The sequence below is a fragment of the Aequorivita vitellina genome (assembly GCF_022008365.1).
Taxonomy (GTDB): Bacteria; Bacteroidota; Bacteroidia; order Flavobacteriales; family Flavobacteriaceae; genus Aequorivita; species Aequorivita vitellina.
Genome location: NZ_JAIRBA010000006.1, coordinates 115344 through 157528 on the forward strand (window position 1 = coordinate 115344; position 42185 = coordinate 157528).

The following is a 42185-nucleotide window of genomic DNA, read 5'->3' on the forward strand; positions in this document are numbered from 1 at the left end:
CCTCTGAGTGGATTGCATATCCCGAATTATACGCAATAATATTCGAATTTATTTTTGGGTTGGGTTCAAAGAAATCGCTATCGTAAATACCTATTCCGTGACGCGTATTAAAAATAGTATTGTTGGTTACGTTTGGCTGTCCGCCAACAACAAAAATACCTGAGCTAAATGTCGCGTCCGAAACATTAAAGACTATGTTTCGGTATATATCAATACTAGACCAATTTTGAATTCCATAAATACCCACATTGTAAATTTTATTATGTCTTACCACAGCGTGCTCTACATTTACACTAACTGCAATACCTATTTGTGCGATATTAAAAATTTCATTCTCTTCAATAATAATACTGTTTAGATTATCTGAACCGGCTGTTATTCCGCCACGGCAATCATAAATCTTGTTATTGCTTATGTTGGCAGCGCCCGATTCATAAACCCTAATCCCTCGTTCTTCCGTATGGCGAATTTCATTATTGGTAATGGTAACATTTCCATCATAAACCGTTACTAAACCATCATTTTGTGAATTTTCTTCCATCCCGTATTCTATTATGCAGTAGTTAAGAATTGAATTGGTATTTCCATAAAATGAAATGTTCCCCCAGTCCTTATTTGTTGGGAAATTGGCATTCGATGTAAATCTTATATAATTTGTTTCGTTTCCGTCTGCAATTAAAGTTCCTTCAACATATATAGTGTAATAACCGTCAAATTTTATTTCGGTACCAGGGTCTATTGTTAAGATTTCCCCTGTTGGCACAAAAATATCGCCAACTACTTTATAAACTGAATTACTATTCAACGTACCAGTAATTTCGCCCGAAATTTCTTGAACATTTACTGAAGATAAAGTAACATCATCCAGAGTGATATTTCCGTTTAGAAAAACCTCCATCAATTCGTAAGTCTGGTAACCAGCCTGCTCAAAAATCACATTATATACCCCATTTTCTACTGTTGTAGAATACGCGCCATTTACAATTGGATTTATTTGGTTGAAAACCGCTCCGGGGGAGACAGGTGAAAAAGTAATTGTAATATTTTCTGAATTGGAATTATTGTCGAGAAATGCATTGCCTGCTACATTGGCCGCTTGAACTCCGGATGAAATGATAAGAGATAAAATAATTAAAAAAGACTTCATATTATCTGGGTTTATAATTAGATACAAGTACTGTGGAAAGTTGCGTAAATTTTAAGATTTTCGAAAATTTGATTAACAATTCTTATAAATATAACACATTAACTATTAAAAATTTCGATTCGATGTAGATTAAATTTTTAAGTGCAGATAACTAATAGTATATATAATCGAAAGTTGGTTTGGAAATCAAAATAATTTAGAAGTAAACCATTACTTCATAATTGCAGTATTTTTCAAAATAGAAATCCTAATGCAATTTGATTATCTTTCTTCAAAATAAAAAAAATGGATAACCTTTCAACCATCATTCTTGCCGGATCACTAATCGTTATTATGTTGGGCATGGGGCTCACCCTGCAAAGCACAGATTTTAAAAGAATATTTCGCTATCCAAAAGCTATATTTATTGGGTTGACCAATCAATTAATCCTTTTGCCGCTCGTTGGTTTTGGTATTACGCTCCTTTTCCCAATGCAACCCGAAATTGCAATAGGAGTTATCATTTTGGCAGCTTGTCCAGGCGGACCTACTTCAAATTTAATTTCGCATTTGGCAAAAGCAGACTTGGCACTTTCAGTCACACTTACCGCCTTTAGTAGTTTAATAACCATTTTAACAATTCCATTTATTGTAAACTTTGGTTTGGAGTATTTTTTGGGTGTTGGTCAAGTGGTGGAACTGAATGTACTTTCAACGATAGTCCAAATTTTTGTAATCGTAGTTATACCTATTATTATTGGAATGTTGGTGCGTAGCTACAAACCAAGTTTTGCCAACAACATGGCAAAGCCTGTACGTATCGCGTCTGGCGCGGTATTGGCATTGATAATTATTGGTTTGGTAATTAAAGAACGAGCTAACTTTGTCTCTTATTTTGAACAGGCAGGAATTGCAGCATTGGCATTAAATGTGGTAACTATGGTATTGGGTTATTTTTCGGCAAAATTGTTTGGATTGGGCAAAGCGGCTGCACGTTCCATAGCTATTGAATCGGGAATTCAAAATGGTACCTTGGCAATTACAATTGCAGTGGTCCTGCTGCATAATGCTTCCTTTGCAATTGTACCGGCAGTGTATAGTTTATTAATGTTTGTAACCGGAGGCGTGCTAATTTATTTTTTTAATCGGGAAGCTAAATAAATTTTTTATTAGCGGTTTTGGGAATTCACCTTTCCAGAAAATTGTAGATTTTGCGGTCTATTTCAATAGCTGGCAAAAGAAAAGCGGCCAATTAAGGCCGCTTTCCGGAAGTGAGGGATTTTGAGGTATTGAGTTAATCTACGTTTTCATCCCCCTCCAAAGCGATTATATGTTCACTAGGGTTACGTTGTATGGGTGAGTTTAATAAATTTAATTTTGAGCCCGTATTTGAAAGTACCATTACCGAAAAATCATCCGGATTGGTAAATTCGTTTTCTGCAACTACCAGTTCTCGCAAGTATGGACAGTTTGCTAATCCTTTGGGCAAGGCGCCCGTTAAATTGTTATCAAACACATTAAAAACTTCAATTTCTTTCAGATTTGTAACGCTTTCTGGCACAACACCAGTTAATTGATTACTGCTTAAATGCAGCTGTTTTAATTTTGTTAATTGCCCCAACGACTCGGGAATAGTACCGCTAAGCGAAGTAGCATTTAGTGCTAAAACCTCTAGATTACTTAGGTTACCCAACTCATTGGGAAGTGTGCCTCCAATAGGATTAAACGATAATTCTAAACGTTGTAAGCTTAAAAGATGTCCTAAAGAAGCAGGAAGGGTACCACTCAAGTTATTAAAGTGTAATTCAATAGCAATAACCTTGTTATTTGCCACCGTTATTCCGTGCCAAGTTGCTACTGGAGCATTAAGGTCCCATTTCATATTCCACTTTTGGCCATTGGTTGATGAATAAAGGTCTAAGAGAATTTCTTTGTCTTGTTTGCTAATTTCTGCCACCGCTATAGATGCAATAAATAAGAAAAAGCAAGTGAGGATTGTCGTTTTCATAAGCAGGTGTTTTAAATATTAAGGCATTGTAAAATAACGCGAATTGAAGTTAAAACACAAATTTATTCGATGAAATGCACAAATTTTTTAAAATTGTTCTGAAATTTTTAATAAAGAGGCTTTGTTTACCTCGTGAATACCTTCAAAAACTTCAATCTTTAAGCGGTCTTTAAAAAGATTGCTGCCTTTTAGGTGTTCTTCGGTTTTTCGCGCTTCGGTAATATATTCATCTTTATTACCGTAAAGGTAAATTACCTGTGCATTGTTTCTTAAAAAATCGAAATCCTTAGGTTGCAATTCATTTGGAATGCCACCAGAATGTAAAACCAATTTATTGCATTGTAATTTTCGTCTGGCTACCCATCGCGTAGCAATAGAAACCCCTTGCGAATATCCCATAACGATAAGGTTGGGAATGAGACCCGACAGTTCCTTTTCAAAAACAGCATCCACAAAATTGAGAATATTTTGAGTTTCCGTAACCGTATTTTCGCGGGTAAGCCAAGAAGCACCCACGTGTTTAAACTTTTTGTCCTGATAGTATTTTGAAGGAGCCTGCGGTGCAATTATGTAATTTTCCTCGGCATCCAATTCAGAAAAATAATTGATAAAATATTTGCTCAAATACCCCATTCCGTGAAAAACCATCCAAACGTTCTTCGTCTTGTTGGTTAATTTATTTAAAGTGTGGTAACTGTTCGTACTTGTATACGAAACCTCTTTTTCAATGCTCATTTTGTTAGATTCAATTTTGTACTTTTACAAATGTAAACCAATACAATGAAGTACACCAAACAAGAAATTTTGGCCGCTTGTAATAAAATGAGCCAGAATACCCTAATGGAAACCTTAAACATAGAATTCACCGAAATAGGCGATGATTTTCTGGTGGCCAGAATGCCCGTAACCCCAAGAGTGCATCAGCCCGATGGCGTTTTACACGGGGGCGCTTCTGTGGCTTTGGCAGAAAGTGTGGGCAGTGCGGGGGCGTATTTTTTTTTAAATTCGGAAGAAGTAATGATTCGCGGAATTGAAATTGCTGCCAATCACGTTAAAAGTGTGCGCGACGGCTACGTTTACGCTAACGCTAGTATAATTCATAAAGGCAGAACAACCCAACTTTGGCAAATAAAAATAACTAATAACGATGGCGCACTGGTCTCTCTCGTTAAACTTACAACACTTACTTTACCCAAAAAATAATAATGGACCTACAGCTTTTTACCCAAAAAATTTCAGACCATTTAAAAGAGGAACTGCCATTCGTCCTCTATGCGCGGCCACAGCAAAACACCATTTCTGCCTTGCTGCAAAAATCAAAAACGCTTTTTAAAATTGATGAATTGGCCACAAACGGGTTTGTATTGGCGCCTTTCGAATACGAAAACACGGCTTGTTTTATTCCAGAGAGCGACTCAGAAAAAATTGAAACAGAACTACAAAACCCTTCCGTTGAATTGAAGTCGTTGGAAATTGCCGAAAATGATACTGAAAAAGACGAATATACAACTCTAGTTTCTAAGGTTATCGACAATATAAAATATCGAAAGGCGAAGAAAATAGTGGTTTCGCGCTCAAAAGATTTTCACTTAAACAAATTTTCTTTCGGCACACTATTAACTAGTTTGTTTTCCACATATCCCCAAGCTTTTAGATATATTTGGTATCATCCGCAAACCGGTCTTTGGTGCGGTGCTACCCCCGAAACCTTGGTTCAGGTTGAAAATAATACTTTTAAAACCATGGCTTTGGCAGGAACGCAACCTTATACAAACAACGAAGTAGTTTGGGGTCCAAAGGAACTAGACGAACAACAATTGGTTACCGATGCCATTACCACCAGTTTGCAACGTGTAACTTCTATATTAAAAGTTTCAAATCCGCATACGCACCGTGCAGGGTCGCTACTTCACCTTAGAACCGATATATCGGGCGTTTTAAAAAATGGCAAAACAACTTTAACAAAAATTGCTGCCGCGCTCCATCCCACTCCCGCAATATGCGGAGCTCCAAAAAAGTTTGCCAAGGAATTTATTCTTGAAAACGAAGGTTACAACCGTGCGTTTTACACCGGATTTTTAGGGCCAATCCAAGACAACGGTGCCTCCGCATCGCTTATGGTAAACCTGCGTTGCATGCAAATTGAAAACAACACGGCTCACCTCTTTGTGGGTGGCGGAATAACCATTGGCTCCAAACCTTTGGAAGAATGGCAGGAAACGCAAAATAAAATGCAAACCATGCTACAAGTATTAACGCCAATGCTGTAATATTTTCGGCGTCTTCGTACCTTTGTATTCCATGATATTCTCAGATAAAATTCTCTCACAAACCCTTGTTCAATTATGTTTGAATAAAGGCGTAAACCATATTGTAATTTCCCCCGGCTCGCGCAATGCACCTTTAACTATTGGTTTTGGTAATCACCCAAAATTTAAGTGTTTTAGCATAGTAGATGAACGATGCGCTGCATTTTTTGCTTTGGGAATGGCCCAACAATTAAAAAAACCGGTGGCGGTTGTTTGCACTTCTGGCTCCGCATTACTCAATTATTATCCGGCAATTGCCGAAGCTTTTTACAGCGATATTCCGTTAATAATTATTGCAGCCGATAGACCCGCAGATCGCATCGATATTGGCGACGGACAAACAATCCGGCAACAAAATGTTTTTGAAAACCATATTCTGTACAGTGCAAACTGTATTGAAGGTGAAGATTTCCAAATAAAAAATGAAACCGAAATTAATGTCGCAATTAACACGGCAATAGAATTGAACGGGCCGGTACATATCAATCTTCCGCTGTCTGAACCATTATATAATACTACAGAAACGCAATTGGTTTGGCCGCAAAACGTCCCGCCACGAAATACAGATTTAACTTTAGAAGAAAACTTAGCGCCTTTTATTAACCAGTGGAACAACAGCAAAAAGAAAATGATTCTTGTAGGCGTTTTACCCCCAAACAGTGTAGAACAACGCTTTGTGAAGCAGTTGGCAACAGATGAAAGCGTTTTGGTTTTAACTGAAACCACTTCCAATCTGCACAACCTAAACTTTATTTCGGCCATAGACCAGCTTATCACCCCGCTAACTGAAACCGATTTTAAAGAACTTCAACCCGAAATTTTATTGACCTTCGGTGGCATGGTAATTTCAAAAAGAATAAAAGCCTTTCTGCGTAGTTTTCCGCCAAAAGCACATTGGCACGTCGATGCAAAAAAAGCATTCGACACCTATTTTGTGTTGGAGCATCATTTCAAAACGCCGATTGATAATTTCTTAGTTGAATTTCTTCCTAAGACAATTTCGGTGCAAAGCGATTATCAAAAGCAATGGTTGGCGGTAAAACAACACAGATTGCAACGCCACAAAACTTTTGAAAGCGAAATTCCATATTCAGATTTTATGGTTTTTTGCGATATATTCCACAACCTTCCGCAACATATTCAATTGCAATTGAGCAATAGCGCCACAATTAGGTATGCGCAACTTTTCGAAATTCCTCCATCTGCCCAAGTTTACTGCAACCGTGGTACCAGCGGCATCGACGGAAGCACGAGTACGGCTATTGGAGCAGCGGTAACTTCAAAATTGCCCACCGTGTTTTTAACCGGCGACCTCAGTTTCTTTTACGACAGCAACGCACTTTGGAACAATTACATTCCTCAGAATTTTAAAATAATTGTTATAAACAACGGGGGAGGGGGTATTTTCAGAATTCTTCCCGGTGAAAAAGACACCCAACTTTTCGATACGTATTTTGAAACCAAACACAACTTAAGCGCTAAACAGCTTTCAGAAATGTACAACTTCAATTATGATACAATTGAAAATAAAGAAGAATTAGAAGGAAAACTGACGGCCTTTTTCAGCAAAAATGAGGCGCCCGCTTTGTTGGAAATATTTACACCTTCAACAGTAAACGATAAAGTGTTGCTGGATTATTTCAAATTTATTTTGTAAATGTTTTACTCCATAAAACAGCCTCGTATAGGGTTTCAAAAACAGCAAATGGTTTTTTACAGAATTTAGACTCCAATTCTGCATTACTTCGCGCTATTTCACTGTAAGCCACCACTACCATTGCCTTTAAGGTAGGCACCCGATTTAAATATTTGTAGTCTGTAGGTTTTACCGAATAAGACTGAACGCGGTTCGAAATATAAACCCAAGGCTTAGTGCCAAGAAACGCAAGCCCTTTTAATAACGACGAAAGGCCGTTTTTATGCGAAATAATAATTCCTTCCTTAGCTTCAACCACAACCAGAGTACCGTAAAAATAAACGGTGCCAATTTCAGTGTGCCATACTTTTTCAAGTTTAAATTCCGATGGCAGGTTATGGGGTGCGTTTTTTTCCATATTGGAGGTGAATGTACGGCATAAGTTTCACTTGTATATACCCGTTATCGCCTTTTTTTTTGATAAGAATACAGTACCTTTGCAACTATGATAAAACTGGGTGAATACAATACTTTAGAAATCCTTCGGGAAACCGAGCCAGGGTTGTATTTAGGCGATGAAGAAGAAAATGTGGTGCTTTTACCACATAGATATAAGCCTGAGGAATATGAAATTGGCGATGAAATTTCCGTTTTTATATATCTCGATAACGAAGAGCGGCCAATAGCAACAACCCTCGAACCATTTTTGTTGTTAAACACTTTTGGTTATTTGCACTGCAGCGACGTTACCGAATACGGCGCCTTTATGGATTGGGGTTTGGAGAAACAGCTCTTCGTACCTTTTAAAGAACAGGCGCGCCCAATGAAAAAAGGCAACTGGTATATCGTTTACTTGTATATAGACGAAAAAACCAATCGCTTGGTAGGATCGAGTAAAACAAACCATTTTCTTCAAAATGAAACCTTAACGGTAGAAGCCTTTGAGGAAGTGGATATTCTAGTTACCCACCTTACTGACAAGGGTGCAAACGTAATAGTAAACGGCGTTCACAAGGGTTTAATCTATATTGAAGATATATTTGAAGACATCCGCACCGGCGACCGAATGAAGGCTTTTGTTAAAAACATTCGCCCCGATAAAAAAATAGATCTTGTTCTTCAAAAACCGGGTTATCGGAGTATAGAACCAAACGCCAACTTTATCCGCGAGGAATTGGAGGCTGCTGGTGGGTTTTTACCGCTTCACGATAAATCTGACCCCGATACAATTAAAAATATGTTGGGAATGAGTAAAAAAAGTTTCAAAAAGGCAATTGGAACCCTCTATAAAGACAAGCAGATTACAATAAAGGATGACGGAATAGAATTGCTGGAAAATTCAAAAGAGAATACAGCGAGTTAAAGCTCAAATGCACTCAATATTTAGCTGGCTTTCTCCTCAAATTCTGGGCAGTCAACGCGTATAGCTTCGGTTTTTAGAGGCTTTTGAAGATATTCGCAATAATCACCGCCATCTTTTTTACTGTGGAATTTACAAGCAAAACAAGTGCGCTGAACGCTGATGATACCCGCCTTGTTCAAATTGTAAATAAGTTTTACGATGGCTTCATAAACAGTTTCTAACTGCTCTTCATCAAAACTATCAAACTGCTTTTTTAACGGATTTGCATAATTTTCGGTTACTGAAACCAATTCCTTTCCTTTTTCAGAAAGTACAATTAAAAAACTTCGGCTGTCAGCACCTGAATAATCTTTTAAGATAAGTTTTTTCTGTTCCAATGATTTCACCGCATCGCTAATCGTTGGTTTAGTAAGGTCAAATTCCTTTGCCAGATAACTCACTGTGCAAAGCGAGCTTTTGTGATAAGCAATAAAAATTAAGATTTGAATTTGAATAGGGCTCACGCCAGATTTTTTGGCTTCGGCCCAAAGTAACGTCCGGAAAACTTCCGAAATCCGTTCCAATCCAATTACTATTTTATTACTCACACTTTCTTGCTGAAAGGAAGTATCGAAAACACTTTTTTCCATATTAAAGCCTGTTAGGAGTTTGATCCTAACAGGCAAAGTTAGTAATCCTAATTACTTTTTTAACTATTTTATAAACAGTTTTCCATTTCTAAAATATAATACCCTTTTTGAAGAATTGCTGTTTCTACTTCAGCCGTAGCATTTTCAAAATGACAAAAATTACATTTTTTAGAATCTAAAGCTCCGGTTTTAAACGGTTTACTCTCTAAATACTGTTCTCCAAATGCATAAACCTGATCTTTATCCTCCAAATCTGATGGCACCAAAATATCAAAATGCATTCTTTCGCCATTCGGCCTTTCCACGTAAGTATCCCAAACTGCTATTTTCATAATCACTTGTTTTTTACGGAATAAGGTAAAGACAAATTCCCGCTCGCTACGCTGTAAACTTTATAAACACCTAACATGGGTTTCTCCATATTTTCTGTATTTACTTGCATATACGCAGCCACTCCATCATAATTAAAACTGGCTTGGTTATTCATCCTGTAAGTTGGAACCACAACTTTAATAACGTTGTTGATTGCCTTAACCCCATACCCGGGAGAGTCCATATACATTGGCATTCCAGGGTTGGTAGGTGGTAACTTTACCGTAGCGTCGCCTTTCTTAAATTGTTTTACCGCAAGTCCGCCTTCCACTCTTTTATCTTCCACCAAAACTACCCAATGCGGGTGCCAGATTACGCCGTCGTTGTTGTAATCGCTATCTGTATTTTCGTCCCATAATGGGGTGTCGTCAAAATCAGGGTGGGAGGTTAGCGCCAAAGCCACGATGCCTGCTGTTTCACTAAACCCAACATCGGTAGATTTTAAAGTGGTTGGGAAAACATATCCCAAAACAGGGGCACCGTTCATTTTACCGGCGGGCACTGGCGTTGTAGCACCGGCGTTGCCAGCAACGGTAATCTCCCAAACCAAAACACCTAAGTCTGCGTGATTGGTAACTTCAGCCTTCGTTATTTTAAAATCATCATTCCCGTATTCTGCATTTTGCGAATAGCTAATGGTTGCTAATAAAAGTAAAACTAATATAATTGTTGATTTTTTCATCTTTAGTGTTTTTAAAACAAAGGCTTTCTCTTTCCCAAAGAAAACCTTTGTGTTGTTATTTAATTTTTTACATCGGCCATTGAAGCTCCATAATTTATATGAAGCACATTCCCCGTAGGCGTAACTAACGCAGGTACAGATTTTACGCCTGCGTTTTCGGCGTCTTGAATTTTCGATTTTTCTTCTCCCAAATGCACCACATCAATGGTTGCGGGATCCATCAATTCCAGAATTTCGTGTTCGGCACTTAAGCAAACCGGACAACCAGCGTGATAAAAAACAGATTTTTTCATAATTAATAAGAATTTAAGTTTGAAAGCAATATTGCTGCAACAAATATAGTAAGGAATCCTAACTAAATAGCATAATGCATAAAATATTTTTAATTAAACGTATCAAATCAATTGAAATACACCTAAAAAGAAAGGAAAAAAAGAGTGTTTTATAAGAAGTAAAAAAAGTAGAAATTACTGCGAATACTGACCGTACGCACCATAACCCACATAAAAACCACTGCGACGCGAAGGACGCTGATAAAAGCCGTAGGAATAGGGCATAAGCTCTGGTCTTAAATACCCCCGCGACTCTTTATACGAAATGTTATTAACTGCCGTGGAGCCATCTGCACTGTAACTGCTGTTACCGCCGTAAATACCGTATTCTCTTGGGTCTAACGAAATTTTAATATCAGACTTTACATAATTTTGACTTGCAGCCATTGCATCGTACATACTCACTGCTTCGCGATAGTTGTTTTTGTTCAACTTAAAAGAAGGCAGCTTATTTGAAGTGTTGTTTGAAAATCCAGAATCGGAAAAAGGCGAAGTGCTTATTAAGCTTTCAATTTCGGGCAACTTTACAAAATTCAATTTGTGCTTATTGCTCTCAAAATCCAACTGGGCCGAAGCGAGCAGCGGAAATAATAAAAGTAAAATCAATAGCTTTTTCATCGCCACAAAGATATCAAAATTTAAGCCAACTTTAAACGCAATCTGTGCTTCTACTACAAACTTAACTTTTTAGCTGTACCTTTTGTAACAGCGTCTTTATGAACCGTAACGCTTATGGCTTTTAATCGCATATAGGCCTCGCTAAAATATACGTAACCTCCATTGGCAACCCGCGTTTCATCTGTACCCCAGCTGTTTTTTACTTTGTAGTATTTGGTGCCGTTTTGGTCGCGAAGCATTCCCGTAATATGCATTAAATGATCGTCTGTAGTGTTGTAATTTTCAAACTCCTCTTGGCGGTATTGTTGCGTAATTTCCTTTTCGGGATAAATGCGGTTCAATGCCTTCATTGTATTTTCAGCATTTTCAGGAATAACGGCTACACCCTCTTTTGACGAAAAGCTACGCTCGCTCACGTCGCAATCCAATTCAACAGTAAAGCCGTTTTCCAAAGCATTGTCAATGGTCGCCATCATTTCGTCCAGTGGCACATTGTAAAAACTGCCATTGCTCCAGTTATCGGGAATGTTCAGTATAAATTTTGAATAGAAAGGTGCGTGGGTAAAACTGGTTATATTTATATAGTCTTCGGGTACAATTTTGGTCATTTTTAAAAAACTTTCGGGGGTGTATTGTTTCCCTTCAAAAGTAAAATTATTAACGTTTTTCCCAATGTACACGTCTAGCACACCTTCAATTGCAGCGCGCCATTTAGGGCTGAGGCTTCGCCCGGGATTGTCAACATAGGTTTTTAACATGGCTTCCAAAACTGCAACCATTTCGGCGTGGTTGTATTTGGTTTCCCCAGCAAACAAACCGCTAAACGCTTCTTCGGGTACCAGCCCATTCCGTGCCACCGAATTCATAACATCGTGCGCCAATCCGCCTTCGCCAAACTGCGCTTTTCCTTGACGCATAATAAAGTTTTCGGCCTTCAACGGATATGTATTTCGCACTTGGTACATTTCGCTTAAATCAATATTTTTTCCCGTAAGACGAATTATTTCACTTTCCAAAAATGAAATACTGCTAAAACTCCAGCAAGTTCCCGTAATTCCTTGGCTTATTACGGGCGTTGTTTCAAGGTCGGTAACGGTTGTAAATTTGTAAGTTTCTTGTGCACTAAGCGTTAAAGTGAAAAGAGTTATAAAGAAAAGAATAAAATGTTTCATCGTTTTTGTCAGGTCGAGCGCAGTCGAGACCTTTTTTAATTTACAAGTTATAATGACCTCTCGACTGCGCTCGAGGAGACATTACCTTATTTAAAATTTTGATTTCATATATTTACGCTAAAATAACAAATATGAATTCATCCAACTGGAAAACAGCTAAAGAATATACAGATATAACCTATAAAAAATCAAACGGTGTGGCGCGCATTGCTTTCAACAGACCCGATGTACGCAACGCTTTTCGCCCTAAAACCACCGCCGAATTGCTCGATGCTTTTCACGATGCACAGGAAGATACTTCAATAGGAGTAGTGCTGCTTTCGGCCGAGGGTCCTTCCTCCAAAGATGGTGTTTACAGTTTTTGCAGTGGCGGCGACCAAAAGGCGCGCGGCCACCAAGGGTATGTGGGCGAAGATGGATATCACCGTTTAAATATTCTCGATGTACAAAGGCTAATACGTTTTATGCCGAAAGCCGTAATCTGCGTTGTTCCGGGATGGGCCGTTGGTGGCGGACATAGTTTACACGTAGTTTGCGATTTAACTTTGGCGAGTAAGGAACACGCTATTTTTAAACAAACCGACGCCGATGTTACCAGTTTCGACGGCGGTTACGGAAGTGCATATTTAGCCAAAATGGTAGGGCAGAAGCGGGCTCGCGAAATATTTTTTCTCGGAAGAAATTACTCGGCACAGGAAGCTTTTGAAATGGGAATGGTCAACGCCGTTATCCCACACGCCGAATTGGAAGACACGGCATACCAATGGGCACAGGAAATTCTTACAAAAAGTCCAACTTCTATTAAAATGCTAAAATTTGCAATGAACCTTACAGACGACGGTATGGTTGGTCAACAGGTTTTTGCGGGTGAAGCAACACGTCTTGCCTATATGACCGAGGAAGCCAAAGAAGGCCGCGATGCTTTTCTTGAAAAACGAAAGCCTAATTTCGATAAAAAGTGGCTGCCGTAGTGGTTTAATCGGTGAAAGGGAGCCAAGTTTTTATAAACTAAGCCCTTCTTTTGTAACTTCAATATTGAAATAATAATGATGTGGAAACAAATAATTATACGTTGAGAAAACTAATTTTCGGTTTCGCTAAGGTCTAATTCTTTTTGTACCCAAGCCATCGCCTCGCTGAGGGTGTCAAAAATTTTAAACTTCTTTTTGTAAAACATGCTTTCCAGTTTGGCATTAGACTTTGCAATTTTGGTTTTTGCAACAATGGCTATTGCCACTAACCTGTGAATTTTTGAAGTTTCCAAATAGGTGAGGGGGTCAACAGCATAGTTAAAATATCTGTTCGATATATAGACCATTTTCTTATTGGCAAAATGCGCATCCAGTATCTCCCTCAATTTTTGGTTATGGGCAGGAACTACAGTTATACCCTCTTTAAATTGATTCACTAGGAAATTATCAAAAATAAAAACTTCTGATTCTTTAAAATCGTAATAGTGAAACATGCCCATTCTATAAAAATTAAGGAGGTCTTTTAAAGATAAGTAAGATTTTTAAGTATTAATAATAATTTTCCGTTAATGTAAACCAATTTATTATTAATAAATACTACAGATAAAACCGTCCTTTCTTGAACTGTCACATTTTAATCCACCGCCGCAGATTGCAATCTCATCAGGCTTTATATAGGTAATAAAAACCGCATCAACCGCACTATCATTAACGTTACCTTATAATACTTTTGAATGTTTTCTATTACCAATTTTTGTAGCAGTAAATAAGGCTACCGCATCAAAAATAACATTTCGGCTGGCAGGTCTCTTTTTTCAATTTCATTGCCTACGGTGTCGTAAAAAACAAATTGCATCTGGTTGCCATCTAACAATTTCACCAAATAGATTTCACGTTTGGGACTGTACAGACTAATAAATTCTGCCGAATGAACCTCAAACCTTTTATAATTCTGCTCAATTTTCAATCGTACCGTTGTGGGTATAATTTCAGCAGGCGTAAACTCTGAATGAAATACCAACATTCCATTGGGAAGATATGCCGCCGAAAAACCGGGTCGGCCGTCTTCTTCAAATTTAGCGTAGTACAGTATGTTGGGAGCGTCCTGCATTCCGTCTATTTCCTGCACTTGCCATTGCGAAACGAAATTGGTGGGGTACAAAGCTTCTTGCCGGTCTAAAACCATTTTTGGCACTTCAGACTGCGGGATAAAGCGCACATTGTCATTCACGTCTTGCGCGTAAATGCTTGTTGAAAAGATTAAACCTAATACGAGTGTAAAAATATTTCTCATAGCTGTATATATTTTAATATGCTATAAGATACACAGCCTAATGCAGGAATAACAGGATTTTAGCGTTATCTTAACTTCGGAAACTGTGCTGGGTTAGTCTCGTGCATAATTTCATATACCTTTTCATAAACATCTTCCACCGAAGGTTTGGTAAAGTAATCGCCGTCTGTGCCATAGGGCGGACGGTGTTCCTTAGCCGATAAAGTTTGTGGCTTACTGTCTAAATATTGATACCCACCTTGTACTTCAACAATCTGGTTCAAAATATAGGCAGAAGCACCTCCAGGCACGTCTTCGTCTATAACCAGTAGTCTGTTAGTATTAGCAACGCTCTTTACCAAATCATTGTTAATATCTAGTGGCAGCAGCGATTGTACGTCTATTACTTCGGCATCAATACCTGCTTGCAGTAGTTCTTTTGCGGCTTCTTCAACTATACGTAGCGTACTACCGTAGGAAACCAACGTAATATCTGTTCCTTTTTTAATTGTTTCCACAACGCCAATTGGCGTTTTAAATTCACCGAGATTGTTTGGTAGTTTTTCCTTTAAACGATAGCCGTTTAAACATTCTATTATTAGTGCAGGCTCGTCTGTTTCAAGTAGCGTATTGTAAAAACCTGCTGCTTTAGTCATATTTCTTGGTACGAGTACATACATTCCGCGAAGCAAATGGATTAAACCACCCATTTGTGAACCACTGTGCCAAATACCTTCCAGCCTGTGGCCACGTGTACGTACAATCAACGGTGCTTTTTGTGTGCCATTTGTTCTGTAGCGTACCGTTACCAAATCGTCACTCATTATTTGTAGGCAGTACAAAATATAATCTAAATACTGAATTTCAGCTATAGGGCGAAGGCCACGCATCGCCATTCCTATTCCTTGCCCTAAAATAGTAGCTTCGCGAATACCCGCATCGGCAACTCTTAGTGCGCCGTACTTTTCCTGTAACCCTTCCAAACCTTGGTTTACATCGCCTATTGTACCACTGTCCTCTCCAAATATTAAAACTTCTGGGTGCTTGTCAAAAATGGCGTCAAAATTGTCGCGCAATACTACGCGTCCATCTACATCTTCGGCATCTTGGGCGTAAGTAGGGGGTACTTCCTCAATTGTTTTGGCGTTTTCTTTTGCTTCGGAATAGAGATGCGCACTGTATTTTGGCTGAATTACTTCAATATAATTATTAATCCAATCTTGAAGCTGCTTCTTTTCCGGCGAATCTTCGCCAGTAACGTAACGCAATGCTTTTCTGGCCGAAGCGAGAATATTGCGGCGCAACGGCTCTTTTTCGGAAGCCAATTCATTTTTTATTTTCTCGATAAAGTTTTTATTGGCACTGTTTTCAGATAAATTCCCAAGTAAAAGAACGGCCTCTTCCTGCTCCTTTTTCTGAGGTGCAACAAATGCTTCCCAAGCTGCCTTTTTACCGTCGCGAACTTGTTTCTTTATTGCTTTCTCTATTTCTACTAAAGTTTCTTCCGTTGCAATTTCACTTTCAATAATCCATTGGCGCATTTTAACGTTGCAGTCGTAATCTGCTTCCCACGCCAATCGGTCTTTGCTTTTATAACGCTCGTGAGACCCGCTTGTGCTGTGGCCTTGGGGCTGTGTTAATTGCTGCACGTGAATTAAAACCGGCACGTGTTCTTCGCGCGCAATTTTTGAGGCGCGATTGTAAACATCAATCAGTTCGGTATAATCCCACCCGTTTACACGAATTATTTCATAACCGTTTTCTTCTTCGTTACGCTGAAAACCTTTTAATATTTCAGAAATATTCTCTTTTGTAGTTTGATATTTAGCGTGTACCGAAATTCCGTATTCATCATCCCAAACGCTCATCACCATGGGTACTTGCAATACCCCGGCTGCGTTTATGGTTTCCCAAAAAAGCCCTTCGCTCGTACTGGCATTTCCAATTGTTCCCCACGCAACTTCATTTCCGTTGATGGAAAAATTGGTTTTGTTTTCAATTCCTTTTACGTTTCTAAAAATTTTGGAAGCCTGTGCCAATCCTAACAAACGCGGCATCTGCCCCGCTGTTGGTGAAATATCTGCACTGCTGTTTTTTTGCTGGGCAAGGTTTTTCCAACTGCCGTCTTCATTTAAACTGTGTGTAGCAAAGTGGCCGCCCATTTGCCGTCCGGCGCTCATGGGGTCTGCTTTTATATCTGTATGTGCATAAAGTCCTGCAAAAAACTGCTCAATAGTCAGTTTGCCAATGGCCATCATAAAGGTTTGGTCGCGGTAGTACCCGCTTCGCCAATCGCCATTTTTAAATGCTTTGGCCCAAGCTAGTTGTGGCACCTCTTTTCCGTCGCCAAAAATACCGAATTTCGCTTTCCCAGTAAGCACCTCGCGACGCCCTAAAAGACTACATTCGCGGCTGGTAACCGCAATTTTATAATCGTTTAAAATCGTTTCTTTAAAATCTTCAAAAGAAATCTCGCCATTTGTCTTCGGGTCTGTCTGCATGAATTTTTGTTTAAGGATTACAAAAGTAGCGAAATTGAGAGTGTTTTACAACGCTAATTTGCTAACATCGGATTTTTAAAAGATACTAATTTTAAAACTACTTTTCCGTTTTTGAAGAGATTAACTTCACTACCAGCAATCTAAGCAATAAAATAAATGGAAACCCGTGTAATAAAACGTCAAACCAATCTTCGGCTTGCATCCCCTCAGCACCCCCAGCAATCCATTTATACTTCCCCCACAAATGGGGTTCAGGAAAAAATGGAGCCAACCCAAGCGTAAGACAGATTAATATAATAATCCGCCAGTTATTTAGTATTTCCATTGTTTATTTGTTTAACTGTTATCTAATGTCTCACATCATGTCTCACATCTAACAGCGCAGCGGTCTATCATCGCGATTCGCGATTCACGATTCATTTTTTTCTGAGATTTGTTATTTGTTATTTGAGATTTGTTTTTTTCTGAGATTTGTTATTTGAGATTTGTTATATGTTATATGTTATATGTTATATGTTATTTGGGATTTGTTATTCGGGATTTGAGATTTGTTTTTTTTGAGATTTGTTATTTGGGATTTGTTATTTGGGATTTGTTATTTGAGATTTGGAATTTGTTATTTGAGATTTGAGATTTGGAATTTGGAATTCCAACCCTAATACCACCTCCGCGTAAATAACCCAAGCAAAGTCTTCGGACTTAAAGTAACAATAAACCGTACCTTTTCGTCGTAATGTGGCAGATTGGGTTCGAAGCCTAAATTTGAATAAATCGGGAAATACAATTCAAAATAATCGGCCACCAAACTCAATCTAATTCCGCTGTCAAAAACCGCATTTACCCCCCGCTCTTTATTGGCGACCAAACCTAAATCGCCATAGGCATAAATCCATTTCCAAATATTTGTGCTCGCATTTACCGTAGCCATCCAACTGTTGGCGTAAGCGGGCTCCAACTGCGATTTAAATCCGCCTTCTGCGATAATTAACTGCTGACTAAACAAGCCGGAATCTTCGCTTCTTCCGTAATAATTATAGTCAAAAAGATAGTCGTTTGGACGGTCTAAAGCAAAACTAAAAAAGTCTTCGTGTTCGCGTGTGTCGTTAAATAAAAACACCCCAGCAAAAAAACGAAGGTTCAATTGGCGGTTGCTCAAAAAGAGTTTCCGATACTCTAAATCTACAGATAACTTGCTAAATTTTGAAGAAATTTCATAATCTGCAACCCCCCTAAAATAATTGATAAGATTCGGATTGGAATATACATACTGCATATTGAAAACACTGTAATTGGGCTGCTGGTCTGTGGCATTCGGATCTTCATCGCGATAAACGTTTACATTCCGTAAATTTATATACTGTTTTTCGTTGTCGCGCAAATCGGGATTTCTAAATGCAAAGGTAATATAAGGGGTAAATTTTTTGTAAAATAAGCCGCGGTCGTAGGAGTAATAATTACCCGAAAATCCATACCGCATGGCGTATAAATTTCCTTGGTTCATGGTCTGCGTATAACTAATAGAACCGCCCCCAACAAGAGTTTTAGAGCGAAATCCAAACTGGGGTTCCAAGCTGTAATGCACCGCCTTGCGCAGCACCGTTTTGTTGTAAAGCCGCAACCCTGCCGAAACACCGTCGTAAAGGTTGTACTCAAAAATAGGCATAAAGAACATCTGCGTAAACTTGGGGTCTTCCACATCTTGGAAAAGACGAAACTGTAACGGTTTATTCAGCAATCCACTTACAGTTTTAAAGTTGTTACGCATATTGTACTCCGGAATTCTTCCTTCGTAATTCAGTGCCAACTTTTTAATATTTCCCGCCGGAATGGTAACAGTAGTCATACTATCCACGGGTTTTGTCCACGTTTTATAGACTATTTCATCGTCGTTTAAACCGTAAAGCGATATAGGCAGTTCGCTCTTCCTATTATTCTTTATATATACCTTCAGCGAATCGCCTTGCTTTTCAACGTTTTTTATTTTAAAATCTACAGTTGTACGCGTATCGACAAAATCTTCAAAAAACCAATTTATGGGCAGCTCCGTTCGCGAGGCAAGTAAGTTTTCAAAATCTGAAGATCGAACCGGCTTTAATCTATTTTCTTTATAGAAATCTTTAATAGTTTTATCTAAGACGGTATCGCCCAAATAATCGTTTAAATAGCGCAACCCGCTTCCCCCGTAATAACCGTTGGCAATATTCATATTAAACTTTAACAACGAATCCTTTGGCGTAGTTAATGACTGCTGAATATTGTTGCGAGCCATATTTAAATACAACAACGAATACTGGTCGTTAAACTCCAAATCTGCCGCGTGCGCCCAACGTATTATCCACCAATTACTCAAATTTCCAATAAGCTTCATTTTAGGATAATACCTATCGGCATATTCCATCATCAAATAAATCTGCAAGGCATCCTGCAACCAATAATCACGGCGCGAGTCTAAAATAAGCGTGTTTTGAATATAATGCCGCGTTATGGTTTTTAACTGCTCCATGTCATATTCAAACCCATCGGGATACGGACTTATAAAACTGGGCAACTGGTTAAGCCCGTAAACCGGATTTGTTTTGTAATCGGTTTCGCTTACAACCATTTTTTTAAACGGATAGGGACCCAGTCTTTCGTCTAAAAAGTGTGCAATTCTATCAATCATCAAAGCTTGTACCGGCGGATTTATCTTGCTGTTTTGCAAGTTGGTAACTACCGTAAACTTATCGGTTTCAATTGTTTCGAAAGTAGAATTCCGCTCCAAATAAAGAGTCACATTTGTTCGGTCGCTGCCTTTAAGGAAGAGCTTCTTTTTGTTTTCTGAAATATTTTCCGAAACCAAATCCAAATCGGTTGTAACCCAATACTGCTTCGGAAGCTGAAGCGAAATGGTATAGTTAGAAGGGGTAACATACAAATCGTTGGTGTTCTTATTGCTGTACACACGCCACTCGCCATTGTAAACGGCAGGCAAAATATACCAATCCCGCAATTTAAAATTAGCGCGGCTATCCACCCCAAACCGCGTAAACTTGCTATCGGGAACTTTTACTACATACTCCAGATTAAAAGTGTAGCTAGCTCCCGGAAGTAGCGATTTTTCAGGTATCACCTTTAAAATATCCACCGCCCCATCGCGCGTCCACTGCAACGGATTTGCACTGCTGTTGTATATTTTTTCAATAGTGGTTTTTCCCCGATCTTCATCTTTTTCAAAATGAAATGAACTGTTGTAATTTTCTGAAAAACGCTTCCCCAACTCACTCGTTTTAGTAGAAAAACTATTGGGCCAGTCAAATAGAAATAATTCCCTTAGCGTATCTGCCGAAGTGTTTTTAAAAGTTATTTCCTGTTTAATTGAAAGTGTTTTCTGCACAGGATTCAGCGAAGCATCAATATGAATACTATGCTGCGCCCTCGCTTGAATTACCAAACAAAAAAGTAATAGAAATATGATTCTTTTTGAAATCAAAAAGTTGAAGTGAGTTTAAATGTTAGCGATTGTCAAATATTAAAAATTCGGACTCAAATTGTATTCGTTATAGAAATCGTTCAAAATTTGAAGCACTTCGTCCTCGGTATCTACCAAATGCACCAAGTCTAAATCATCGGCACTTACATTGTTGTTGGCTTCCAAAAGTGTGGTTTTAATCCATTCAAACAATCCACCCCAAAATTCAGACCCAACCAAAATAAGTGGAAACTTATCAATTTTATGTGTTTGAATTAATGTTAATGCTTCAAAAAATTCATCTAAAGTTCCAAAGCCACCTGGCATTACAACAAAGCCTTGGGAGTATTTTACAAACATTACTTTTCTAACAAAAAAATAATCAAAATCTATGCTCTTATCGCTGTCTATATAAGGGTTGTCGTGCTGCTCAAAAGGGAGTGTAATATTTAAACCTACCGAAGTACCACCAGCTAAATGCGCCCCTTTATTACCCGCTTCCATAATTCCTGGACCCCCCCCAGTAATAACGCCGTACCCGTTTTCGGTAATCTTCTTGGCTATGTTTTCAGCCAATTTGTAATACGGATTGTCAGGTTTAGTTCGGGCCGAACCAAATATAGAAACGCAAGGGCCAATACGGCTCATCTTTTCATATCCATTTACAAACTCCCCCATGATTTTAAAAATTGCCCACGAGTCGTTCGTTTTTACTTGATTCCAGTTTTTTGGTATTTGTTCGTCTCTCATTTTTTAAATGGTATTATAAAATATAAATTCAAGGCTCAATATTAGGTGCCTTGAATTTTAAATATCGTGTTTTGCTAATGTAATTCTTTTTTAAGGAACCTCGCAGTAAAGCTTTTTTTGTTTTCGGCTACTTCTTCAGGAGTGCCTAAAGCCATAACTTTCCCACCTTTGCGTCCCCCTTCGGGACCAATATCTATTATATAATCAACGGTTTTTATTACATCTAAGTTGTGTTCAATAATTAAAACTGTATTGCCTTTTTCCACTAATTTATTCAATACAATCATCAACACGCGTATGTCTTCAAAATGAAGCCCAGTGGTGGGTTCATCCAGTATATAAAATGTGTTTCCGGTGTCGCGTTTTGAAAGCTCGGTAGCCAGTTTTATACGCTGTGCCTCTCCGCCCGAAAGTGTTGTAGATTGCTGCCCAAGGGTAATATAACCCAAGCCCACGTCTTTTATTGTTTTAATTTTCCGGTATATCTTCGGAATGTTTTCAAAGAAATCGGCCGCCTCATTTATGGTCATTGCCAACACGTCGTAAATAGATTTTCCTTTATAACGAATTTCTAAGGTTTCACGATTAAAACGCTTGCCTTGGCAGGTTTCACATTCCACGTAAACGTCTGGCAAGAAATTCATTTCAATTACACGCAATCCTGCACCCTTACATGTTTCACAACGTCCGCCAGCAACATTAAAGCTAAAACGTCCCGGCTTGTAACCGCGAATCATCGCCTCGGGCGTTTTGGCAAAAAGATTTCGTATTTCCGAAAATACACCCGTATAGGTCGCCGGATTACTTCGCGGCGTTCTCCCAATTGGCGACTGGTTAATATCAATAACCTTATCAATATTTTCTAACCCTTCAATCTTTTTATAAGGCATCGGTTTTTTAACCCCGTTAAAAAAATGCGCATTTAAAATAGGGTAGAGTGTTTCGTTAATAAGTGTAGATTTTCCACTTCCCGAAACACCCGTAACCCCAATCATTTTTCCCAAAGGAAAAGTAACCGTTACATTTTTTAAGTTATTTCCGGAAGCACCTTTTAAAGTTAAGGTTTTCCCGTTGCCTTCGCGACGTTGCTTCGGAATTTCAATTTCCTTGGTTCCATTTAAATAATCTGCCGTAAGTGTATGATGCTTTTTTATCTCTTCGGGCGTGCCTTCACTAACTATTTCGCCACCGTGTCTTCCGGCCGCAGGACCAATGTCTATCACATAATCGGCGTGCTCAATCATATCTTTGTCGTGCTCCACCACAATTACCGAGTTGCCAATTTCACGTAGTTGTTTAAGCGAATAAATCAATCGCTCATTGTCGCGCTGATGCAACCCAATGCTAGGCTCATCGAGAATATACAACACCCCAACCAACTGCGAACCAATTTGTGTGGCAAGCCTAATGCGTTGCGCTTCACCCCCCGAAAGCGATTTGGAACTGCGGTCTAAAGCCAGATATGTCAATCCTACATCTACTAAAAACTGAAGTCGCGTACGTACTTCTTTTATAATTTCTGAAGCAATTTTCACCTGTGTTTCAGAAATGTTTTCTTCTAAATTTTTAAACCACTCCGCCAGCTCGATAATATCCATATGTGCCAGCTCGGCTATGTTTTTATCATTCACCTTAAAGAAAAGCGATTCCTTCCGAAGTCGCGATCCATTGCATTCCGGACACGGAATTTTATCCATATACTCCTTTGCCCATCGTTTAAGTGAAGTGGTTTCGTTTGCATCAAACGTATTCTGAATAAAAGTAGCAACGCCTTCAAAATCTATTTTGTAGCTTCGGGTAATTCCCAATGCTTTCGATTCAATATCAAACTTTTCATTTCCACCGAAAAAGATAATGTCCTTTGCCTCCTTCGGAATTTTCTCAAAAGGATCACTCAGTTTAAATTTAAAACGTTCAGCAATTAACTCCAGCTGCTTAAAAACCCAATTGTTTTTCTGCGGTCCATGTGCGGCCAAAGCTCCCTGTTTTATCGATAACTTGGGGTCTGGAACTAATTTATCTAAATTAACTTCGTATAATTTCCCAAGTCCTTTACACTTTGGGCACATCCCCTTTGGTGAGTTAAAAGAAAAGTTGTTAGGCTCCGGATTGGGATACGAAATTCCCGAACTCGGGCACATCAACGACCTACTAAAATAGCGCGCTTCGTCGGTATCATTATCCAATACCATCAGCACATCATCACCGTGGTACATCGCTGTGTTTATGGTTTCTGAAAGTCGTTTGTCCTTGTCGTTACCTTCGGTTTCTACAGTAGTTGCGGCACTCGGACTAGCAATTTTTAATCGGTCAATTACAATTTCAATATCGTGGGTCTTGTACCTATCTACCTTCATTCCCTTAGTAATATCCCGTACTTCGCCGTCAACACGTACCTTTAAAAAACCCTGTTTGGCAATCTGCTCAAAAAGCTCGCGATAATGCCCTTTTCTGGAACGAACAACAGGGGAGAGGATGCTCACTTTTTTATCGGCATACTCTTCCAAAATAAGTTGCTGGATTTGCGCATCGCTATAACTTACCATTTTTTGCCCGGTGTTATAACTGTAAGCATCACTGGCTCGCGCGTAAAATAGACGAAGGAAATCGTAAATTTCGGTGATTGTACCTACGGTAGAACGCGGACTCTTACTCGTGGTTTTTTGCTCAATGGCAATTACAGGCGATAGCCCTTCAATTTTATCGACATCGGGACGTTCTAGGCTGCCTAAAAATTGGCGCGCATAAGCCGAAAATGTTTCTATATAACGGCGCTGCCCTTCGGCGTAAATGGTATCAAACGCCAAAGAGGATTTTCCGCTACCGGAAAGCCCTGTAATTACTACTAATTTTTCTCTTGGAATACGAACGTCAATGTTCTTTAAGTTGTGGACGCGGGCGCCCAAAACTTCTATAAAATCCTCATTTTTCAGCATAGTTTGCAAAGGTACTCAATTGAACCGAAAATAAAGAACTCCTGTTACTTAGCGATGTTAATTTTAGGTGAAATATTTATAAATTAATATCCCACGGCAGTATCGTCGCCACGACTGTCGGCACCGCCTTCCAACTTTCCATTCGGAAGCACGAAAATAGCATCAACCTTTCCGATAATCGGATCTACTTGCGTGTTTTCAGGATAGCCTTTTTGTTTTAAATTTTCAATTAAATCCCTCGGAAATCTTTCAACTTCGTATCTAATGGCATCAGGTAGCCACTGGTGATGAAACCTCGAAGCATCCACGGCTTCCTGCATATTCATATCAAATTCATATACATTCAAAATTGTTTGTACCACCGAAGTAATAATCGTTGCCCCACCGGGAGTGCCAACAACCATAGATAATTTTCCATCCTTTTCAATAATAGTGGGAGTCATAGAGCTTAACATTCGTTTTTGAGGCGCAATGGCATTTGCGTCTCCACCTACCAAACCATACACATTTGGCGCACCGGGTTTCGCGCTAAAATCGTCCATTTCGTTGTTTAAAAAGAAGCCTAAATCACTCACATATAATTTTGAACCATAGCCCGAATTTAAAGTAGTAGTAACTGAAACAGCATTTCCAGCAACATCTACAATTGAGTAATGTGTTGTCTCTTCACTTTCGTAACCAGAAATTTCCCCCGGTCTTATTTCTGAAGAAGGCGTTGCCTTATCAAAAGTAAAGCTATCCATGCGCGCACTTAAATAAGCGTCAGAAAGTAAAGAATCTATAGGGATGTTTATAAAATCGGGGTCCCCCAAATAGTAACTTCTATCGGCATAGGCGCGGCGTTCGGCTTCGGCTAAAACCTGAATGTATTTCTCAGAATTATGACCGTATTCTGCAAGCGGAAATGGTTCAACCATTTTTAAAATTTGAGCGATACAAATTCCGCCACTCGACGGTGGGGCCATCGAAATTATCCTTAAATCTTTATAATTAAAAATAATTGGCTCACGCCATTGCGCTTCATAAGCCTCTAAATCTCCCACAGTCATAATTCCGCCTTTTTCGGCTAAAAACTGCACAAGCTTTTTTCCACTTTCACCCCCGTAAAATTCTACGCGACCATTGACAGAAATACGTTTGAGAGTGGTTGCCAAAGCTATATTTTTTAGGGTATCGCCAGCATTTATTTCTTCAGTGAAAATAGAATTTTCTCCGTTTACTTCCTTAAATTGATTTTTGTATTCCGCAAATCGTTCAGCTTGTTGTGCAGTGACCACAAACCCGTTTAAAGCTAATTCAATAACAGGTTGCAAAATTACTTCCATAGGTAAGCTGCCAAACTTTTCGTGAACCGCAAACATACCCGCAATAGTTCCTGGCACCCCAACAGCTAAAGATCCTACCGAGCTTTTTTCTGGGATTACATTTCCGCCGGCATCCAAAAACATATTTTTGGTCGCTCCCATGGGCGCTTTTTCGCGATAGTCTAACGAACCTAGCTCGCCAAATTCGGTTCTATAAACCATAAACCCGCCACCGCCCAAATTACCTGCGTAGGGGTATGCCATCGCCAACGCCATTTCAGTGGCTATCATGGCATCAAAAGCATTTCCGCCTTTTTTTAAAATTTCTGTCCCAATTTTGGAGGCTTCCACCCGCGCCGAAACCACCATGGCACTGTCTGCTACCACCGCCTGCTTTTGTACTTTGGCAACTGGGGTATCAGGGATGGAAACCGTTTGCGGACTGTCTTTGCAGGAAACTAGCATAATTGCTAAAAAGACGGAGAAATATATCTTCATAGTTCGTTAAGTTTTTGAACGCAATGGGCCCTTAATTCTTCAAAAAAGGAAGTGAATTCTGCTTCAAATTTATCGTAATATGCTTCTAATTCTTCCACGGCTAAATTCATTTTTGAAACTCCTTTGGTGCGAATATTCATCTGTGCCAAAATCTTTCCAATTCCTTCAACCGTAGCATAACTCAACAACCAGTTGTCGGCTATCATATAAGGCATCATTCGTTGAATGCGAGCGGGAAGAATGGTAAAGTTTTTCCGAAGTAATTCGTAGAAATTTTCAACGTATTCATCCAAAGGTATCACAGAATAGGTGCTCCAGTTTTTTGCCAAAAAATGATCGTATAAAATATCGACAATCACCCCGCTATAATGCCCGTAATTTTTGTGAAGCCGCGCCGTACTTTGGTGCACAATAGGGTGGGCATCGGTAAAAGTATCGATGGCACGATGCAGCAATATTCCTTTGGCAATGACGGGCGGAAAATTTTCGTATCGCTTTCCTTTAATACCATCGGCGATAAAGTTACCGATAATAATTTCTTCGTCGTCCCCAGAAAGGTAGATATGTGCTAAAAAATTCATTCAATAAATATATGTATTTTTGGCCTGTAAAAACTGAAAATTGAAGAGGTTACCCAATTTAGATCCGTTGCGGTTTTTTTTAGCTTCCCTAGTGTTGCTATTTCACTTACCCCAACTTGCCGCCAATCAGGGACTTCCATATTTTGATGCCTTGCCTATATTTCATCGTGGGTTAGAAGCGGTTTATATGTTTTTTGTCCTTAGCGGATTTCTAATTATCCGAATTATATACCGGGCGAAAATTCGCGAAGCATTTTCCATAAAAGATTTTTACATCAGGAGAATCCTCCGCATATTCCCACTTTACTACCTTGTTTTAGGGTTTGGCTTATTGTTTTATAACGTCATCCTTCCTTTTTTAAACATTCCTTTTGAAATTAATTACACTTGGAAAGAAGCATTGTTTTACAATGTTTTCTTCCTGCCCAACGTCTTCGCAAAAATCTACGAACCCGGCGGTATAATTGAAATTCTTTGGTCTATCGGGATTGAAGAGCAATTCTATTTAATGATCGCCCCCTTGCTGTTTATAATTAATGTGAAATGGATTTTACGCGTTTTAAGCATCCTGCTTTTAGGATACTTTCTTCTTTACTGGACAGACGTTTTTGAAGTGCTTCGCAAATATACCTTTGTATTTTTCTATCTGTTTACGGGAGGGGTAATTGCAATTCTCGAAGAAAAGAAAAAACTCGAATTTGTAAAGCGTAAGGCCATCTTTCCGTTGCTAATTTGTGTGGCAACAATCATGTATTATATTACAGATATTTTTATGTTTGAACCCCTGTGGTTACGGTCTTTATTAACTTGCTTTTTATTCGGTTTCTTTATTCATTCCTTAGCGTTTAACAATCGCGGGGTGGAGGTAAACAGTAAAATTTTAAACCATTTTGGCAGCATTTCCTACGGAATATATATGTTTCACGCCATAGTTTTAAATGCGGTTGTATTTTTGTTTCTGAAATTGGAAATACTTCAAAACCTTGATAAAACTTTAACCGTAATTTTAATGCTTCTGCTTACCTTCGCGGGAACTATTTTAATAGCTCATCTCTCATACACATACTTTGAGCTCTACTTTTTAAAATTGAAAAATAAATTCAGAAAATGACTTTAATAAAATCTATATCGGGCATCCGCGGAACAATTGGCGGGGCACAAAGCGAAAATTTAACACCAATCGATGCGGTAAAATACGCCGCGGCCTACGGCACTTGGGTAAAACAACAACGCAATAAAGAAGATTACAAAGTAGTAGTGGGTCGCGACGCACGTATTTCGGGCGAAATGATCCAACAACTGGTAATGAATACCTTAGTTGGAATGGGAATTACGGTAATAGATTTAGACCTTTCCACCACCCCAACGGTTGAAATGGCCGTGACAATGGAACACGCCGATGGCGGAATTATCCTCACCGCAAGCCATAACCCAAAACAGTGGAACGCTTTAAAACTACTTAACAATAAAGGTGAATTTTTAAACGCAGCTGCCGGACAAGAAATTCTCGATATTGCCGAAGAGGGAAATATTTTGTTTTCCGAAGTTGATAATTTGGGCGAAATTCATAAAAACGATGCCTATATTGACTTGCATATCGATGAAATTTTAGACTTGCCACTCGTAAACGCCGAAGCGATTAAAGACGCAAAATTTAAAGTTGTGGTAGATGGTGTAAATTCTACCGGCGGGATTGCAGTACCCTTACTTTTGGGGGCCTTGGGCGTTGAAGCTGTAAAATTATACTGCACGCCAAATGGCGAGTTTCCACATAATCCAGAACCTTTAAAAGAACATTTAACCGATTTAATGCAATTGGTTCGCGATGAGTCTGCCGACTTCGGAATAGTAGTCGATCCCGATGTGGACCGACTGGCTTTTGTAGATGAAAATGGCGAAATGTTTGGTGAAGAATATACTTTAGTTGCCGTTGCCGATTATGTATTGCGAAATAATCCCGGAAGCACGGTAAGCAATATGTCGTCTTCGCGTGCCTTACGCGATGTAACCGAAAAACACGGAGGAACTTACACTGCCAGCGCCGTAGGTGAAGTAAATGTAGTTGAAAAGATGAAAGAAACCAACGCCGTAATTGGAGGTGAAGGAAACGGCGGAATTATTTATCCAGAACTGCATTATGGTCGCGATAGTTTGGTGGGAATCGCTCTGTTTTTAAGCTTTTTGGCCGAAGAAAAAATTACGGTAAGCGAACTTCGAAAAAAATACACCGCTTATTTTATGAGCAAAAAGAAGATTCAATTAACGCCACAGTTGGATGTTGATGCCATTCTAAAAGCGATGGAAGCCAAATATGCTTCGGAAGATATAAACACCATAGACGGCGTTAAAATAGACTTCCCAGAAAACTGGGTTCACCTTAGAAAATCAAACACCGAGCCCATTATTAGAATTTATACCGAAGCCAAAACTCAAGAAGAAGCAGATAAGTTAGCCGATAGGGTTATTGGCGAGATTAAGGAATTAGTGGGTTAGGTTTTTCCCATAATTGCAAAAGCCTGTCCCGAATTTACTTCGGGAGGGGGAGTAGCGTCTTCGATTTCAACTCTCCAAACATCCCCCCCCTGCCCCCCCTTCAAAGGAGGGAAGTAGCGTCATCCAGAAGTATCGTCTTCGACATTAACCTTCCCGTTTCGCGTTCAAATTTGTCCTACGTCATACGTCCTATCGTCCTACGTCTAGCATCTAGCATCTAGCATCTAGCCTCTAGTCTCTAGCGTCTAAAATCTCAAATCTCAAATCTCAAACCTCACATCTCACATCTCACATCTTCCTCCGCCCCCCTTCAAAAGCCTGTCCCGAATTTACTTCGGGAGGGGGGAAGTAGCGTCATCCAGAAGTATCGTCTTCGACATTAACCTTCCCGTTTCGCGTTCAAATTTGTCCTACGTCATACGTCCTATCGTCCTAAGTCTAGAATCTAGCATCTAGCATCTAGAATCTAGCATCTAGCCTCTAGCGTCTAAAATCTCAAATCTCACATCTCACATCTCACATCTCACATCTCACATCTTCCTCCGCCCCCCCTTCTAAAGCCTGTTTCGAAATTACTTCCGGATGGGGGTGAAGTAGCGTCTTGATTGTTACTGAAATCATTAATTGACCCATGCCAAAACTTTGAGTATTGAGAAATTGTCCTACGTCTTACGTCCTACCGTCCTACGTCATCTTCATCTTCAACTTCATCTTCGATTTCGATTTCGTCATACGTCCTACCGTCCTACGTCTAGAATCTAGCCTCCAGCCTCTAGCCTCTAGCATCTCAAATCTCAAATCTCAAATCTCACATCTTCCTCCGCCCCCCCCCCTTCAAAAGCCTGTCCCGAATTTACTTCGGGAGGGGGGTGAGGTGTAGGCGATTTCGTTTCAACTGTGCAAACATCCCCCCTGCCCCCCTTCAAAGGGGGGAATAGCGTCACCCAGAAGTACCGTCTTCAATTTTAACCTTCCGATTTCTAATTTCAACTTTCCAGTTTTTAGTTCGGTATTCAAATTTGTCCTACGTCATACGTCCTATCGTCCTAAGTCATTTTCATCTTCATCTTCATCTTCGACTTCATCTTCATCTTCGATTTCGATTTCGATTTCGTCATACGTCCTATCTCTCTTTTTGGTCTTTCCCAAGCTAAGTAAGTTTCTAGTTTTTAAAACCTTTACGGCCGCTAGATTACCAAATTGTTATTCTATCCTCCATCGGCAAAAACATTTTATCTTCTGCATTTACATCGAATGCCTCGTAAAAAGGGGTGGTATTCATCAACGGACCATTCACGCGCCAAACAGGTGGGGAATGGGGGTTGTTGTTAATCCACAATCGCAGGAACTCGTCTTTCATTTTCACTCTCCATATTTTAGCAATAGAAAGAAAGAAACGTTGGTCTGGCGTAAAACCGTCAATTTTTGTGGTGTCTCGGCCTTGTTCTGTCATTTTAAAAGCATCGTAAGCAACCGCTATTCCAGCTATATCTGCCGTATTCTCCCCAACAGTCATGTCGCCTTTAATGTGTAAACTGTCTAAAACGGTATACGTACTGTACATATCAATTACCTGCTGTATTCTCATTTTAAACTTTTTATAATCATCAGCTGTCCACCAGTTTTTTACATTTCCATCCTTATCAAATTGTGCGCCTTGGTCATCAAAAGTGTGCGTTATTTCGTGGCCTATAACCATTCCTATGCCTCCATAGTTAAGCGCATCATCTGCCTTGTTATCAAAATAAGGGGGTTGTAAAATACCTGCAGGAAAGACAATCTCATTTGCCGAGGGATTATTATACGCCGTAACCGTTGATGGGGTTGTATACCACTCCGACTTATCTACTGGCTTTCCCAATTTTGCCAATCGACGCTGATAGTCAGCCGCAGAAGCCGATACTAAGTTCTCAAAATAGGTGTCTCTTGCAATTGTTACATTGCTGTAATCCTTCCATTTATCGGGATACCCTATTTTCTTGGTTATCACAGCCAGTTTCTCTTTCGCTTTTTGTTTTGTACTGTCGCTCATCCACTCCAACTTATCTATTCTAACGGCATAAGCCTTTTGTACATTATTTACCAAATCTAACATACGTTTCTTGGCATCCTCCGGAAAATATTTCTTTACATACAACTGCCCCAGGGCTTCCCCCAAATAATTGTCAACAGCACTTGCCATTTTTTCGCCGCGTGTCTTTTGAACCGCTTGGCCAGAAAGTACTTTTGTAAATTCAAAAGAAACATCTACAAAAGCATTGCTTAAATCATCTGCATATCTAGCAATTGAATTCGCTTTCAAGTAAATCTTCCAATTATTAATGGGAGTGGTTTTTAGGAGCTCATTAAGAGCATCGTAATACGCAGGTTGACCAACATCTATTGAATCGGTTTGGGCGCCTAAATTACTGAGCAAATTCGCCCAGCCTATATTTGGGTGCTTTTCTTCAAGATCTATTACAGCCATCTTATTGTAATTGGCATGTATATCTCGAAGTTCAACTCTTGTTTTATGCGAAGCGGCAAGTTGCTTATCTATATTGTAAACTATTGTAGCATTCTTTTCGGCCTCTTCAGCAGTGCTGCCTGTAAGTTGAAATAATTTAGCAACGTATTTTTTGTACGCGTTCTGTATGCCTACGGTTGAAGAATCTGTGGCAAAATAATAATCCCTATCTGGCAAACCAATACCCGTTTGGTAAACGTGGGCAATATTTATACTGCTGTTTTTATTGTCGGGCGACACATTAAAAGCAATGATAGAAGTATTGTACACTTTTGCTTCGTCGGCCACAAAACCCATTAAGGAAGGTATATCGCTGATGGATTCTATTTCGGCAAGTATTGGTTTAATGGGGGCGTACCCGCGTTTGTTTATGGTTACAGTATCCATTCCCGACGCGTAAAAATCACCAACCTTTTGGCCAATGCTTCCCTCCGGATTATTACTTCGCGAAACACTGTCCAAAATCCCTTGCAGCCGTAATCGCTGCGGATAATTCATAAACATATAAGCACCAACTCCAGCTTGGCTGGGCGGTATTTGCACCGTATCGTACCAAATACCATTCACATATCTAAAAAAATTATCACCGGGCCGCAATGTGGAATCTATTCCTGTAATAGCTACAATTTCCTTTTCTGAAGGGGTAGAGCAGGAGGCAACAGCTATATATGCAATTAATAGGATTATTATATTTTTCATGTTCTAGTTGATTTCTATCTAATTGAATTGAAGAACGTTTAAAAGCCTATATTTAAAATAGCGTGCTTAACAACGTTTTTTTTGAATACAACAAGATACAAATTCAGTTTCTAACTCTGAATATTTATTCGGAATTACATCTCCTAAAACTTAAAATAAATTAACGGTCGCATGTACTGGAGTTATACGTTTATATGCTTGAATAAGGATAGTTGCAGGTTTGTATTCAAAGATTTTCCGAAGAAGAATAGGAAGAAGTAAACTAGCAGCAACCATTAATTATACTAGCATTCTCAGTTTTTTATTTACCGCTGATGAACAATTTCTTTTCCTCGGTTTAATCGAATTTCTACTATTTTCTCCAGCTCTGTATTTTTAAAATTGAATCATTTTTGTCTGAAACACGAATTGTCAATTGCGTGTTTAAAATTCTGAAACGGTTTTTTATTTGTAAAATATCTTCTACTTCTACCCTAAAATTATGATCCGTAATCTTCTCGAGGAAATGCTCCATAAATCCACCCCGGCCCGAACACACCAAATTGAAAATCTGCGAGTATTTTCAGAAGTAGGCGAGAAGAAGCAATTATTTATTGCCATGGTGGGCAACGAATTTTTTTATTCGTAATATTCTATTTGTCTTTCCCAAACCATCCCTAATTCTCCATTGGAACTTCTCCATTTAGAAATCCAATTTCCATTTTCGTCATATACGTATTCGAAAGAAGTTTGGTGTGTTTGTTCGTCTTCTTCATTGAACCAATTTTGAACAATCATATTATTCATTTCATCATATTCCGAAACGAACTTCATAAAACTACCATCGGGATTGAATTTAAATTGTAAATTTTCATTGCCATCTTTATCGTATGAATATGTTCGTCTGTCTTTCAAACTGCCATCAGGTTTATATCTAAACTGCTCAATTTTTTTGTTGTCATTATTGTATTTATAAATATATTTCCAACCGCTTCCATTTCCTGGTCTTTTAAGAAGCATCTCAATAATATTTCCTTTTTCATCATATTTATTCGATTGGATATTCGTTAGATTATCGTCTGTATCATAAGTTTTAACCGCAATCATATTATCGTTGGAATCGTACTCATAAGTCCAATAGCTTTTTAATTCATCTGATGAATTTTTCTTCATTGCTTTTTGAGCAACTCCATCTTCATTTCTTTTGTAAATAGTTTTCTCGTAAAGCGAACCGTCTTTTTCATATTGTCCGTTTTCTATCACTTTCTCATTTTTATCAAAAATCATATATGAACTTAGGTTTGAGTCAAACAGATTTTCACGACTTTTTAATTCGCCATTCTCTGGTTTGTAGATGACCTCTTTAACCATTTTCATTTTTGGTTTCAGGCTGTCAGAAGTTGATTGAGCGATAAGATTTGTTCCGGAAAATGAAATCAGAATTCCGAGTAGCAATATGTATTTCATAGGTTTGTTCATATGTTTAGAGCGGAGCCCGAAGGCACTCTTAACGGATTTGTATAACGCGCGTTGCGGGAAAACCTGCGAGGTTTTTCCGCCGTAACCGAAAGATAGCAAATAGCAATGAATTTTGATTAGGAATTCAGCTGCAATGAGCTATACACGGTGTGGTACAACGTATTTTTTAAAGGTCTAAAATACCAAGTGTTTCTGTAAACGGAATGTCAATCGAAATAATTTCAAACTTTGGATTGATTCCTTTTTTCAATAAGGCAAGAGTGTTTTTAGAGCCAATGTCAGATGTTACAAAATGTGTAACTGACTTATCCAAATCAGCTTGAGCAAAGAGTTTCGAGTCATTTGGGATTATTGCTCTTGGCGTCAATTTTTCTTCACTGACTTTATTTTGTGTAAAGATTATATTCGCAAATTGCCCTGTTTTTTCAGCTTCTTTTAAATTGAAAGGAACAATCTGAATATTTTTTAAAGGTAATTCTTCTAAATTCCCGAGTACACAGTATTCTGCAATTGAAATTGTGGAAACTTTTAAGACAATATCATTTTACAAAAAGTATCTGAAGTATCCAATTGCATTTTTATGTAGAGGGTCTTCATCGTTTAGAAGTCTAATGAAGAAACTTGTATCTAATAGAACACTATGCTTCATAACCACCTCTTAAGTTCAATAGCCATTCGTCAGGATGAACATTTCTCCAGCTATCCTTGGCTTTTTTGATAAGAGAATTTAAATAATCATTATCAAATTTTGGTTGATAATCGATAAGCTCAATTAATTGAAGTGATTTAGTATCAATTTCTCCAGTTTCTATGTTTTGTTTGCCCTTGGCTCGAACACCAAATTTTTTATATAGTAAGTTTTCTTCTCTTTCTTTTAGAAATTGTTCTCCAGTCTCAATAGATAAATAACCGAAATCATCTGTATCTAAATGTATATTGGCTTTACTTTTGCCACCCGCATCTTTTAAAATTCCATAGAAATAAAATTCTGCATCTACCCATATGTTCTCTGTTCTAAGAAATTTTGTATTAGGGTTTATAGTTAATTCATAACTATCATTCAGTGATGTTTTTATTTGGAATTCATAATTTTTTTGGCGAGATAAATTTTGAATATTTTCAATAGCTCTGGCAGTTTTTAGTTCAAGAAAATCGATTGATTCGTTTGTCTGAACTTGAGATAAAACTGCACTAAATCCAATTACGGTTTGAATTGTGGTCTTGAACAAATGTCGAACAGAACCCTCTTGAATATCGTAGGTTATAATTGGTCTATCCTTTTTGTTAATAGGAAATAGCAAGTCTTCAACATTCTGCAATATTGATGCAATATGCTTAATGTCATAGTTGTCAGGACTTAAATTGTGATTTCCAGATTTACCTACAACACGAATTTCTATTTCTCCGATTTTTTCCACATTTCAAAGATACAATTAATTCATATTCGTTGTTAATTTTTGTTTTGAATCAATATGTTGCACAACACCTTATAACCACATAAATATCACAATTAACCTGAAATAAATATAGTTTTATATGAAGCTGTGTTAGTTATTTAAATGATAAATATAACTGAAATTAATTAAAAGAATAGTAAGTCTTAATTAGAGTAGTAAAAGCTAGGAGTTGCGGTGCTTCCAGCGTTTATGCGACCAAAGGTAGTATTCGGGTTTTTCCTTAATTTGCGCCTCTAAAGCATCAAAAAACATCCGGGTAACTTCAAAATCTGGGTATTCTTTTGGCTTGTCCACCAAAGGAACGAAGGTGGCTTTGTAATAGCCGCGTTTTACCTTTTCAACTTTTAGATAAAGCACAGCAAAGTCTAATTTTTTTGCCAACTCTTCGGTACCCGTAAACATGGGGACGTCTATTCCCATAAAAGTATCGCGATGTTTAAAAGCGCCCAGTTTTGGGGTTTGGTCGCTAAGAATATAGGTGAGGGTTTTAATGCCTTTTTTCCACTTTCTAAAAAGAACGGGAACTATTTTTTTGTTGCTCACGATAATCCCGCCAAAGTGTTCGCGGGTTTTTTTTACCAAAGCATCAAATTGCTTACTGCCCAAAGGCTTGTAAACCGCATGAGCTTGGTGTTTCATCAACTTATTTAAAATACCACTCCATTCCCAATTGCCGTAATGCCCCGCCATTAGTAAAATACTGCGATCGTTATAGTAATAGGGGTCGAGTATTTCGGCATTGGTAACTACAAATCGCTTTCTGATTTCCTTTTCAGAAATTGTAAACGCTTTTATAGTTTCAAAAATAAGATCGCATAAATGCTTAAAGAATTGCTGGGCAATTTGGTTTCGCTCTTGCTGCGTTTTTTCAGGAAACACTAACGCCAAGTTGTCTTTTACCACCTTTTTGCGATATCCAATTATGTAATACACCAAAATATACAGCGCGGTAGATTTAATGTACAAAATGCGCATCGGTAAGATGGAAAGCAACCAAAGAATCGGGTAGGCCAGAAAATAGAGCAGTTTTTGCATAGTATTTAAACCTGCAAAATTACTTAATTAATGCGCAATGTTCAATGATCAATCAATAATTAACCAATTCCCCAAATCACTAATTCCCCAGTTAACCCATTAAACAATTCTCCAGTTAAACAATCAAACCAATTAACCACCCAACACCCCCCAATAAATCCCTACTAATTTTCTATTTTTACAATTCGTATTCCTATATTCCTATTTATAAATTATAACCTAAAACTTTCACCCTAGAATGCAAAATTTAGATATCGCAACAATTGTAATAATAGCCGCCAATGTTATCATTTCTATGAAAGGTTTTAACGATTTTGCCTTCTTCGAAAAATACAAATTCAATATTGCCGGCATCCGCCGAGGCGAGCAAATACGAATGTTTAGCTCGGCTTTTTTGCACGCCGATTTCTCGCATTTGCTTTTTAATATGCTTACCCTTTACTTTTTTGCCCCCGTGGTGGTTATGAGTGTTGGGACAACCTATTTCGTAATTATTTATGTCCTTAGCTTACTTGCAGGAAACCTGCTTTCTTTCTATTTTCATAAAGACGAATATCACTATAGCGCAATTGGCGCCAGTGGTGCGGTAATGGGTGTGTTGTATTCGGCCATATTATTTTTTCCAGATATGGGTTTATACCTCTTCTTCATTCCAATCCCAATTCCCGCTTGGTTATTTGGGATGGCATATTTGTTGTATTCTATCTATGGAATGAAAAAAAGATTGGGCAACATTGGCCACGACGCCCATATTGGGGGCGCCATTGGCGGATACGTTCTAACCCTCGTTTTTGCGCCTTATCTGTTTCAAACAAGTTTATGGATTGTTGTCCTGCTGGCCATTCCGTTAATTATTTTGTTTGTGATGCATAAGTTGGGGAAGATTTAGACTCGAGAGGGAAGAAGGAAGAATAAAGAAGAAGAAAGAAGAAGAAAGAAGGAAGAATAAAGAAGAGAAAGGAATTAAGATTAAATTTCAAGACAAAAAAAACACATAATAAAAAAAGAAATTTTATGAAGACGATCAAAACCTTATTAATTTTAGCAATTACCACTACTACTATGATGGCACAAAACACACCCCCGCCCACAGTTGATGTTACTGGAGAAGGAATTGTTCGGGTGGTGCCAGACGAAGTTACAATTCGTGTTCGTGTAGAAAATACAGGTGAAAATACTAGCACGCTCAAGAAACAAAACGATGCTACTATTAGCGAAGTAATAAAGTTTCTTAAGAAGATGGATATAGCCGATAAAGATGTGAAAACTGAATATATGAACCTCAGCAAAAACTACAACCACAATAATAAAACCTACACTTTTGCTGCCAATCAATCGCTTTCGGTTAAGCTTCGCGATTTAAGTAAATATGAAGCGGTCATGAACGGACTTATAGACACGGGGATTAACCGAATAGACGGCGTTAGTTTTTCTTCAACCAAAGAAGAAACTTTAAAAAGCGAAGCGCGTAAAAAAGCAGTGACAAATGCACAGATGAAAGCTAAAGAATACGCTTCCGTATTAAATCAATCTGTGGGGAAAGCTGTTTCTATAAGCGAAATAGGCAGCGCTTCAGGCCCACAGCCAATGTACAAAATGGCAATGATGGACTCTTCTTCAAGTGGCGGCAACGACCAAACCATCGCCCTCGGTGAAATAGAAATTAAAACCACCGTCAATGTTAGCTTCCTGCTGAATTAAGTTACTAGGTTATTAGGTAAATAAATTATTACAACCCAATTAACCAAAAAAAATCCTCAGTTCACCGAACCGAGGATTTTTTTTATTTTATCTACCAACAACCCACAACCGACAACCGACAACCCACAACACGCAACCGTCAACCGACAACCCACAACCGCCAACCGACAACGGACAACCGACAACTGACAACCCACAACCCACAACCGATAACCGACAACGGACAACCGCCAACCGATAACTGACAACCGACAACGGACAACCGACAACCTATTCCCCCAACAAAGTAGCAATCTTAGCCTCCAAAGCCGCGCCGCGAAGGTTTTTGTCTATTATCATCCCCTTCTCATCGAGTAAAAAGGTGGCAGGAATAGAACGTACATTGTATTGCCGGGCAATTGGGTCTTGCCAAAATTGTAAGTTAGACACGTGGTACCAATCCATTTTATCATCTGCAATCGCCTGTATCCACTTGTCCTTTTGCTCCGCTTTGTCCAAGGAAACGCTTATTATATTTAATCCTTTATCGTGATACTTATTGTACACTTTCACAACATTCGGATTTTCAATTCGGCAAGGCTTACACCAAGACGCCCAAAAATCAATAATAGTATATTTCCCCATAGCATCTTTTAACGACATCGTTTCGCCCGATGGGGTAGGAGCACTAAAATCTGGCGCCAAGCTTCCCACATCAGCCTTCTTCATATTTTCCAAATTTGCTTTTAAATCGGTAACTATATCACTCGCAACCAAATCCTTATCCATCTTGTCTATGTAAGCGGAAGCTTCAGTAGGCGTCAATTCTTGTCTGCCAACCATTTCAGAAATTAGCATAGCCGCAAATAGCGAATTGTTATTTCGCTTCAAAAAATCCTTCTTATATTCGGTTTCTTCAGCTACTATATTCAAATTTTTACTCTGTATTTCAGTAATCACAGCAGTATCATTGGCCAATCGGGCTTCACGAAACCGCTCCATGCTCTCTTGTTTACGCTTGTTAAATTCAGTCATCCTATCTGCAAACTCACCATAAGCCTTATTTTGCTCCCCGCCAATTACACGCGATGCCTGTAGGCTGTCCTTGTAAATTGTCGCCTGCATATCTACGTTTTCAGGAAAAAATAATACAGAACCCTGCACTTCATTTAATCGTAAAAATCGCAAACCTGTAGCGTCACTACTCGGGTAGGTAGCCGAAAATTTTCCGCCTGCAACAGTAATGGTATCCACCACTTTAGGCTGCCTATTTGCTAATGTATAAACGTAAATTTCTGTCCCATCGGCAAAGCCAATTGCATCTCCCTCCAGCGTATAGCCTTCAGTTTCATTGTTACAGGAAATTAATGAAATGGTTAAAAGTAAAGCCAATATCAGTCTCATAGAATATGTATTTTTATTATTTCGGCAAAAATAGCAGTTTATATTCGCAATGTGCGATATGCGCTAATATTTTGTTATTTATTAACATATCACTTAACTTTTAACTTGTACTTTTATCCCGTTATGCTAAAAGACGATTTGATAGTAGAAAAAAGGGATTTTCCTATGAAAATAAGGGTGGGCTTTAAAAAAGTCTTCGACGCTTATAAAAATCTGGAACCCCAAGCCGGCCTCGATAAACAACAGGCTGCTGAGATTCTTGAAATAGAGAAGAAGTATCCCAAACTGTCATCTGGTTTAAAAAAGTGCAGTGAGCTTACCGAATATGAAAAGCAAATAGACGTTGTTTTAAAACCCTTTTTCTCTCCGCTTTTAACCCATAACGAAATTAAATTTGCTACCATCCCTTTTCAAAATATCGCTATAAAATGTACCCAGCGCTACCGAAATTTAATACAAACAGCAGGGGAGCAGCTCTCATTAGAAATTGTAAACTTTAATGAAGACCAGTTTTACATCATGGGCTGTAGCATTATTCTGCACAGCTACTATGGGGTTAATGTAGATTTTAAAAGATCGTACTACTACAATATCCCCGATGAAAATGGCATGGTGAAAAACTATAGGGTGCTCTACAACGCCGACTTCGTTGATATCCAAAAAACCGACAAGGCAAAGGAAATTACAGAAGAAGATATTAACGAACTCCTAGAAAGCTATGAGAATGTTTCGGTTTGGAAGGAAAAATTCCCTCCGGAAAGCTGGACCTTTAACGGTTTTGTTATCGCATCCCTAACCGATGTAACCCTAAATGTCTCTATCTCCGATTTTAAATCGAATTTATTGCGTTTGGAAAAAAATGGCGGCTTTGAAAACACCGAGTTCAGTCGTATATTCCGCTCCATCTTTCAACTTAAGGATTTAATGATCGGCTTTACCGATTATCACGATGAAACGGAAACTTTTGAACGCACGCTGTTTAAGGAAATTCCAAGCTTTATACTCAACAACAAGAAAACACAACGCAGCAAAGACGCCCTCTGTAGCGCTTCCTACTACAAACTTTTTAAACAACAGGAATTTTACTGCATTACCGATGCCAAGCGTTACCATAAATTATACCCAGATAATCTGCTGTATAAAAAAATGCTGGATCAAGGTATGCGCAGTGCCATTTTCGCCTCCATTGTCCACGACAATAAAATATTGGGAGTGCTAGAACTGGTCTCGCCCAATGCTAACGACCTCAATACTATCAATGCCAATAAGCTGCGCGATATTATGCCCTTTTTAATAGATTCGGTAGTGCGCTCAAAAGAAAATCTTGAAAACGAACTCGAACTTATTATCCAAGAAGAATGTACCGCCATCCACAGTAGCGTGCATTGGAAGTTTCGCCAAGAAGCCAAACGATACCTTAATGGTATAAATGAAGGCAATGCCACATTTTTTAGGGAAATCGTCTTCCAGGATGTGTACCCCCTATACGGACAAACAGATATAAAAGGCTCTTCTGAAGCTCGTAATGAAGCCACAAAACAAGACCTACTGCTTCAATTATCCTATATAGACGAACTGTTACAAAAACTTTCCAATCAGAATCCGCTGCCTATTTTTCAGCAGATGAAGTTTAAAATCGATACATTTTCACACGAAATTACCGATAACCTCCAAGTGGATACCGAGCGGAAAATAATGGATTTTATTACTTCGGAAATCATCCCGTTTTTTAACCATATCAAACAACGCAACACCACCCACAAAAAATGGGTAGATGAATACAACCAGCTAATAGATATCAATACAGGCCTTGTTTACAAATTCCGAAAAGATTATGACGAGTCCGTAATGCAAACAAATAAAAGGCTGGCAGCGGTTTTAGATAGAAAACAACACAGTGCCCAACAAATGTACCCCCATTATTTTGAGCGGTTTAATACCGATGGCGTGGAGCACAATATGTATATAGGCGAATCCATTACAAAACAAAGAAGCTTTAATAAACTATACCTCAAAAACTTACGACTTTGGCAGTTACAGCTTATTTGCGAGATGGAAAACAGTTTCCATAATTTTAAAGATACCCTGCCCGTTGCCCTCGATGTGGCCTCTATGATTTTAGTATTTAACAGCTCCCTATCCCTGCGATTCCGTATGGACGAAAAGCGTTTCGACGTAGATGGCACCTACAATGCCCGTTACGAAGTTGTAAAAAAACGCGTTGATAAAGCCCATATAAAAGGCACCGAAGAGCGTATCACACAACCCGGTAAAATAGTGGTTGTCTATTCTCAAAAAGAAGACGAAGAAGAATACTTACAGTACATTAATTTTCTACAACACCAAAAAATGCTGGATGAAGAAGTAGAACTCCTAGATCTTGAAGACCTACAAGGCGTAACAGGCCTAAAAGCCCTCCGCGTAAAAGTGCTCTACAGCAAAAAAACCGATAACAAAAAGGAATACTACACCTACGAAGACCTAATTTCTGAATTAAAGGATTAACCGCAACCGGCGAAACATCCCCTGGCCACCTTTCAAAAGCCTGTTTCGAAATTACTTCGGGATGGGGGCGAAGTAGCGTTTTTGATTTCACCTTTCCAAACATCCCCCCCTGCCCCCCCCTTCAAAGGGGGGGTAAGCGTCTTGATTGATACTGAGATCATTTATTAACACATGCCAAAGCTTTGAGTATTGAGAATTTGTCCTACGTCTTACCGTCCTACGTCATCTTCATCTTCAACTTCGATTTTGTCATGTCCTGAAAAAAGTAGACAGTTTTGTTAAGCTGATTTTTGTTCTAAATTATACATTTCTTCGGGTGTTCTTAAATTAATTCCCCAGTGAGGTCTCATTTTGTTATATATTCCTATTGATTGTTTTGTAATTAATTTTGCTTGGTTGGTATCTTTAAAGGTGTAATCCAAGTGAAACTCCATTTTTA

37 protein-coding genes (1 of these 37 only partly in view) are annotated in these 42185 nt (G+C 38.8%); 12 read left to right on the top strand and 25 right to left on the bottom strand.

Going from position 1 to position 42185, the window contains the following annotated elements:
- Window positions 1-1147, bottom strand: the 5' portion of a protein-coding gene (locus K8089_RS04950) for a right-handed parallel beta-helix repeat-containing protein (protein ID WP_237602179.1). The gene continues 563 nt to the left of window position 1, outside the view; the window shows 1147 of its 1710 coding nt (coding positions 1-1147); it begins with the start codon at window positions 1145-1147; the stop codon falls past the left edge of the window.
- Window positions 1148-1432: 285 nt separating this feature from the next.
- Between K8089_RS04950 and K8089_RS04955 the strand changes: the two genes are divergently transcribed.
- Complete coding sequence (locus K8089_RS04955; RefSeq protein ID WP_237602180.1) at window positions 1433-2287, top strand: bile acid:sodium symporter family protein; 855 nt, start codon at window positions 1433-1435, stop codon at window positions 2285-2287.
- Window positions 2288-2420: 133 nt separating this feature from the next.
- Here K8089_RS04955 and K8089_RS04960 read toward each other — a convergent pair whose 3' ends face one another.
- Together K8089_RS04960 and K8089_RS04965 are read right to left on the bottom strand one after the other, a co-directional pair.
- Window positions 2421-3134 carry a leucine-rich repeat domain-containing protein gene (locus K8089_RS04960; protein WP_237602181.1) on the bottom strand — a complete coding sequence of 238 codons (714 nt, stop codon included), beginning with the start codon at window positions 3132-3134 and terminating at the stop codon, window positions 2421-2423.
- Between the two features lie 87 nt (window positions 3135-3221).
- Complete coding sequence (locus K8089_RS04965) at window positions 3222-3869, bottom strand: alpha/beta hydrolase (protein ID WP_237602182.1); 648 nt, start codon at window positions 3867-3869, stop codon at window positions 3222-3224.
- A 45-nt stretch (window positions 3870-3914) separates the two neighbouring features.
- Between K8089_RS04965 and K8089_RS04970 the strand changes: the two genes are divergently transcribed.
- The 3 genes from K8089_RS04970 to menD are packed head-to-tail and all read left to right on the top strand — an operon-like array spanning window position 3915 to window position 7100.
- Entirely contained in the window at window positions 3915-4337 is a 423-nt protein-coding gene (locus K8089_RS04970) for a PaaI family thioesterase (protein WP_237602183.1), read from the top strand.
- A gap of 2 nt (window positions 4338-4339) precedes the next feature.
- The gene (locus K8089_RS04975) at window positions 4340-5404 is read left to right on the top strand and encodes an isochorismate synthase (protein ID WP_237602184.1); all 1065 of its coding nucleotides are present in this window, start codon (window positions 4340-4342) and stop codon (window positions 5402-5404) included.
- 31 nt (window positions 5405-5435) lie between these two features.
- A complete protein-coding gene (menD, locus tag K8089_RS04980; RefSeq protein WP_237602185.1) occupies window positions 5436-7100 on the top strand; it encodes a 2-succinyl-5-enolpyruvyl-6-hydroxy-3-cyclohexene-1-carboxylic-acid synthase in 1665 nt (554 codons plus the stop codon).
- Here menD and K8089_RS04985 read toward each other — a convergent pair.
- Entirely contained in the window at window positions 7090-7497 is a 408-nt protein-coding gene (locus tag K8089_RS04985) for a hypothetical protein (protein WP_237602186.1), read from the bottom strand. The two genes, menD and K8089_RS04985, sit on opposite strands and share 11 nt — an antisense overlap.
- An 87-nt stretch (window positions 7498-7584) precedes the next feature.
- Between K8089_RS04985 and K8089_RS04990 the strand changes: the two genes are divergently transcribed.
- Window positions 7585-8442: a CvfB family protein gene (locus K8089_RS04990; protein ID WP_237602187.1), complete on the top strand. Its 858-nt coding sequence runs from the start codon at window positions 7585-7587 to the stop codon at window positions 8440-8442.
- Between the two features lie 20 nt (window positions 8443-8462).
- Here the strand turns inward: K8089_RS04990 and K8089_RS04995 are convergent, their stop codons facing one another.
- From K8089_RS04995 to K8089_RS05020, 6 genes are all read right to left on the bottom strand, one after another.
- A complete protein-coding gene (locus tag K8089_RS04995) occupies window positions 8463-9071 on the bottom strand; it encodes a MarR family winged helix-turn-helix transcriptional regulator (protein WP_237602188.1) in 609 nt (202 codons plus the stop codon).
- A 68-nt stretch (window positions 9072-9139) separates the two neighbouring features.
- Complete coding sequence (locus K8089_RS05000; RefSeq protein ID WP_237602189.1) at window positions 9140-9403, bottom strand: DUF2024 family protein; 264 nt, start codon at window positions 9401-9403, stop codon at window positions 9140-9142.
- Window positions 9404-9405: 2 nt separating this feature from the next.
- Window positions 9406-10125, bottom strand: coding sequence for a hypothetical protein (locus K8089_RS05005; protein ID WP_237602190.1), 720 nt, complete (start codon window positions 10123-10125; stop codon window positions 9406-9408).
- A gap of 59 nt (window positions 10126-10184) precedes the next feature.
- Window positions 10185-10418, bottom strand: a complete 234-nt coding sequence (locus tag K8089_RS05010; protein ID WP_237602191.1) for a thioredoxin family protein — start codon at window positions 10416-10418, stop codon at window positions 10185-10187.
- Window positions 10419-10592: 174 nt separating this feature from the next.
- On the bottom strand, window positions 10593-11075 hold the full coding sequence (locus tag K8089_RS05015) for a hypothetical protein (protein ID WP_237602192.1): 483 nt from the start codon (window positions 11073-11075) through the stop codon (window positions 10593-10595).
- Between the two features lie 53 nt (window positions 11076-11128).
- The gene (locus K8089_RS05020) at window positions 11129-12247 is read right to left on the bottom strand and encodes a C1 family peptidase (protein WP_237602193.1); all 1119 of its coding nucleotides are present in this window, start codon (window positions 12245-12247) and stop codon (window positions 11129-11131) included.
- Window positions 12248-12378: 131 nt separating this feature from the next.
- On the opposite strand from K8089_RS05020, the gene K8089_RS05025 reads away from it, so the two are divergent.
- On the top strand, window positions 12379-13218 hold the full coding sequence (locus K8089_RS05025) for a 1,4-dihydroxy-2-naphthoyl-CoA synthase (RefSeq protein WP_237602194.1): 840 nt from the start codon (window positions 12379-12381) through the stop codon (window positions 13216-13218).
- 110 nt (window positions 13219-13328) lie between these two features.
- On the opposite strand, the gene K8089_RS05030 is transcribed toward K8089_RS05025, so the two are convergent.
- The 9 genes from K8089_RS05030 to K8089_RS05070 form a co-directional block, all read right to left on the bottom strand.
- Window positions 13329-13718 carry an STAS/SEC14 domain-containing protein gene (locus K8089_RS05030; RefSeq protein WP_237602195.1) on the bottom strand — a complete coding sequence of 130 codons (390 nt, stop codon included), beginning with the start codon at window positions 13716-13718 and terminating at the stop codon, window positions 13329-13331.
- Window positions 13719-13990: 272 nt separating this feature from the next.
- Window positions 13991-14512, bottom strand: a complete 522-nt coding sequence (locus K8089_RS05035; RefSeq protein WP_237602196.1) for a hypothetical protein — start codon at window positions 14510-14512, stop codon at window positions 13991-13993.
- Between the two features lie 65 nt (window positions 14513-14577).
- A complete protein-coding gene (locus tag K8089_RS05040) occupies window positions 14578-16992 on the bottom strand; it encodes an alpha-ketoacid dehydrogenase subunit alpha/beta (protein WP_237602197.1) in 2415 nt (804 codons plus the stop codon).
- A 97-nt stretch (window positions 16993-17089) separates the two neighbouring features.
- Window positions 17090-17317: a hypothetical protein gene (locus K8089_RS05045; RefSeq protein ID WP_237602198.1), complete on the bottom strand. Its 228-nt coding sequence runs from the start codon at window positions 17315-17317 to the stop codon at window positions 17090-17092.
- 330 nt (window positions 17318-17647) lie between these two features.
- Window positions 17648-20461 carry a metalloprotease gene (locus tag K8089_RS05050; RefSeq protein WP_237602199.1) on the bottom strand — a complete coding sequence of 938 codons (2814 nt, stop codon included), beginning with the start codon at window positions 20459-20461 and terminating at the stop codon, window positions 17648-17650.
- 39 nt (window positions 20462-20500) lie between these two features.
- The gene (locus tag K8089_RS05055) at window positions 20501-21190 is read right to left on the bottom strand and encodes an LOG family protein (protein WP_237602200.1); all 690 of its coding nucleotides are present in this window, start codon (window positions 21188-21190) and stop codon (window positions 20501-20503) included.
- Window positions 21191-21264: 74 nt separating this feature from the next.
- A complete protein-coding gene (gene uvrA, locus K8089_RS05060) occupies window positions 21265-24126 on the bottom strand; it encodes an excinuclease ABC subunit UvrA (protein ID WP_237602201.1) in 2862 nt (953 codons plus the stop codon).
- Window positions 24127-24209: 83 nt separating this feature from the next.
- The gene (gene ggt, locus K8089_RS05065) at window positions 24210-25928 is read right to left on the bottom strand and encodes a gamma-glutamyltransferase (protein ID WP_237602202.1); all 1719 of its coding nucleotides are present in this window, start codon (window positions 25926-25928) and stop codon (window positions 24210-24212) included.
- Complete coding sequence (locus tag K8089_RS05070; protein WP_237602203.1) at window positions 25925-26509, bottom strand: acyl carrier protein phosphodiesterase; 585 nt, start codon at window positions 26507-26509, stop codon at window positions 25925-25927. The genes ggt and K8089_RS05070 overlap by 4 nt, the downstream gene beginning before the upstream one ends.
- 40 nt (window positions 26510-26549) lie before the next feature.
- On the opposite strand from K8089_RS05070, the gene K8089_RS05075 reads away from it, so the two are divergent.
- Together K8089_RS05075 and glmM are read left to right on the top strand one after the other, a co-directional pair.
- Window positions 26550-27620 carry an acyltransferase family protein gene (locus K8089_RS05075; protein WP_237602204.1) on the top strand — a complete coding sequence of 357 codons (1071 nt, stop codon included), beginning with the start codon at window positions 26550-26552 and terminating at the stop codon, window positions 27618-27620.
- Window positions 27617-29002, top strand: a complete 1386-nt coding sequence (gene glmM, locus K8089_RS05080) for a phosphoglucosamine mutase (RefSeq protein WP_237602205.1) — start codon at window positions 27617-27619, stop codon at window positions 29000-29002. The genes K8089_RS05075 and glmM overlap by 4 nt, the downstream gene beginning before the upstream one ends.
- Before the next feature lie 1192 nt (window positions 29003-30194).
- On the opposite strand, the gene K8089_RS05085 is transcribed toward glmM, so the two are convergent.
- The gene (locus tag K8089_RS05085; RefSeq protein WP_237602206.1) at window positions 30195-32207 is read right to left on the bottom strand and encodes a M13 family metallopeptidase; all 2013 of its coding nucleotides are present in this window, start codon (window positions 32205-32207) and stop codon (window positions 30195-30197) included.
- A gap of 481 nt (window positions 32208-32688) precedes the next feature.
- Between K8089_RS05085 and K8089_RS05090 the strand changes: the two genes are divergently transcribed.
- The gene (locus tag K8089_RS05090; RefSeq protein WP_237602207.1) at window positions 32689-32835 is read left to right on the top strand and encodes a hypothetical protein; all 147 of its coding nucleotides are present in this window, start codon (window positions 32689-32691) and stop codon (window positions 32833-32835) included.
- Here K8089_RS05090 and K8089_RS05095 read toward each other — a convergent pair.
- The 4 genes from K8089_RS05095 to K8089_RS05110 all read right to left on the bottom strand — a co-directional run bounded on the left by K8089_RS05095 (window position 32826) and on the right by K8089_RS05110 (window position 36157).
- Entirely contained in the window at window positions 32826-33653 is an 828-nt protein-coding gene (locus tag K8089_RS05095; protein WP_237602208.1) for an RHS repeat domain-containing protein, read from the bottom strand. The two genes, K8089_RS05090 and K8089_RS05095, sit on opposite strands and share 10 nt — an antisense overlap.
- Window positions 33654-33831: 178 nt before the next feature.
- Window positions 33832-34032, bottom strand: a complete 201-nt coding sequence (locus K8089_RS05100) for a hypothetical protein (protein WP_237602209.1) — start codon at window positions 34030-34032, stop codon at window positions 33832-33834.
- A 271-nt stretch (window positions 34033-34303) separates the two neighbouring features.
- Window positions 34304-35083, bottom strand: coding sequence for a hypothetical protein (locus tag K8089_RS05105; RefSeq protein WP_237602210.1), 780 nt, complete (start codon window positions 35081-35083; stop codon window positions 34304-34306).
- 201 nt (window positions 35084-35284) lie between these two features.
- Window positions 35285-36157 (bottom strand): lysophospholipid acyltransferase family protein, encoded by an 873-nt coding sequence (locus K8089_RS05110; protein ID WP_237602211.1) that lies wholly within the window; start codon window positions 36155-36157, stop codon window positions 35285-35287.
- A gap of 238 nt (window positions 36158-36395) precedes the next feature.
- Between K8089_RS05110 and K8089_RS05115 the strand changes: the two genes are divergently transcribed.
- Window positions 36396-37046, top strand: a complete 651-nt coding sequence (locus K8089_RS05115) for a rhomboid family intramembrane serine protease (RefSeq protein WP_237602212.1) — start codon at window positions 36396-36398, stop codon at window positions 37044-37046.
- A 125-nt stretch (window positions 37047-37171) separates the two neighbouring features.
- Complete coding sequence (locus tag K8089_RS05120) at window positions 37172-37858, top strand: SIMPL domain-containing protein (protein WP_237602213.1); 687 nt, start codon at window positions 37172-37174, stop codon at window positions 37856-37858.
- Between the two features lie 270 nt (window positions 37859-38128).
- On the opposite strand, the gene K8089_RS05125 is transcribed toward K8089_RS05120, so the two are convergent.
- Window positions 38129-39241, bottom strand: coding sequence for a TlpA disulfide reductase family protein (locus K8089_RS05125; protein WP_237602214.1), 1113 nt, complete (start codon window positions 39239-39241; stop codon window positions 38129-38131).
- A 165-nt stretch (window positions 39242-39406) separates the two neighbouring features.
- Here K8089_RS05125 and K8089_RS05130 point away from each other — a divergent pair, with 165 nt between their 5' ends.
- Window positions 39407-41746 (top strand): GAF domain-containing protein, encoded by a 2340-nt coding sequence (locus K8089_RS05130; RefSeq protein WP_237602215.1) that lies wholly within the window; start codon window positions 39407-39409, stop codon window positions 41744-41746.
- Window positions 41747-42185 lie beyond the last annotated feature (439 nt).

Excerpts from the sequence above, each read along its gene's own strand:
- glmM (WP_237602205.1), top strand. The coding sequence starts at position 27,617 with ATGACTTTAATAAAATCTATATCGGGCATCCGCGGAACAATTGGCGGG.
- K8089_RS05000 (WP_237602189.1), bottom strand. The coding sequence starts at position 9,403 with ATGAAAATAGCAGTTTGGGATACTTACGTGGAAAGGCCGAATGGCGAA.
- K8089_RS05120 (WP_237602213.1), top strand. The coding sequence starts at position 37,172 with ATGAAGACGATCAAAACCTTATTAATTTTAGCAATTACCACTACTACT.
- K8089_RS04960 (WP_237602181.1), bottom strand. The coding sequence starts at position 3,134 with ATGAAAACGACAATCCTCACTTGCTTTTTCTTATTTATTGCATCTATA.
- menD (WP_237602185.1), top strand. The coding sequence starts at position 5,436 with ATGATATTCTCAGATAAAATTCTCTCACAAACCCTTGTTCAATTATGT.
- K8089_RS04985 (WP_237602186.1), bottom strand. The coding sequence starts at position 7,497 with ATGGAAAAAAACGCACCCCATAACCTGCCATCGGAATTTAAACTTGAA.
- K8089_RS05030 (WP_237602195.1), bottom strand. The coding sequence starts at position 13,718 with ATGGGCATGTTTCACTATTACGATTTTAAAGAATCAGAAGTTTTTATT.
- K8089_RS05010 (WP_237602191.1), bottom strand. The coding sequence starts at position 10,418 with ATGAAAAAATCTGTTTTTTATCACGCTGGTTGTCCGGTTTGCTTAAGT.
- K8089_RS05020 (WP_237602193.1), bottom strand. The coding sequence starts at position 12,247 with ATGAAACATTTTATTCTTTTCTTTATAACTCTTTTCACTTTAACGCTT.
- K8089_RS05085 (WP_237602206.1), bottom strand. The coding sequence starts at position 32,207 with ATGAAAAATATAATAATCCTATTAATTGCATATATAGCTGTTGCCTCC.
- K8089_RS04995 (WP_237602188.1), bottom strand. The coding sequence starts at position 9,071 with ATGGAAAAAAGTGTTTTCGATACTTCCTTTCAGCAAGAAAGTGTGAGT.
- K8089_RS04975 (WP_237602184.1), top strand. The coding sequence starts at position 4,340 with ATGGACCTACAGCTTTTTACCCAAAAAATTTCAGACCATTTAAAAGAG.
- K8089_RS05115 (WP_237602212.1), top strand. The coding sequence starts at position 36,396 with ATGCAAAATTTAGATATCGCAACAATTGTAATAATAGCCGCCAATGTT.
- K8089_RS04970 (WP_237602183.1), top strand. The coding sequence starts at position 3,915 with ATGAAGTACACCAAACAAGAAATTTTGGCCGCTTGTAATAAAATGAGC.
- K8089_RS05035 (WP_237602196.1), bottom strand. The coding sequence starts at position 14,512 with ATGAGAAATATTTTTACACTCGTATTAGGTTTAATCTTTTCAACAAGC.
- ggt (WP_237602202.1), bottom strand. The coding sequence starts at position 25,928 with ATGAAGATATATTTCTCCGTCTTTTTAGCAATTATGCTAGTTTCCTGC.
- K8089_RS04955 (WP_237602180.1), top strand. The coding sequence starts at position 1,433 with ATGGATAACCTTTCAACCATCATTCTTGCCGGATCACTAATCGTTATT.
- K8089_RS05015 (WP_237602192.1), bottom strand. The coding sequence starts at position 11,075 with ATGAAAAAGCTATTGATTTTACTTTTATTATTTCCGCTGCTCGCTTCG.
- K8089_RS05095 (WP_237602208.1), bottom strand. The coding sequence starts at position 33,653 with ATGAAATACATATTGCTACTCGGAATTCTGATTTCATTTTCCGGAACA.
- K8089_RS04965 (WP_237602182.1), bottom strand. The coding sequence starts at position 3,869 with ATGAGCATTGAAAAAGAGGTTTCGTATACAAGTACGAACAGTTACCAC.
- K8089_RS05070 (WP_237602203.1), bottom strand. The coding sequence starts at position 26,509 with ATGAATTTTTTAGCACATATCTACCTTTCTGGGGACGACGAAGAAATT.
- K8089_RS05040 (WP_237602197.1), bottom strand. The coding sequence starts at position 16,992 with ATGCAGACAGACCCGAAGACAAATGGCGAGATTTCTTTTGAAGATTTT.
- K8089_RS05130 (WP_237602215.1), top strand. The coding sequence starts at position 39,407 with ATGAAAATAAGGGTGGGCTTTAAAAAAGTCTTCGACGCTTATAAAAAT.
- uvrA (WP_237602201.1), bottom strand. The coding sequence starts at position 24,126 with ATGCTGAAAAATGAGGATTTTATAGAAGTTTTGGGCGCCCGCGTCCAC.
- K8089_RS05045 (WP_237602198.1), bottom strand. The coding sequence starts at position 17,317 with ATGGAAATACTAAATAACTGGCGGATTATTATATTAATCTGTCTTACG.
- K8089_RS05025 (WP_237602194.1), top strand. The coding sequence starts at position 12,379 with ATGAATTCATCCAACTGGAAAACAGCTAAAGAATATACAGATATAACC.
- K8089_RS05005 (WP_237602190.1), bottom strand. The coding sequence starts at position 10,125 with ATGAAAAAATCAACAATTATATTAGTTTTACTTTTATTAGCAACCATT.
- K8089_RS05110 (WP_237602211.1), bottom strand. The coding sequence starts at position 36,157 with ATGCAAAAACTGCTCTATTTTCTGGCCTACCCGATTCTTTGGTTGCTT.
- K8089_RS05090 (WP_237602207.1), top strand. The coding sequence starts at position 32,689 with ATGATCCGTAATCTTCTCGAGGAAATGCTCCATAAATCCACCCCGGCC.
- K8089_RS04990 (WP_237602187.1), top strand. The coding sequence starts at position 7,585 with ATGATAAAACTGGGTGAATACAATACTTTAGAAATCCTTCGGGAAACC.
- K8089_RS05125 (WP_237602214.1), bottom strand. The coding sequence starts at position 39,241 with ATGAGACTGATATTGGCTTTACTTTTAACCATTTCATTAATTTCCTGT.
- K8089_RS05055 (WP_237602200.1), bottom strand. The coding sequence starts at position 21,190 with ATGAGAGACGAACAAATACCAAAAAACTGGAATCAAGTAAAAACGAAC.